This window comes from Niallia sp. CD-39 (assembly GCF_059874745.1).
Genome location: NZ_JCBCPS010000001.1, coordinates 1 through 57,671, shown reverse-complemented (window position 1 = coordinate 57,671; position 57,671 = coordinate 1). Strand labels below are relative to the sequence as shown.

Below are 57,671 nucleotides of genomic sequence, written 5' to 3'. Positions count from 1 at the left end.
TTATTATCATGTTATCTCCTTTTCATAATGAAAAACATGTGTTGCTTTCAAGTATTCATTTGTTTTCATAAATCCGATGGTGCAATAAAAATCAGCAGCACCAGTTGTATCTGTAAACAGAACAATTCTCTTAAAATAGCCTTTTCCGTGTACTAAAATTTCATTCACTAACTCTCTACCAATTCCTTTACGTCTAAATTCTTTGGACACATAAAACCTACGAAGTCGACCTGTGCTATCAACATTAAATGGATCAATGTTCAATCCACCAATCGCGACCAGCTTATCCATTTTATTTACTACTCCTATAAGAACTTCACCTTGTTCAGTAAATGTATTCACTCCTGTTAAATACTCTTTAATCAACCGATCTACAAAATGAAATCCTTCTTTTAAGCTTTCATCGTGAATGTTTTGAATCTGAATGTCCTTAATTTCATTAATCGAGATTAGTTTCACACATCATTCACCCACCCTTAACGTTATATTGTAAAAACTATTCCACTGACTATTCTAATAGTTTATTATACTTCATGAATTCGTGCTTAATATTTTTAAAAAGAAAAACCTCCAGCTACATTTAGCTGAAGGTGCATCTAGAATCCATCTAATTCATGTTATTGTTTTGTATAATAACTATTGCTTCTCTCTAAGATTAAAATTTTCTCATACGAAATTTGTTGCTGATGATTATTTCTTTTGTTCAATAGATTCTCAACTGAATCACTCTTGTTTCTATTTTTGTCGAACATTTTCTTTTTCGTAGAGGTTTTAATCGGATCCCCTTCATAGAAATAGACAATCGCAGTTGTAGCATCAATTTGCTTCGTATCCGCAATGAGTGTTGAGTTCCACCAATCCCAGTGTTTTTCCTTCACTTTTCTAATACGGAACCAAACAAAATCTCCAAATAAATTTAATGGGGGAAATACCTTCCTCCCTAATACAATCCTTGACCTTGCTGTTACTTCATCTAATGAAGATGCATTAGCTTTAAGAGTGTGTTCGATAATGCTTGTTGTCGTTGCCGGTACTCTTATTTCCCCGTCACAAGTATAGACTACTGAATAGGGGTGCCCATTGTGATCATAATAGCTTAAAAGCGCCCGGTCTGTTGGTTTTAGTACGTAGATATCATTTTGAATCAATTTTTAGAACCTCCTTACTGAATCTCTTATTTTAAATAAGTTAAAAAAGGAGTATACTAAATTTAGGTGATATAAGCGCTTAACGCTCGTATACTCCTACTTATCCCTAGGCATTAGTCGGCCATGACTAAAGAATGTCTAGGGATTTCATTTTATTTTTTCACATACAAAACACCTCCTTATCTGCTAATCGATGTTAAGACAAGAAGTTGAATAAAGTCTGTTTGAATTTTTAAAAAGATTACTTCTTTCTTATTATTTCAAAAAAGCATCATTGAGTATAGTATAAATTTCCCAAAAAGACTTAAAAAAGACGCGTTCACAAAACTTTCAAAGTTTTAGGTTTAAAATGATAAAAAGTCGCTCTCAGATTGTATGATGAGCGACTTTTTCTTTACATTTTATGGGTTAATTCAATTGTGGCAACTTTTTCAACTTCGTCTTCTGTGTTTAGATGAATCGTCCAGTTTCTTGCGATTCGAGATTGCAGGTCTTCGAATTCTTCATGAGATAAGCGCACATTCGCAAGATGATCCCCTGCATCAATAAAATCTTCGCCTTCAGACATATTAAAACGTATGCGAAGCAAGGATTTTAGTGCACCTTTTGTTAAAAAACCAATTGTATAATCGTTTGTGATGGCTTGTTCAAGCTTTTCCTTATTTTTCTCATAATAATTAATGAACGTTTCCCAGTCTGGAATTCCATCTCCAAATTTTTCAAATGATGAAACATCACCTTTTGTCAGTAGCGATAACAGTTCTTCGTTCTTCACACCGTTTGCTCGAATCATTTCAATCATTAATGCATAGTTTAAAGCCAACGTTTCTTTACTCACTATCTGTTGCCTCCTCTACCCCATATAAATGACATGCTACTTGATGGCCTTTTCTCACTTCTTGAAGCTCTGGTACTACTTCGGCACATACAGGCATCGCATGTGGGCACCTCGATCTGAACTTACAACCCGATGGTGAATTCAATGGACTCGGAACCTCACCCTGCAATACAATTCTTTCTCTTTTAGCTAACGTTGTATCAGGTTCTGGAATGGCTGATAGCAATGCTTGAGTATATGGATGCAATGGCTCTGTATATAATTCATCACTTTCCGCAATCTCAGCTATGTTTCCTAAATACATAACCCCAATCCGATTCGAGATATGACGCACCATTGAAAGGTCATGTGCGATGAATAAATACGTAACACCAGTTTCTTTTTGAATATCTTCAAGCATATTAATGACTTGTGCTTGCACTGACACATCCAAAGCGGAAATAGGTTCATCACATAAGATAAAGTCAGGACGTACGGAAAGAGCCCTGGCAATGCTAACACGTTGTCTTTGTCCACCACTAAATTCATGTGGGTAACGATACAAATGGTCTTTCTTTAGTCCCACTTGATCTAAAAGATGCAAAATATGCTCCTTCATTTCCTTTTGCGAAGGATTGCCGTGAATCTTTAACGGCTCGCTAATCAGTTCAAAAACATTCATCGTTGGATTGAGAGAAGCATATGGATCTTGGAAAACTGCCTGCATTCTTTTACGATATTTCTTCAGCTGCTTTTCATTTAAGTGTGCCAAATCATCCCCATCAAAATAAATGTTTCCGTTAGTAATATCATGTAAACGAATAATGCTTCGTCCAACTGTTGACTTCCCACATCCAGACTCTCCAACTAAACCAAAGGTTTCTCCTTTATTAATAGAAAAAGTAACCCCATCTACCGCCTTAAGCATTTGCTCTTGACCAAATAGCTTTGTGCTTTTAATTGGATAAAACTTTTTTAAGTTTCGAACATCTAGCAAGGTTTCACTCATGATTATCACCTTCTTCCTTTTCATGCAGCCAGCATAATGTTCTTCTATTTTCACCAACAGTAAAATATGGAGGCAGCTCTTCACACTTCTTCATTGTGTAAGGACATCTTCCTGCAAATGGACAGCCTTTTGGTGGATTTAATAAATCAGGTGGCGAACCTTGGATAGGAACTAACCGTTCTTTTTTACCATCAACGCGTTTTGGCAATGAATTTAGTAGCCCTTCTGTATACGGATGTTTAGGATTTTGGAAAATTTCTTTTACTGGACCTTCCTCCATAATCATTCCACCATACATGACAATTACTCGTTCACAATTCTCCGCAACAACACCTAAATCATGTGTAATAAAAAGTACAGCCATTTCTTGTGATTCTTTCAAGTCTCTTAACAAATCAAGTATCTGTGATTGAATTGTTACGTCTAGTGCTGTCGTAGGTTCATCTGCAATGAGTAATTCTGGATTGCAGCTAATTGACATTGCAATCATGATACGCTGCTTCATTCCACCACTAAGCTCATGCGGGTATTGCTTAAGCCTTTCTTCTGGTGAAGATATCCCTACTTGCTTCAATAAATTGATCGCTCGTTTTTCAGCTTCCAACTTCGAGAGTCTTTGATGACGAATGATCACTTCAGTCAGCTGTTTACCAATCTGAACAACCGGATTTAGAGCAGACATAGGATCTTGAGAAATCAGTGCGATTTCATTCCCACGAATCGTACGAAGCTGCCTTTCAGATTTCTGTAATAAATCTTCGCCTCTCCATTCAATATGTCCTTGTTTGACTTTTCCCGGTCTTCTGATAAGTGCCATAACAGATTTAGCCATAACACTTTTCCCGCTTCCAGATTCACCAACGATGCCAACAACCTCACCCTTTTTCAAATGGAAACTAACATTACGCACAGCTTGTACTTCACCTGCATCAGTAAAGAAACTTGTCATTAATTGATCAACCTTTAGCAAGTTCTCTGTCATTATGAGTCACTCCTTCCCTATTAGACCTCTACCTTACTTCCTTTGCCCATTTGAACCTTTAGGTTCGAACGCTGTCCGGAGAACATCTCCTAGTACATTAAAACTTAATACTGTAAACAAAATTAAGAACCCTGGGAATAGTGTTAAATACCAAGCCTCACCGATAAATCCTTGAGCACTGTTCAGCATGCTTCCCCATGATGCGTTTGGCTGTTGGACACCTAATCCTAAGAAACTAAGTGATGATTCCATAAGAATAGCTGTTGCAATATTCAACGTCCCAGCAATAATAATCGTAGAAGCGATATTAGGAATGACATGCTTTACTATAATGAAGAAGGACGATTGGCCAGAAGCTTTAGCATACATCACATATTCACGTTCTTTAACTGATAGTGTTTCTGAGCGCACGATTCTTGCGATTTCCATCCATGTAAATAACCCAATGATGAGTACCAAAGTCGTGATACCTGGTTTCATATAAGCATTCAATAGAAGCATTAAGAAAAAGGAAGGTACAGACATTAACACTTCAACAAAACGCATCAAAAGATTGTCAATCCAACCTCCAAAATAGCCAGAAATCGTGCCGACAGCTGTTCCAACCGTAATCGCAACGATCATTGATAAAAATCCGACAGCTAGAGAAACCTGGCCACCGTGTAGAATTCTTGTAAAATAATCTCGTCCATATTCATCTGTTCCAAACCAGTGTGTTCCGTTCGGTGTTTGGAAACGATCAACAATTGACATTTTGTTTGGATCAAAAGGTGAAAGAAATGCCAATGCCGATGAAATTATTAATACGAACAAAATAAGTAAGGACACGAGGGCATATTTATTTTTTAACAGTTCATTTTTAATTTGGATAAATTTCCTTTTATTCATGCCGTTACCCCCTCAACCTAATTCTTGGATCAACGACACTGTAAAGAATATCGGCAAATAGATTTCCGAGAATTAACATAACCGATGAAATTAGTGTAATTGCCATGATGATTGGGTAATCGAAGCTAAAGATCGCCGTTACACCTAAAAGTCCTAATCCTGGCCAAGAAAATACCGTTTCTGTTATAAAAGCTCCCCCTACTAACGAAGGAATGGATAATCCGATAATTGTGATGATTGGAAGCAGGACGTTTCGTAACACATGGTTCATTAATATCTTTGCCCTACTAGCACCATAAGCATATTGGATTTGTACATAATCCTCTTCAAGCTGACGAATCGTGTTTGAGCGAATATATCGCATATATACAGAAACGTTTTGAAATGCAAGAACAGTTACTGGTAAGATTGCATGCCTCGCAATATCGAGAAAAGAATCTGATCCAACAGAACGCATTCCCATGCTTGGCAACCAATTTAATTGCAAAGAAAAGATATAAATGAGCATAAGTGCAAACCAAAAACTAGGAATCGAAATCCCAATATAAGAGAAGAAATTTGCTATACGATCAAAAAATGTATTTTTCTTTACTGCCGTAATCATCCCAAGAGGAATTGCAATGATGAGTGATAATAGCAATGCAGCCCCCATTAATCCAACAGTAGCAGGCAAACGTTCAATAATTAAATCGAGAACAGGGCGATGGTTAATCATCGAAAACCCTAAATTCCCCATCAATACATTTTGAAGCCACAAAAAATACTGAATATGTACAGGTTGATCAAGTCCAAGACTTATTCGAACCCTTTCAACATCTTCAGGATTCATGTCAGGAGTTACAAATGTTTGTACCGGATCCCCAGGTGCCAACTTAATGAGCAAAAAGGCAATAATTGAGATAATAAATAACAACGGGATCGCATTCAATAGCCTTTTAACAATAACCTTTTTCACACCCAAACCTCCTTCTTTCTACTTATTCGTTAAAAATATTATTTTACTATATCTATTAGAGCGATGCCATTCGTTTGAACTGACATTGCAAATCTTATTAATTGATAGATATATTATAGAAGAAACACGGCACAGATAAGTGGCTGTGTGACGAGTTGCTGGTTAATATCCGGAGACTTCAAATAAAATCAGCTTCTTTGCTGAGAAATCAGCTACTTTTAGCTTTATATAAGTAACTTTTAGCTAGAATCAGCAACTTTTAACCTTAAATCAGCAACTTCTGCTTTAAATCAGCAACTTTTAACCTTAAATCAGCAACTTTTTGCTTTATATCAGCAACTTCTGCTTTATATCAGCAACTTCTGCTTTATATCAGCAACCTTTGCCTCTTAATTATATTCAACGTGGAAAAAAGCTGATATCGATCAGCTTTTTTCCTTTTTAAGACTTTTTATTCTGTTTCGTAAATTTTAGATAGATCTTCCACCATTGTTACTGGGATTGGTGTCGCTTCATCAATTCCACGATATTTCTTATCTACTGCTAAGATTGCTTTAGGATAAGCAAGTGGTAAGTAAGGAACATCTTGTGCAATCGTTTCTTGGATTTCTTTGTATAATTCTGCACGAGCGTCACGGTCTGTTTCTACCGCTGCATCTTCCCAAAGTTGATCAAAGTCAGCATTATTGTATCTAGCAAAGTTATAGGCTGCATCACTTTGGAATAAAGTTTTATAAACATCAGGCTCAGGTCCCATAATGTATCCGCCGAAGCTGATATCATAATCGGTTGTACCCATTTCTAGTGTTTTTTGACTGTATGCACTTGCATCCATTGGCGTCAAATCAACATTCAAACCAATCTCACCTAGTTTTTGTTGTGTGTAAAGTGCTAAGCTTTCCATGATTTTATTGTTATTTGCATAAATGACGCGAAGAGTATGACCTTCAGCAATTCCACCTTCTTCAAGTAGACGCATTGCTTCTTCTTGGTTATAATCATATGTCGTAATATCTTGAGTGTGGTACATTGTGTCAGGTGTTAAGATTGAAGCAGCTGGATCAGCAAATTCTTCTGATGAGAATGCTGCTTGAATTAACTCATCCTTATCAAGTGCATGTGCAACTGCTTGACGAAGTTCCTGACTTTGTGTAGCCTCACTGTCTAAATTAAATGCTAAGTAGAATAAACGACCTTCAGGGAACGTATGCATATCAAACTTCCCAGTCGCTTCAAGGCGATCATGATCTTGCGGATCAATTAATCGCATGTTGACTTCACCGTTTTGTAAAGCAATGTTTGCTGTGTTTGGATCTTTAATGATACGATAAACGATTTGATCTAGTTTAGCCGCTCCATCAAAGTAATCATCAAAACGTTCAACGACTATATATTCATCTGATTTAAACTCTTTAAATTTAAATGGACCAGAACCGATTGGATTTTGGTTCATTTCACTCTTCATTAAGTCTGCTTCTCCCTCAAATACGTGTTGTGGAATTGGGAAAAAGTCATTTAAAGCTCCTTCGAAAGAAGCACTTACTGTTGGTAAGTTAAAATCAACAGTTAATTCATCAACCTTTTCAACGCTTAAAGGCTCACCATTAAAAATAAGGCTTCCACGCATTGAACTATTTTGGTTCTCATCCAAAATTGATTCTACTGTAAACACAATGTCATCAGCCGTAATTGCTTCACCATCATGCCATTTTAAGTTATCTTTTAATGTTAAAGTCCAAGTTAATTGATCCTCAGAAGGCTCGAAGCTGTCAGCTAATACTAACTTCTTCTCTCCACCTTCACCCATGAAATATAAAGGTGCATATAATGCTTGTTGTAAAGTTAATGTAATACGGTCATTTGCATATAGCGGGTTCATAACCTGCGGGTTATCTGTTACGGCAATTGTCATTGTGCCGCCTTCTTTTTCAACTGCTTCTGAATCATTGTTTGTGTTATCCTCAGACGAGTTATTATCATTTGAGCATGCTGCAAGCACAAGAACAAATGCAATCAATAAAACAGCAAAAGGCATAAATCTCTTTTTCATTCTGTTGTATCTCCCTTCATGATTGTAAAAACCCATAATTCCGAGTTTTCACATGAGATTAATTTAACACCGTAAAATCTCGAAGTCAATGTAATTGCTTTTAATATTAATATTAAGAAATTTCAATAAAATTGATAACAAATTGTATTTCTAACTTGTCTTGGTTTAGTCATTTTTATTCTTCTTTTTGCGTCGTTTATTAGATTTCATTAAATATGTGATATGAATCACAGGTTAGGAAGTTGGAATACGATACAGTTAGGATAGAAATGAATAGGAGGGAAAATGATGGCTCACTTTATAAATGGTTCGCAACTTGTAAAAGACATTGTCAATGAATACCCTAAAACAAGCGATATATTTAAACAGTATAGAATTGATTTTTGCTGCGGGGGGAAAATCCCATTACAAGAGGCAACTGCAAAAGCAGATGTACCATTACCAGAATTAATAGATGAACTCGAATCTTTTGTTAAAAACAATCAACATACTCAAGAGGATCTATCAGTATGGACAAGTAGTTTTTCCGAAGAAATTATTGACCATATTCAAAAACAGTATCATGCACCATTAAAGGAAGAGCTTTCTGCACTAAGCCCATACATTACAAAATTATCTCGTGTTCATGGTGAAAGACATCCTGAACTGATAAAAGTACATGAGTACTTTTACCAACTAAAACAGGAGCTATTAGACCATACAAAAAAAGAGGATGAGATTGTCTTTCCACTGCTATTACAAATTGAGAAAACAAGTACTCCAATTGAGCAGGAGATCATAGATTATATTCAAGAACTTGAAGATGAGCACCAAAATGCTGGGCAATTATTATTAAACATACGTCAAGTAACCTCAAATTTCGATCCACCAATCGATGCTTGTGGAACGTATCGCCTAGTATATAAACGTTTAGAAATGCTTGAAGAACAGACGTTTATGCATATTCATATTGAAAATAATATACTATTACCAAGATACTTATAGCTTGAGCCATAAATCTAGTTGCCCCAATTAATCAGAATGGCTTAAAATCACTTGTCACAGTATGCTGAGTTAAAGTTAATCATTTCATTTGCTAAGACAATAATCTAGCCTAAAGCTTAGAGCCGCCAGAAATAGGTGGCTCTACACTTATTATTTCACTAATATATTTTGGACTTTTTCTGCTGCCTTTACATATTCACTCTTAAGCTGCTCAATAATTTCTGCCGTAGATTGGATTGTTTTGATCGCACCAATTCCTTGACCTGCACCCCAGACATCTCTCCACGCCTTTACATTTGGATCACTTAGCTTTGAAAAATTAATTTCATCCTTCTTTTGCAAGTTCTCTGGATCTAAGCCAGCTTTTATAATGCTAGGGATTAAGTAGTTAGCATTTACTCCACTAAATGCATCTGTATACACAATATCTTCAATTCCTGAATCTACAATCATTTGTTTATATTCTTCTGGAGCTAAACTCTCAGTAGCAGGTATGAATCTTGTACCCAAGTATGCAAAGTCTGCCCCTAGTACTTCTGCTGCTAATATATCTTCACCTTTTGACATCCCACCTGCCAAACAAACAGGGCCATCAAAGAATGCTCTCACTTCATTAATAAAGGCAATCGGGTTGTAGGTACCTGCATGACCACCAGCACCAGTAGAAACTAGGACTAGCCCATCTGCTCCTTTTTCAATTGCCTTTTTTGCAAATTTAATATTAATTACATCCGTTAAAACCATTCCTCCATACTCATGTACAATCTCAGCACAAGGACCAGGGTCCCCTAGAGATGTGATGACAATTGGAGGTTGGTATTTTTTAATCAGTTCAAGGTCTTCTAAGTATCGTTTATTTGATCGATGTGTAATAAAGTTAATTCCCCAAGGGGCATCGGTTGCTTCAACTGACATTTTTATTTCCTGTAACCACTCTTCTAAAATCTCAACTGTTCGAGCATTTAGAGCTGGAAACGTTCCAATTACACCATTTTTACAAGATTCTACTACGAGCTTCGGATCAGATATTAAAAACATTGGAGCAACAATGACTGGCAATTTTAATCTGCTCTTCATTTTATTAAGCGCTTTCTTTTCCATGTTCACAAAACTCCTTTTTATTAATTATCTAAATTATTCGACAATAATGGAAGAAACCCCTTTTCTTGGGTATAAAAATCCGAATATGCTTTTCAGACTACTATCAGATACTAAACTCGCCTGTTATACAACCAAATAAGAGTTTTAAGACTTTTCCGGGTTCGTGTCTTTTTATTAACCTCAATAAAAATATAGACAAAGCCGAAAGTCGACTTTGTCTATGTATGAGGGAGCTATTATTTAAATGTAATGTTTATGACCATTACTTCAGAACGGCTTCCAATTCTAATTGCTGGTCCCCAAAAGCCGAATCCAGATGTTGTAAAAGAATGAAGCTGATCTTTCTGTAAATGCCCCCAATCATTTTCATATAAACGTTGTGTAATTAAGTGTGCTGGTGCCACTTGACCTCTATGAGAGTGTCCAGAAACAATGAGATCGACTTCTGCTTCAGCGGCTTCCGTTATTTCACGTGGCTGATGATCGAGCATTAGTACTGGTTTCTCAGAAGCAATTGGACTCATTAGTTCTTCAATCGTTTGTCTAGCATCATATGTGGAGTCATTTCGGCCAACAATGACTATTCCATTATCAAGTTCTATCGCCTCATCCATTAATAATGGAATACCAATCGATTCAAGTTCGCTTTTTAGGCGATCATTGTCTCCACCGTAGTAATCGTGATTGCCCGGAACTGCATAAACGCCATAAGTCGCATCTAGCTTAGCCATCGCTTCACCCATTTCTTCCTCTAAATACGGTGTAATATCATCATTTATAATGTCCCCTGGCATGAGTACAAGATCTGGTGAGACATCTTCTACAATCTTAACAAGCTTTTCTAAATGATTTTTGCCAACGATTGTCCCTAAATGCAAGTCTGCTGCAAGCAAGACTTGGATCTCCTTGTCTTCGCTCGCAATCTCTTTATCAATTGTAATATCGTATTCTCTTACGACTGGAGACCATGCATTGAATGATCCAAAAATAAGAATAAAAGCATATACAGCAATTACAACTCCGCCAATTGCCGTTTTCCATCTTTTTTTTGTGAGGAAATATATAAGATTAGCGATCGGAAGAATCAGCAAACCATATCCAACAACAATAAGCCAATATCCTCCGATTAGCTCTAAAATTGGGAATGACAATGGATAGGAAATAAAATAAATAACGGATAGCAAACTAATGATCACTATGTACGTTTTTTTGTACTTAAAATCGAACGTCGATTGCAACCATTTCCAGCCATTAAAACCTATGTAAAAACAAATCAAGCCATACAATATGAAAAAAACAATTAAAGCTACCCAAAACATCGCAGTACTCCTTTTTATCTATGTGATTTCACTATAGTCAAGTTTATTAAAAGAAGTCAACTGATTTCACTCTAATTCCTTACAATTTTCTTCTTACCCTAGGAAGCATTGTAGAATAGCTAGTTTCGAAGTCATTACATTCGGGAATGGATGTATAAAGGAGTTGGTATAAATGGAAGAAACAAGATCAGCTTATTATATTAACATTGAAAACGGTGAAATCTTTAAAAATGATGTTGAAGGAGAATGGCAGTATAAAGTATTTGCAAGGGATGATGAAATTCAGAAGGTCGCTGAATATGTGGAAAAAAATTACACTGCAGAGATGAAAACGTACCTACGGGCACATGTACCTTTTCTAGAATACTCGAAGAAAACCCAAAACCCAGAATACGACCATACAATGAAGAAACTGTACGAAATGATACACAAACTAGGTGATGAACAAGCGAGGGTCCATATAGAAGAAGCTGGGCTATTAGATTACGAAACGAAAGCTCCTTAATTATAGGTGCTTTGAGATTGTAGACAAAGTCGATTTCGACTTTGTCTACATTTTTTTCGTAGTACTTTTTGATAATAAGAGAAACCCTCAGAATGTCTTGAAAACGCTTGTCAGACTAGGCGTGCGGTCGAATGAAGACCCGAATAGAACACACGGTTCATGAGGGAACTTTGATGCCAAACAACGACGTATGCGAGCGTTTGTCAACAGTCTGAAAGCACCTTAATTATAGGTGCTTTTGTTTTCAATTTGATAGAGTGCTTTATCAAAAGTCGGACTCTGAACTCCATATAACCTATGTCGCCATTCTTGAATGACTCGATCGGCATAGTTCACAACAACATTCATTTCACTATAAGGTTTGTATTTAAAATAAATCGACTTCATCCATTGTGAATAATTATAATGTAATTTATAAAACATTACCGATGCTCCATCTGTTGAATAGATTTGATTCATACTTTCATCTAACTTTTCTAGCCAGTTGTGTAATTGTCCTATCTCTATTCCATTTATAATTAAGCCATCAATAATGATCAAAAGACGCTCCTGTTCATCGTCCACGTATGGTTCTTCTATGAACAAGGCTGTTTCAATCGATCTTAAGACGTCCTCATGCAGTTCGATGTTAAATAAGGGATGCGCAACTGATTCTGCAAGTAAATCTGCTCCATGCGCAATCGCATGATGCCAGCCACTTCCTTCTACATATCCGCGAACATCCTTCTCCGTCCTTACGTACTCAATTGCTGCATTGCTGATTTTCAGAATTAACGAATTTGGCAATACCCTGCTTTTATGATCAAAATGTGCGATAGCAGCTAAGATTAATGCTGAAAACGATCGCCTTAGTCCCTCCACACCATCTTTTGAACCAATTGCGAAAAATAGATGTTCGTCTAAACAAATCTCTGCAATTTGGATAAGTGTCTGTTTGGACAATTGCCCCGTAGTAATCCAATTTGAAAGCTTAAAATATATTAACTCGTCTCTTAACTGTGGATCAATTGCACCGATATGTTGAAGCATTGGCATAATTAGGTCGGCTTCTGCATCTGTTGCTACGAATAACCTTTCTTTCAACTGACATTCATTCATCGGATTGTTCACCTTCTTTTAATTGATTTTTATTTACCTTCCTTTGTTCTTCAAAAACTAGTTCAACCTCTATGATCTCACCTGAAAATTCTACTAGAATGCGCCCTCATTCTCATCAACGATTTTTGCACAATAATGGTCTGGTCTCTTCCCTGGATCATCATCAGAAAGGGCTTGCTCCCTTTTTAACTCGTTAAACATTAATCTATAAAATTAGAAGAAAAGAATGATTTCCGTTACATAAGGTATTTATTCCATTTTACGTGCTTCTTATCATTTACTGAAGCTTTTTCTGTGAACAATGCCTTCAATATTTCTTTTCGTACATAATCTGGGTGTAGATGTGGGTGATTTCTTAAATGTGCAAATAGATTCCTTGTCTCCTCTTTATGCTTCTTCATAGCTACCACCTCAATTCACAATTTTTTTCAACTGTTTTATTGCGCGATGAAAATCTACACGAATCTTTCTCTCATGGCACCCTAAAATCTCTGCTGCCTCTTTAATGCTCAAATCCTTAATTCCACGCAAAATAACGACATGCCGATAATGGGGCTTTAAGCGCAATAATCCCTCTTGGACCTGTCTCCACTCCTCTTCACGAATTAATACATCCGTGGGAATGTCACCCTCCTCTTCCCTTTTTAAATATCTCCTCATCCTCCTCCTTGATTGCTCTTTTCTAAATGAGTCAACTGCGGTATTCCGAGCAATTGACAATAACCATGTCTTTGCCTTTGTTGAATCATTCAACATTCCCAATCGTTCAAATGCTTTCAAAAAAGTTTCTTGGGTGATATCTTCCGCAAGCTCCTTTTGATTTGTATAAAACAAACAAAAATGATAAATATCATCATAATAAGCATCAACCAAAGTGTGAATGGTAAACATCCAATTCCCCCTCATGCCACCTACAAATTAGTCGTTTAAGCATGCGATTTGTTTCAAAGGTCCTTCACCCTAATCAACTTTAGGTTTTAATTACTTACTTTTTAATTGATCTCTATATTTTAAGCACTATTCGTTATATGATAGCTAATGAGGTGAAAATAATGGAAAAAATTCTTGATCGCTTCGTATTAGAATGCCAACATATTTTCAAGGATTCTCTTGTTGGAGTTTATTTACATGGCTCGTTAGCGATGGGTTGTTTTCAACAAACAAAAAGTGATATTGATGTATTGATTGTCATTTCAGAAGAGCAGACTTTCGATGTTTTTCGTTCTTTTTCTAATACACTCTTTACATTAGATGAAGAACAAAGCGGCAATGGATTTGAAGTAAGCGTATTGTTAGAAGAAGATCTCCTAGAAAATCAATACCCAATGAGGTTCTTGTATCATTATTCCAAACTACATAAACCACATTATCTTGAAAATCCTAATTACCTTTGCGGCAATGATGTTGATCCAGATTTAGCTGCACATTTTCACGTAACAACGAATCGTGGGAAATGCTTATTTGGAAAGACAATTGCAGAAGTAATACCAAAAGTGTCAAAAGAGAGTTATCTTGATGCTGTTTTTTACGATTTACCCAAAACGCGACAAAACATACTTGACGCCCCAATTTATTCAATTTTAAACATATGCAGAACACTCCATTTTCTTGTCACGAATGAAGTATCTTCAAAGCAAGAAGGTGCCGAATGGGCGTTATCACATATGTCTTCTGAAAGGATAGAGGTTATATCTAATAGCCTTAAAGCCTATCAGTTGGGAGAAGAAAATTTTCCATCGACTGATGATGCAATTATAGAATGCGCTTCAGCTATGATAGGGCTCATACAATACGAGACAAAAGGAAAATATATCTTTAAAGAGGAAGTGAAGTTAGAATGCCTTTATTCTTAACTATAATAGCATCATGTATTTTGGGGTTAATCCTAGTTATGATGGGGCCTTTAGTTGGAGCTATCCTTGCTTTTGGGATTGTTCTCGGCTGTTTGTTTAGGGGCTTATATCTCCTTAATGAGATCGTGGCGAGGATAGATCCAATCGCTCCAAAAAAAGATCGAGTAACCATCGCTTATGAAGATTATATGAAAGTGAAGAAAGAAGAATTAAAAAAAGACTGATGAATGCTTTTTTCAGTCTTTTTTCATTCAGGGGAGCCCTTTTGCATTTATATACACAATGGCCAAAAGTTCAAAGTAATCGATGATTGGAACATACATAGCATCGATCTAATACAACATGGCAATTGATATTGGCACTGAAATGATGAAGTTAGATGAAATAATGAATCAGTTCATGAGTAAATGCAATTTATTGAAAAAGATACAAGATTGGACAGCCGAGATATTAAAGATCAATTTATAATCCATGCGAATAACTTATTAGCAATTACTTAATAACATCATATAATGTGAACCAATTAATTTTACATATAATCACATTAAACACTAAAGCTTATTTATACATTTAGTGTGATTCTTCAAAAGATCAAAATGAAAAGCGCTTTTTTATTTAGCAATCTTAGGCATATGTAATTGACCTTTTTTAATTAAACGCGCAGTAATAGCTTTATATAACCCGTATCCAACTAATACTCCTAATAAATTTAAAATAACGTCGTCTATATCTGTTGATCTCCCAATGAACAATTGGATAAATTCAATAGAGCACGTAATCCCGAGCCCAACAAATACAATTGATTTTACACTTCTCCACTTTTTCCATAATAGAGGCAACAAAAAACCGAAAGGAATAAACATCACGATGTTTCCTACTAGATTTACAATAGCAATATGATACATGTATGATTCTGTTTGAAATAAATAGCTTGAGATTGTTTGGAAAGGGATAAAATTAATTGTTGATAAGCTATAAGTAAAAAGCTCTAACATCTCACTCCATGAAAAACCATAACCAAAACGAGGAGAGATGGTTTGTGTTGCAAGAGCTAAACTATAAAGAATCAAAACCATTAATACAACTTCCCTTTTAAATTCTGGCGTTTCTTTCTTTATCCAAAAATACAAAAATCTAATTATTATATATACAGGTAATACAATAAGAGCAAACATGATCATCTCTTGTATATAATGCATAATTAACCGCATACCTTCACCTCAAACATAAAATTGATATCCTCAACAAAATAGATCCATTCAATTAGAAAGAATGAATCTACAAAGTTTATTTCGATTAAGATGTAGAAAGAAGATCTAGTAAGTCATCTATTTTATGAACATTATAAATGCGTTCACTTGATGTAAAAACAGATACTTCTATGGTGTTATCTTCAAAGAAATCAATCTCCCAACGATGCCCCGGAATCATGACCTCAACTAAGATAGATTCTTTACGGACTTTACAAATCTGATAATACATCTTCATCTCATCTAATTTATTTAAAAAATTGTTAAACAACTCAATATCCATTCTGTTACAATTCCTTTGTCATAAATACGCTATTTTCATCTTCTTTGTAATCACCAAAAGGTTCACAATAGCGGAAGCCAAATCGTTCATACAATCTTCTTGCAGGTTCAAATTCCTTCATCGAACCAGTTTCTAGACTGAGATGTTTATATCCCCTATTGATCGACTCTGTAATAATATGCTCCAGCATAAGCGCTGCGATTCCTTTTCGTAAATGCTCTTTTACGGTTCGCATTGACTTTACCTCTCCATGTGATGAAGAAAGCTCCTTTAATGCCCCAACTCCTAGAAGATCAACCTCTTCCCATGCACTCCAAAATGTAATACTTGAATCCTTGAGCCTTGAAACATCTAATGCATGAACACTTTCAGCAGGTGATATATCATTCATACTCGCAATATGCTCATCTATGAGATCGATTACAGCCTGACTCGACAAATCTTCTACTTTAATTTCCATAAAATTCACACCCCTTATCGGTCGTATGTTTGCTTTTTCACAATCCTTTTGACTGTTAGTATTTCCTCATACGATCCTATCATTTATTTTCTATCTTTTAGTTAAAAAGTGCAAGTTCGATATCTCTATCTAACAAGAAAAGCTGTTTACAATCAGACCAAAAAGGATACACCCCTTAAGGAGCTATCCTCTTATGCTCTGTTTCTCTTCGTTTATCTAAGATGACTAAGCCATTTTAGGATTATGCCATACTCCACCATATGAAAGGTTAAATCCACTTTGCTCATATAGATTTTTATTTTCTTCAGAAGAACTTACAATAACGGTACGTAGACCGTACTCGTTAGCCTCTTCTAGCAATGCTTGAATCAGTTTCTTACCAAATCCTCTATGCTGAAAGTCTGGATGGACAATCACACCTTCTAAATATCCGTGTTCTAACCCCATCCCACATATGTACCCAAATGCAATTAATTCATTTTTCTCATTACGAATGCCTGCCCAAAAGTTACAACGAATAAAAAGATCTGGATAATCTTGCTCTCTCCGTTCCCTCCCAACTGATTCTCTTAAGCTAGGGACTTCATCATTTTTTATCGATAGATTGATGACTGGTGTAAATGCTTTCATGTCCTCTCTCCTTTCGATCATCTTAAAAATTCCTTTCCCTTATTATACGATAAAATACAATGAATAAAATCACTAAATTTAATATTGAGAATAATTTAATTATCTATATAACCCTCATATTTATATGAAGCAATTGCACGCTTTATATTAACCATTGAATTTAATTATTATGTCATACTAAGGGTACCATGACGTGTAAAAGGTCGGGGTTCCCCGACCTTTAGATGAATCGATTTATGAGGTTAAACTAGTTCCGAAAACTATAGGAGCCCAATAATATACAGCAATTGTAATGATTACAACACTTACTATGTTCAACCATACGCCAGCTTTCGCCATATCGGCAACTTCTAGTTCGCCTGCACTAAATACTGCAGTATTAGGTGGTGTAGCTACCGGTAGCATATAACAAGATCCAGCTGCTAATGCAACTGCTGCCATCATAATTAATGGGTCAATTCCAATAGCTATTGCTAAACTAGCGGAGATTGGTAAGACAAGATTGGCTACTGCTGTATTTGACAAGATTTCAGTCATTCCCAATACAATAATTACTAATAATAGAATGATAATAAAAGGAGTATATTGCGATAATCCTTGTAGTGCAACTGCTATCCAATCATTAACCCCTGAGTGTTGGAGGCTTGCTGCTAACGCCATTCCTCCACCAAATAGGACAAGCACTCCCCATGGTAGTTTGATTAAGTCATCCCATTCTAGTATTCTCTCTCCCTTTTTTGTACTTGGTAAGAAGAATAATAAAATCGCACCCATCATGGATACACTTGCATCTGGAAGTGAACCAAGTCTACTTAAAAATGATAAGAATGATACTTGATCAGCAACCCATGATATTGCTGGTTTTCCTACCCATAGGGAGACAGTTAGTGCAAATACTGCAATGACCACCCATTCTTCAGTTTTGATTTTACCAAGCTTTTTCTTTTCATCTTTTATAAAAGTAACGGACTTATTTGTTTCAGAATTAACTCTGAAGCGGATCTTCGTTAAATAAAAATACAAGAAGACTAGCATAATAAGTGCAACTGGTCCAGCAAAGATTAGCCATTGCACGAACGTTACTTCTATACCGAATTGAATTCTAGCAATCCCAGCTAATGCTGCATTCGGTACCGCAGCGACTAATGTAGAAAGACCACCGATTGTTGCAGTATATGCAACCGCTAACAAGATTGATTTTGCAAAAAATTTCAAATTCTGATCACTTAATATTTTTTTATCTTTCATCTCAGAAATAAGAGCAAGTGCAACTGGAAGCATCATTAATGCTGTAGCAGCATTTGATATAAACATCGTTAATAACCCCGTTGCAAGCATAATACCTAGTATAATTCTATGGCTCTCCGTTCCGATTAGATCGATAATGTTTAAGGCAATTCTTCTATGGAGATTCCATTTTTCAATTGCTACCGCCAATATGAATCCGCCCATATACATAAAGATAACTGGTTCCCCATAAGAACGAGAAACAACATCAAGTGGCGCCCCTCCAAAGAGTGGAATAATGAGCAAAGGCAATAGTGATGCTACCGCCATAGGAACAGCTTCTGTTACCCAATAAACCCCAATTATTGTAATACTCGCAATGACTACTCTACCTTCGTACCCAATTGCATCAGTAGGAATCATGAAGAAAACGACTAATGCTGCAATTGGCCCTAATAACAGACCAATAAACTTGGAACGATTATAAGAATTCAAAACTTCTCCCATTAATCCCACCTACCTTTTTAAAGTTGACTCTTAATACTTTACACGATTTATGTCGAATTTTCAAAATTATATTATTATCAAATGAAGAATTTTCGACAATTACATATACAAACTAGTAACATTTAGCCATTTATGTTAGAAAAAATGTTATTTTTACTATTTTTGCATACTATCTAAAGGGATATAATTACATAGTCATTAACTTTAAATAAATAAAGACAAAATCTAATTGCGACTTTGTCTACGTACTTTATAAGTGGATTTTAAAAGAATTGTCAGTATAAGTGTGAAGTCGAGTGCATACCAAATACGACCATATAGATTATTGGGGGCTCCTATGCCCTAGCAAGACGAAAGCAAGTGTTGGCGTTGCCAATCGCCTCATATGACACTTGTCATATCAAACAAGTGATGACAATGAATAGATGCAATTCCATTTTTAGTCTAAAATATGACTATATAAGCAGGAGGCACGAGATGAAATTCAAATTTTATCCTAATGAAGATATTCGACGTTTTTTTCTACTAGATGTCATAGGAACTGTTTTTTTATTTTTTAACGTACTTACATTTGAGGCACCATTTTCAATCTGGTTAAGATTATTGTTGCTACTCCTCATTTTACTAAGCTATTATGTCATGATTTGGTCCACTGGATGGACATTCGTCGCTGTCAGTATAATAGGTTTTGCCTGTTTTGTTCTATTAGGAATACAGCTAACTGGTTGGCTCCTTATTTACTTGTTTTTCTTTACCGATGCGAATGCAAAAGTCAGGATATTCCCAGAACTAATCGTTCAACAACTCTTCCTGATAGCAACCCATTTGCTTACTTTTTATTTTGTAAGTGGGACAAATTTTGGTGAATATTTCACATCTGCTCTATTCCCGTTTTTAATTTTGCAAATTGCAATTCCATATATATTCCGCTTTATTTTGAAGTCAAAGGAAGTAAAGTATGACTTAGAAGAAGCGAAGAGAGAGTTACAGCATTATGCAAAAGAGGAAGAACGAAATCGGATAGCACGTGAACTTCACGACACACTTGGGCACACATTAATGATCATGAAAATGAAGAGTGAACTAGCAATCAAAAAGATTGACAACGATCCAGAAATCGCCAAGAACGAAATGCATGATGTACTGCAAACAACTCGGTATGCGACAAAGCAAGTACGAGAACTTGTGACAACTTTAAAATTTATATCCATTAAAGATGAGCTTGAGCGAGCTGAACAACTACTGCTACAAGGAAAATTCACTTTATCGATCACAGGGCAAGATTGTATTCCACAACTATCAGAAGTAACGGAAACAATGATTGCCCAATCGATTCGTGAAACAGCTTTAAATGTGTATAAGCATAGTGAAGCGAAGCATACTTGGATTGATTTTTCTCGAAAAGAAGACACAATGGTCATTATGATTAAAGATGATGGAAAAGGATTTAATGAGAGAATTGCTACGAACGGACACGGCCTTCAATCCTTAAGGGATCGCATGAAATACGTTAATGGATTATGCCAAATTAGTAGCGATTCTACGAACGGAACATCTATTCAACTTTACATTCCAATTAAACAGGAGGATTTGCGTTGATTAAACTATTGCTTGCAGAAGACCAACGACTTTTACGAGATGCTCTTGAATCTTTATTATCTTTAGAAAAAGATTTTGAAGTCGTATTCACTACTGGGAATGGTGAAGATGCGTTACAGTACATGATACACCAGCCGGTAGACATCGCATTATTAGATATCGAAATGCCCGGATTAACTGGAATTGAACTATCAGAAAAACTAAAATCACTTGCATTTAAAGGTAAGATTGTTTTATTAACAACCTTTTCACGATCTGGGTACATTGAGAGAGCAATGGCTGCAAAAGTTAATGGCTATTTATTAAAAGATGAACCAATCGAAACAATCGTAGCCTATTTACGTGATATTGCTGATGGTAAGACAATCGTATCACCTGAATTAACACCTCTATTGTTCTCTCTTGAGCAAAATCCTCTATCAACAAGAGAAGTAGATATGTTAATTGAAGTAAGAAATGGGTTAAATACGGATGAAATCGCATTTAAATGGCATTTAACTGAAGGTACAGTTCGGAACTATTTATCATCAGCTACTCAAAAATTAGCAGTAGCCACTCGATATGATGCAGTACGAAAAGCCGAAGAAAACGGTTGGTTGTGAAAGGATGAATACAATGGAAGCATTTTTAATTGAGAATCAATGGGAGCTGTTTATTGGGGCTGAAATTATTTCAGCAATTGCCTTATTACTTTTTGGAGTCACTAGATACTATTTTAATAAACAAAAAACAAGTCTTACCTTTATCTTTATTTTTATAATTGCCACTGCATTTGAAGCGGCGATCGCTTGGATGATTTATCGTTACACAGGAGAAGTATCAAGTTTTACGATTATCATTTCTATATTTGTCGTCTATGCAGTTACTTTCGGGATTAATGACTTTAAGAATATTGATCGATGGATGAGAATAAAGATTGGGAACTATCGAGGTATCGACTTATTGACAGATAAGGACAAAGAAATCATCGAAAAAGAACAAAATCCACAATACAAGAAAAAGAAAGAGTTAACCATAACTGGTGCTCATGTCATCATCTTCATCATAGCGCAAATCATCTTTTGGACACTTGGAACAGAATCATTGTTTGAATGGGGGAATTACTTACAAACCATTGGTGATTGGATCTCTGCTGGTCAATTCGAAGCATCTCCCTACCCAACGGAGTTTCTATATCGCGCATCAATGATCTGGGCAATTGTCGTCATTATTGATATCGTTTATAGTGGCACTCAAATCTTCAGTAAATCGTAATAACATCCACATGTATTCTAGATAAAACTAAACTGACCCCAAAGGTATATCCTTTGGGGTTATTAAAATAGTAATTTTTGTAATGAGTTGTGGACTGAATTTAGCAAAAATAGAAATAATACTACTACCATAAATCCCGATTCCCAAAACGCATGTAATAGCTTATTCCCTTCGCGTAGGCGATAGAATAATAGGTATGAACAGATGATGATAGCTAGCATTATAAACCATGTATACAACGTAAGCCTATCAATGTCCATTTGGATGAGTGCCGCCCTGTGCGATTGATCATTGCTGAATTCAAGATGTATTTGATCCTTAACCATACCAATCATATTTAAGTCATTGACAACAACATGAGTTTCAGTCGACTCAACTAACTCATAACCAAACGGAATGATTGCAAACTTATAGACGGCGATATAAACAAGACCTGCTGTTAATGTAGCAAACATAATGAACCTAAATAAAAAATGTAGCTTCCTCTTCACTTCTTCTCTACTTTCCAAGTCATCAACTCTTTTCTAGTTTTGCATTGATCTGTTCTGAAGTCTTTTTCCTTCCGCCCGACGAATGCTTTCTTTCAAGTAATCTGGCGCATTGTCGTTTTGCTCAACCTCCTCAGCCGTAAGCCACATTAACTGTTCAACCTCATCATCACTTTTCACATAAGCCGCTTTTTCGGGAACTGATGTATAAAATACAATATCAACAACCATTTCTCCAAGATCAGCCTGAAAACAAGTGCTATGAACATATTCAATCGGATTCAAAAGTTTAATACCTACCTCTTCATACACTTCTCGTACGACTGTTTTCTCAAGGATATCACCAACTGCTTCACCATGGTCAACCTTCCCTCCTACAAGCGCTAACAAACCTGCAGCATGGTCCTCTTTAAAACTACGTTGAATGATTAACCACTTGTTATTATGACAAATCGCTACTTCGGTATTTACAATAAACAAAAAGTTAGAGACCCCCTTTATTTTCGATTAAAGTATATCAATAAAAAGCTTTTGTTGTAACAATTTTCAGAATATATTTATCATAAGTTTTACTTATGTCGTTAGCACTCGTTTTCACATGATTGGAATCAATAAAGATATGTTCCGACTGTAGTAGCCCATGATTTCCCTTAAAATAAGATAGAAAATCTGTTCAAATATATCTGAATCATGGTAACGTCGCTCGTAGTTTTCCGAAGGTAGAAAAATGAGGAACTTCTGAATAGAATCCAATTCCTAAAAACCAACGATAAGCAAAATTAGTTTCAATTTCTTTTATTGTTTGACGCATGGATCGGATACCAAACACATATTGAATAAACGCCATTTTAAATAAAACAACGGGATCGATACTTGGTCTCCCAACATTAGAATAGAGGTGTTCCACTAAAAGATAAATGAAAGTAAAATCAATCGCAGCGTCTAATTTTCGAGCTAAATGATCCTTAGGAACAAGTTCTACTATGCTTAAAGCTTCTAATTGTTCACGTTCATTATTTTGATTTTTAGTCATCAAGTTTCTTCAGCTAAAAATTAAGTATAAATTCGATGGATTAGAGTGAAAGGCGATGACTCCTGCGGGAAAGCGTGGCAGGTGAGACTGAAGCGTCGCGATAGCGACGATGCGGCTCACGCCATGCCCGCGGAAAGCATTCGCCTTAAGCGATAATCAAGATCTTTCCTTCAATTTTAAACAAAAAAACGTAGGCAAACTAAAAATTTAATAGTTTATCTACAGTCTGTCATAAGTTTTACTTATGCCTTTTATTTAAATATTCTTTCTTCTCTTATCAGTATTAATCTAATATAGTTAAAAAAGAAGGAGTGATTACGATGACTTTCATTGTTAAAGGAATTGATCATGTACAGTTAGCAGCACCTCAAGGCTGTGAAGAGGATGCTAGAGCTTTTTTTAGTGGCGCACTTGGCTTACAAGAAATCGAGAAGCCTACCAATTTAATAAAACGAGGCGGTGTTTGGTTCGCTTGTGGTCATCAACAAATTCATATCGGAGTACAAGAAGATTTTTTTGCGGCAAAAAAAGCACATCCCGCTTTTGAAGTTGAAAACTTATTTGCATTCAAAGAAAAGCTAAAGCAGCTTGGAATTGAGTATAAAGAAGATATTGAAATTCCAGGGATTCAACGTATTTTCGTATTCGATCCATTTGGAAATCGAATCGAGTTTTTAGAAAAGGAATAACAGAATGCCACTAGATGTAGACTAGAACACTGAAAAACCTTTTAGTATTCAAGAAGAAGAGTACAGAAGTTTTATTCTTTTTGCTTAGCGGATTGGAGTGGAAGGTGGTGACTCCTGCGGGAATAGCATGAGCGGAAGAACCCACAACGAGGAGGCTGAAGCCAAGCCCGCGGAAAGCACCGACTGGAACGAAAATCAACTGGCTCATCAAAAAAGCTAGTGAGTGAACGATAAATCGTTCACTCACTTCAGACTGTTGACAAACGCATGAATACGTCGTTGGCTGGCATCAAAGTCTCCTGATCAACCGTGTGTTCTATACTGGTCTTTCAATATAGCCTGAGGGTTAATCAGATTTCTAGAAAGTCCTTTTAAAAAACATGTAGACACGATTCATATTATTTTCCCTGTTTTCTTCTCACAGTCACCGTTTCTCCGCCAATACCCCAGTTATCTGTTTCCACTTCGTCAATAACAACAACCGTTGTTTCGGGATTTTTCCCTAAGACATCAACTAATAACTGTGTCGCTCCCTTAATTAACTCTGCTTTTTTCTCAGCGGTTAAATTTTCCTTTGTAACTTTAAAATTAACGTATGGCATGTACACTCTTCCTTTCATATTTTAATCCTGTTAAACATAAAAATGAACCTAGTAAAACCAAGATAGATGCACCAATAAATGCAAGTTGGAAGCTCCCGGTAAAAGTTGCAACATAACCTGCTAAAACTGGTCCTATCATTTGACCAAAAGCATAAATAGCCGTTAATACTCCGATTACTTTTTGACTTTCAGCTGGTTTCATATTACGAGCAAGAGCTAATGCAACAGTCGTAATACCCATGAAAGTAAAGCCGAATAGAATAGCGCTAATGACTGCAAAAATATAGTGATTAGATAAAACAGGTAAGAGTATCCCGATTGCTTGTATCAGCATGGCAAGAAATAGTGTTCCTGTGTATCCATTTCGATCAGCTATCCAGCCCCATAATAAACAAGAAGGGATCAACGCCACTCCAACAATCATCCATATAAAGCTAGAATGAAAAGGCAAGATCATATTATTCTCAACATGACTTATCAAAAAAGTCCCAGTTATGATGTATCCAATTCCCTCTAGTCCATATACGATACATAATACAATTAGCCATTTAGGTGGTGGTAATGCCCTTATTTTTTTGGACGTATTTGCAATTGTCCTATTACTCGTCTTTCTCATAAAGAGGATAATATAGGTGGATAAAACTAAGCTCATTGTTCCTAATATCAACCATGCCGATTGCCATTCCACAAGTTGTAGAAATAATGGAATCATTGCACCTGTTAAAAAGATACCTACACCAACACCTGCATAATGAATGCCAGATAAATGAGCTCGGTTACTTCGATTCAGTTCGTCCAATACGATGCTCGAAGCGATAATAAAGACAAACGCGCTTCCTAAACCAGACAGCAGTCTAGTTACATTCAAGCTTAGGAATTCTGTTAAAAACCCTAATGAAAGAGTGGTTACAATTGATATAAGGAGGCTGACTCCTAGTATTATCATTCTTCTCTCTTCCTTCAAAGAAAGAACGCTTAATAAGATTGCACCAAGCAAATATCCCGCATAATTACTTGTCGCTAGCCAGCCCATTCTTGCGTCATTATAGCTTAGTCCCTCTTGCATGAATGGAAGCATCGGTGTAAATGAAAACCTTCCAATTCCCATCGCCACAACTAACGCTAACATTCCGCTTGATAAAACTAAGAAAGTTTGTTTATTCAACCACCCACCTCCTACTTTATTATTTTACCTTTTATTTGATATGTAAGTAATAGTATAGATTCAAAATAATTAAGAAAAACGACCCATCCCTTAAAGGGAAGCGTCGTTTTTTATTGATAGATTGCTATTTTGGAGAGAATTAAAAATCAAAATTATCCGGATCTGCACCACTTCGGTCGTTAATATTTAATGCATTGATTTTCTCCATATCTTCAGGACTTAGAGTAAAATCAAAGATTTGTGTATTTTGAACAATTCTTTCTTCATTAATTGATTTTGGAATTGTTATGACTTTATTTTGTAAATCCCATCTTAAAATAATTTGTGATGGAAGCTTGTTGTATTTTTCTGCCAGAGCAATGATTGTAGGGTCTTTTAGTAATACCCCTTTTTTCAAAGGTGACCATGCCTCTAATTGAATACCCTGCTCTTCGCAAAATTCGCGTAATTCAACTTGAGTTAAATGCGGATGATATTCCACTTGGTTCACCATGGGCTTTATTTCACAAACTTCTAAAATATCTTTTAAATGATGAATTTGGAAATTGCTTACCCCAATTGCTCGAACCTTCTTTTGCTTATAAAGCGTTTCAAGAGCTCTCCAAGTATCTAGATATTTACCCTTTACTGGCCAGTGGATTAAAAATAAATCTAAATAATCTAACTGTAGCTTTTCTAAGCTTTCCTCAAAAGATTTAATCGTAGACTCATAGCCTTGATCAGAGTTCCAAACTTTTGTCGTAATAAAAAGCTCTTCGCGTGGAACACCAGAGTCCTTAATCCCTTGCCCAACACCTATTTCATTGTGATAAAATGATGCAGTATCTATGCTTCTATAGCCATTTTGAATAGCTGATTTAACAGCATTCACAACCACTGCCCCATCCTCTACCTTAAATACACCAAGTCCGAGCCAAGGCATTTCCACACCGTTATTCAATTTTACTGTGTCTTGTAAATGAGTTGCCATCAATAAAACCTCCTTAAAGTTGATTATCATAAATGCTTTTAAGTTCTGGTACAATGTTAGGTGGAATCTCACCAGTAACACCTGCAACTAAGTTGATTGCAGCCTGCATCGCCATAGCGTCCCTAGCTTTTTGCGTTGCCGAGCCGATATGAGGCAATGTTACAACTTGATCCATCTTCAATAGAGGATTATTGTGATCAATTGGTTCAGCTTCATATACATCAAGGCCGGCACCACGGATTTTGTTCATTTGTAATGCTTTAATTAACGCATGCTCATCAACGGTTTTTCCTCTCGAACAATTAATGAAGAACGCATCATCTTTCATTAATTCGAACTCTTTTTCTCCCATTATATGGAAAGTAGAATCAGTGAGAGGAAGCATTAATAGTACAATGTCCGACTGTTGCAATAAGTCTTGAAATGAACGATATTTCACACCATATTCTTCTTCTAACTGAATATTCCTCTTTGAATTATGATATAGAACATTCATTTCAAAACCACATATCGCTCTGCGAGCAATTTTTTTACCAATTCTCCCAAGCCCAACAATACCTAATGTCGCGTTATGAACATCTTTTCCGAAAAAGCTCTCGTTATCTAGTTGATCCCATTGATGATTCTTTACATAGTTGTTCAGCTCAGGAATTCTCCTTGAAACAGAAAGGATAAGTCCAAATGCTAAATCCGCGACTGTTTCATCGAGAACAAAAGGCGTATGAGTCCCAATGACTTGTCTCTTTCTCATTGCCTCTAAATCAAAAGCATCGTATCCAGCAGCAATATTGCTTACAATCTTCAAGTGCGGAGCTTGTTCCAAAAATTGTTCAGTAATTACCCCTTTTGGTGTCATCAATCCTTCAATGTCGCTTACTTCATTTAATAAAAGATCAGAAGGAATAGGAGCATCACCTTCCCAAATTGTATACTCACAATATTTAGAAATAAAATCTTCAACATTTTGAGGAATTTGTTTTGCAATAAACACCTTAGGCTTCAATATCTTTCACCCCAATCTCTTACCATTCTGCAATACTTCCATCTTTATGTCTCCAAACTGGATTCTTCCAGTTATGGGACATTTCTGCTTGTTTTCTAACATGCTCTTCATTAATTTCAATCCCTAAACCAGGTGCTTGTGGGATCTTCACATAGCCATCATCGTACTGAAATACAGATTTATCCTTAACATAATCCAGTAAATCACTGCCCTTGTTATAATGAATACCAAGGCTCTGCTCTTGAATAAACGCATTATGCGCGGTTGCATCAACTTGTAAACAAGCAGCAAGCGCAATAGGACCAAGTGGACAATGTGGTGCAAGCGCTACGTCATAGGCTTCAGCCATTGATGCAATTTTTTTACACTCCGTAATCCCTCCTGCATGGGAAAGATCAGGTTGTATGATATCAACATAGCCATCTGATAATGTCGTTTTAAAATCCCAACGAGAAAACATTCGCTCACCAGTAGCAATTGGTATGACCGTATGGTTAGCAATTTCTCTTAATGCTTCATTATTTTCAGCGAGGACAGGCTCTTCGATAAACATTGGCTTATATGGTTCTAACTCTTTTGCCAAAATTTTTGCCATAGGCTTATGAACTCTGCCATGAAAATCAATGCCAATGCCGATATTGTTTCCGACTGCACTTCTGACTGTTGCAATTCTTTCAACAGCTTGCTCAATTTTTTCATGCGTATCAATATATTGTAACTCTTCAGTTGCATTCATCTTTACGGCTGTGAATCCAGCAGCAACGACATCTTTCGCAGCATTTCCAACATCTGCTGGTCGGTCCCCTCCGATCCACGAATATACTTTCATCGAATCGCGGCATGCACCACCAAGCAGTTCATACACTGGTGCATTATGATATTTTCCTTTAATATCCCAAAGTGCTTGATCAATACCCGCAATGGCACTCATTATAATTGGACCACCACGATAAAAGCCTGATCGATACATTGTGTTCCAATGATCCTCTATACGCAATGGGTCCTTCCCAATCAAATATTCCATTAATTCTTCTACACAAGCTTTCACAGAGTGAGCGCGGCCTTCAATAACCGGCTCACCCCATCCTACAATTCCTTCGTCTGTTACGATTTTTAAGAAAAGCCATCGGGGAGGAACTTGAAAAAGTTCAAAAGATTTTATTTTCATATTTTACTCCTTTAAGACTTTTTGAATTTAAATAGTCTATTTGTTAGTAGCGGTGACATTAAAGTGATAAGAGCTAAACATAATAGTACGACCGTTATAGGGCGTGTAAAGAAAATACTAATGTCTCCCTGAGACATAACAAGCGCACGTCGTAAGTTACTCTCAAGCATTGGCCCTAAAATTAAACCAAGAATTAATGGTGAAGCAGGAAAATCATAACGTTTCATAAAGTATCCGATGATACCTGCTACAAACATTACAATTACATCTACATAGTTATTGCCTAGCGAGTATGCACCAACTACACAAAGAACTAAGATGATTGGTGTTAGTATTTCTTTCGGAATGTATAACACCTTGGTAAAAATTCGAAGAGCAGAAAGTCCAAAAATTAGAATAAGGAAGTTGGCAATTAGCATCCCAACAAACAAGGTATAAACAATTGGACCATTTGCTTCAAAAAGCATTGGGCCAGGCTGAATACCTTGTACCATAAATGCACCAAGTAATACAGCAGTTACAGCATCTCCTGGTATTCCAAGAGTGAGTAATGGAATCATTGCTCCACCAGTTAAACTGCTATTAGCAGATTCAGGAGCAGCAACTCCCCGCATTTCTCCTTTACCGAAGTTTTCCTTATCTTTCGCAAACCTTTTTGCTTCATTATAAGAAACAAAAGCTGCTACATCGGCTCCAACTCCAGGTATCATTCCTATAAATGTTCCAATTCCTGAGGATCGTAAAATTGTCCCAATCAAAACTTTGAATTCGATCCACTTCAATCTAACTTTATCAACTGTAATTTGAATTTTATTTTTAGAAAAGAGGTTTTCCATCGTGCTGAATGCCTCAGATGCTGCAAACAAACCGATCATGATTGGAATAAAGCTTATCCCACTTGTTAGAGCCATCTGATCAAATGTAAATCGAGGGAATCCCCCCATTGGATCAAGACCAATTGTTGCAATAAGTAACCCTATTAATCCTGCAATCAAGCCTTTTACCATTGATTTACCGGCAAGACTTGAAATAATGGATAAACCAAATAATGCAAGTGCAAAAGATTCAGGCGCACTAAATTTCAACGCAAACCCAGCTAATTGTGGAGCAACTAATATAAGGACGATGACACTTATTATCCCCCCAATAGTTGATGATAATGTTGAAACAGTTAGAGCCTTATGTGCAAGCCCTTTTTTTGCCATTGCATACCCATCCATAGCAGTAGCTGCAGATGCTGGTGTACCTGGTGTATTGATCAGAATTGCTGTAAGAGATCCACCATATATAGAACCAAAATAGACTCCAATTAGCAATAATATTCCTGTCACAGGCTCCATGCCAAATGTGATTGGCAATACGAGAGCAACAGCCATCGTCGATGTTAGTCCTGGTAAGGCTCCGACTGCAATTCCTAATACGGTCCCTATAACTAAAATCAATAGTACTTGCCAATGAAGTGCGTTCACTAACCCTTCCATTAATAATTCCATTGTGCTCACCTCCGCCTACGAAAAGAAGGATCCTATTGGGATAGATACATTTAATAATTTTTCAAAACAAAGATATACGAATACTGACATACCAATAGGTGTCAAAATTAATACTAATTTATTTTTCACTTTAGAGAATAGCAATAAGGCAAAGATTAGTAGTGAGGTAGAAAGATAGAAACCGATGAATGGAATCGCAAGGACATATAAAAACATAATGCCCATGACACTCAGTGCATACCCCATTGTATTTTCAGTGCTCTGCTCCTCTTCTTCTTTGTCCTTCTTGATGAAGCTTTGTATGATAAGTATCGCACCTAAGAACATCAATAAAACCGTATATACTCGTGGAACAAATGCTGGTCCTACCTCTTGAAGTTGCATCTCAGGAAATTGAAAAGTCTTTGCAAAAAAGAATCCTGAAATTAAAACAATGATTGTTCCTGCAATCATATTTGGGCCTTTCATCAACTACACCTCACTCATATAGGCAAATTAAAGTTTAAAGGACAAGTATTCAGGTTAGAAGCTAGGCTATTAATAAGAGATTAATAGCCTAGCATTTGACTGATCAATTATTGTCCTAAACCAACTTCCTTAATAATCTCACCAAAAAACTCATAGTTTTCATCCATATACGTTTGGAATTCTGAAGCACTCTTCACTTCGATTCCTAATCCACTGCTCTCCATAAAATTAATAAACCCTTCTGCTTGTGCTGCTTTTGTAAATGCCTCTTCTAGTTTTGCAACTACTTCATCTGGAGTATCTTTTGGTACAGTAATTCCTCTCCAAGTTCCGATTGGTGAGATATCTACCCCAGCCTCAGCAAATGTAGGAACATCTGGAAGAAGATCTGATCTGTTCTCACTCATTACAGCCAGCGTTTTTACGTTTCCAGCATCGATTTGTGCTTTAACTTCTGCAGGACTTACCGTAACAGCGTCAACATGTCCACCAATTAGACCTGTTACTGCTTGAACAGCACCTTCAAACGGAACATGATTAAGTTCAATTCCTGTATTTACTCCTAAATTCTCTGCAGCCAAGTGCCAGATTGATCCAGTACCAGAATTACCAACCTTTACTGTACCAGGATTAGCTTTTGCATATTCAATAAATTCCTCTAATGTATCATAAGGTGCATTAATTGGTACCGTTAAAGCTGCTGGGTCCAAGTTCACTAATGCTACTGGTTTAAATTCAGTATGCTTTAAAGGTGAAATACCAAGATGATCAAACATTGTTAGTTCCACAAATACCATTGACACTGTATAGCCATCAGGCTTTGCATTTGCTCCTTCAGTCATTCCGATTGAACCACTTCCACCTGTTTTATTGACAACACCAATAGATTGCCCTAGGATTTTTTCAACTTCTGGTACTAGTGCACGAGCTGTAGAATCTGTTCCACCACCAACAGTACCTGGAACAATTAACGTAATTGATTTAGATGGATAATTATCAGCTCCTCCGCTCGCATTGTTGCCACATGCAGATAAGAGTAATAGGCTGAAAACAATAAATAATACAGAAAATAACTTTGTTCTTTTTTTCATTATTAATGCCCCCATTTCAATTTTTTAACGCTTACAAACTTCTCTTTAAGTAATCAAAATTAAACTTTCAGTGAATGATTAATAATTTCCTTTGCACCATGAACAAGTGAATAGTCCACTTGCTCATTACTAGCCTCAATTATATTCCAACCAAGATCAGCATAAGTTAATAAATGTTTGAAAACTTTTCTTAGTGGCTCAGATCCTCCAACTACAACCCATTCAATATCCTTTAAATCTTGTATAGAAACAATTAATGTCCTAATATCTTCATAGATTACTGCCCCAGCAAAGTAGTTCGCTCGTTCATTTGAATCAAGGTTTGAAAACAATTCTAACAATCTAACATGATAAAAGCTTCTAGTTAAACCAAAGCTTGCAGCAGATTGGAATCCTTTTTCCAGCATTTTTTCGTCTATTTCCTCTATTAATCGAACATCAAGTGCGCTGGAAAGAATGGTTTCCTTTTGGATGGCCGCAAGGACCTCTCCTCCTAATGTCGACAAGCATGACATTAGCTGTTGCTGTTCATCAACCATTACATATTTCGTATGAGATCCAGGTAAGACCATGACCCCTTTGCCTTTTGGTGACATCTGGGCAAGTAGTCCAAACGCTTCTACTTCCTCACCTCTCATAACATCAAACTGATGAATATGATCAATCAACTCATCAATAGAAGAATCTACTTTATTCTTCATTCCTGGGATAAAGATTGTTGGAATGTTGAAGAAATCATCACTTTTTAGCACGATTGCCTTTTCAGCAAATAACTCTTTGCTAGCTGGACCTTCTACATGTGGCACTTCATAGATTCCTAAACTTGATGTAATCATTCCTGAAGCTGCAATGTATTCAATTTGATGAGGTACTAATTCGTTACGATCTAACAGTACACTTATCCCTTCTTTTACCTTTTGTCTTAACAAAGAGTTATTTCCATCAATTGCCGTATTTCTTACACCTACGTGAACTTTTTCAATGTCAACAACTTTATAATTCATTGTATCTATCAATCTAATTCGCGAGTTTGTTGTTCCTGAATCAATAAATAACGCTTTCATTTTTTCACCGCATCTCTTTGATGGTTTACTGTTTAAATGTTCTAACCACTTCTACAAACTGTTTTGCTCTTTTTTCAATCTCAATAAAATTCCCTTCTGAAACGAGCTTATTGTCGACAAGTGAATTTCCAACCCCTAAGGAATCTGCGCCATTTGCTAAATACTCTGCAGCGTTGTCTAAGGAAATTCCCCCTACAGCCATTGTTTGTACATGTGATAAAGGTGCTTTAATATCACTAAAATATTTGGCTCCAAGTGCTCTTGCAGGAAATATTTTCACCATTTTTGCACCATATTCATATGCAGTAAGTATTTCAGTTGGAGTCATTACACCCGGTATGACAGAAATACCATATCGATTTGCCATTGCGATCGTTTCTTTGTTTAGAGTTGGAGTTAACAAAAACTCAGCTCCTGCTAGAATTGCAGCTCGTGCACTTTCACTATCTAAAACCGTTCCCGCACCGATCCTAATATCCGGGTACGTACCCTTCGCCGATTCAATTAGGTTGAGAGCACTGGGGGAATTTAATGTAATCTCTAGAAAACGTATTCCGCCTTTGTATAAGCTATCAACAGTTTGTAAAAAACCTTCCTCCGAAGATGCCCGGACAATCGCTACTAATTTCTCTTTCCTTATTTCCTCTAAAAGTCCACTCATTATCTCACACCACCTTTACGTTCTTTCTTTGTCTCCCAATATAAATTTAGAGACTTTTGTAAAATCGTTCTTATTTGCTTCTCATTTTCATGCAAACTCTGAGTTTCATTTCCTTTAACTTCAATAGAAATACGGATACCTTGGTCTTTCTTTATATTCAACCTATCAGCTGTTAATAAAATTTCCGAAATTTGCTGAACATCCAGAAAGCCTGGACTTCCAATTTCCATATGGTGGTCTCCATACAATGGATGATCTTCGCTCAGAACAGCGTTGGAAAAATGAATTTGTTCGATAAGATCTTTTGCAGCCTTAAGTTCTTCATGTATGTTTTCTCTATTTAATGCTGCATGTGCCGTATCAAACCCAATTCCAATATTCGGATAACTCTCTCTCACTTTTGAAAAAATAGCAACGGCTTCTTTTGTTGGTCCAAGGAATCGTTTCTTATGTGCGAATCGATCCAGTGGTTCCATAATCACCGTGATGCTTTCCTTCATTGCTTCCTCACAAATCTCACACAAGCTTTCATACAAACTGTTTGTTGCTTCATTCCGTAAATGCTCACCAGGATCAGCACCACTAATGAACGCTACATGACTTGCTCCTATTTCTGCTGCTTCGTACACCTTTTCTTTTAATGCAAGTGCAGATTTTCTACGTAATGATTTGTCAGGAGATGATAGATCAAGCTGGTGGTTCATTATGAACGATGTAAGCCATTGTGTAACGATTAAGCCATGAGTTTCTGCCAAATGCCTCACTCTGTTTTTTTCTTTACGCTCATATTCACTTGCAATTTCTATCCCTTTATAAAAACCACTTTCAATAGCATATTCAATAATTTCTGCAGTCCGCCCAGGCTCAGTACAATACGGATGATACACTTCTGGAATAAGCAAGGAAGGGACAAATCTTCCTATTGACTGTGTCATTCCTTCTTCTCCCTTACAATTGGCATCAAGTATTTTTCTACATACTTTCCGATGTTTCCAATTGCATAATCAGGGTTAGAGGACGACTCTTCTGTTTCTTCTTCTATCATTATCCAGCCCTTGTATCCGTTATCTACGAGCATCTGGACAATTTCAGAAAAGTTAATATCACCCGTTCCCATCGTTTTCCACTGCTGCTGCATCGAGGCATCTTTAAAATGAACATGCTTTATAAACGGAAGATATTTTCTAAATATAGTTGTTGCATTCATATCTCCAAAAACGATATGGCCAGCATCTGGTGTATATCCAATGTAGTTAGTATCTAATCCCTCTAAAAGCGACTCATAATCTGCCTCAGTTCGAAAGTATGACGTAGGTGGTGAACTTGGATGAAAGGAAACTCCTACACCTTGTGATGCTGCTCTCCTAGCAATTGAATTGGCACAATTAATGATTTGAGCTTGTCTCTCTTGCAGATTGCTTCTATCTTTTCCGACTCTAGGCGCAATATTTAGAATTGCTCCAGGAAAGTTTTTAACATAATCAATGTAATAATCTGCAATCGCTTTTTCTTCTTCAGTTTCTTCAAAATCTGGCCATGTAAATGGAATGGTTAACGCTGCCAAAGCCAACCCTTTAGATTGTAAATCAACTTTTAAAGCATTAGGATCTTCTTTAAATCGTCCTAGTAAAGATATTTGTACATCGATGCCTTTAAACCCATTTTCAGATACAACCTCTGTGATGTGATCTAAATAATCCGTTTCCTTGTCATAATCTAATTCCCAAGTGGATCCATGACATCCGAATTTGATCATACTTTAAACTCCCCCTTTTAAAACGCTTACATTTGAAAACTAATAGAAAGGTGAAGAAATTGTCACCTTTTTTCGAATATTAACACACATCAAGTTAGTTTGTCCATAGGATGAACAAAGTTTGCCTAAATCTTTTAATCAATATATAATTAGACTATTATTAATAGTAAAATAAAATAGGGAGGTGATTGAATGAAGCTAACAGGAGATCAATATTTAGTTAAAGAAATTAATAAAACGGTTGTACTAGATACAATAAAAAAACATTCTCCCATTTCTCGAGCTGAGGTTTGTAAAGTCAGCGGTCTTAATAAAGGTACTGTTTCTAGTCTTGTAAATGATTTAATTGATGATCATTTCGTTTATGAAACAGGTCCTGGCGCGTCGAGTGGTGGCAGAAAGCCGGTAATGCTTATGTTTAATCACAATGCAGGTCATGCTATTGCAATCAATTTAAAAGTAAATAAAATAACAGCTATTTTAACAGATTTGCAGGGAAATATAATTGAACGTACTGATATGCTTTTACATACGAAGGATATCGAGTCGATTTATGATAGATTAGTTACATCTATTCAAACTCTTATCAAGGTTGTACCCGAATCTCCTTATGGTATCGTTGGAATGAGTGTTGGTTTTCCAGGAACAATTGACGAACGAGGTACTGTTTTAATTGCTCCTACATTACAGTGGAAAGATGTTCCTCTCCAATCAATGCTCGAAAAAGACTTTAATTTCCCTGTAGTTGTAATGAATGAAGCTAGACTTGGAGCTCAGGGTGAAACAATTTATGGCCTTACAAAAGAAGTTAATAATATGTTGTATGTTAGTATTGATCGGGGAATTGGTAGCGGTATCATTATTAATCGGGATTTATACAAAGGTCACCTAGGTTTTGCTGGAGAAGTTGGTCATAATACATTTGATATAAATGGAGATATATGTGAGTGTGGCAACACCGGATGCTGGCAGTCCTATGCCTCTGTCACTGCTATTCTCAAGCAAGCGAACCAGCTTGAAACAATGAAGGGTTACTTGCTGAAGCATGGTAAGCAATCAATCGATATTGAGTTTCTAATTTACCTTGCAGACAGCGGTAATAAAGATATACAACAACTATTCCATTCAATTGGATCTTCAATAGGAATTGGATTAGCCAATATGATTCGTACACTCAATCCTGAAATCGTTGTCATTGGGGGTAAGATGGCATTAGCTGAAAGGTGGATCTTAAGTGCAATTGTCGGTGAAGTACAAAAAAACGCGTCTCTTTATTTTGAAAAAGGCTTAACCATTCAATGTTCAAAATTAGGTGATGACTGCACAATACTTGGTGCCTCAGCGATTGCGATTTCTCAATTATTCAAAAAAACTGTTGTAACTATAAATTAAAGCAATGGAAGAACCCAGACTGTTTTGAAAGTAATTGCTTATGAACAGTCTCGGGATACATTCCTTCATTAAGCAAAGAATTAGAATTCCTCTCTACTCAAGTCACCATGAATCCCCATTGCTGCCCTCATCCCTGTCGCAGCTGCGACAACTAGCTGCGCTGGTGATACCGTAACGATATCTCCTGCAGCAAATACTCCGTCTGTTGTTGTTCGACCATATGGATCAGCGACTATTCCACCTTTGTTATTCATTTCGCACCCAATCGATAGCGGAAGCGAACTTCCTAATCTCCATTTAGGAGAAAGGAATCCCGCTTCCACATCCTCATAAAAACCATCTTTAAAAAAGATACCTTGTATATGACCTCTGTAATGATGAATGCTCTCAATTTTATTAGAAATAATACGAATTCCCTTTCTTTCCAAGTGATTGTAAAGCTCATTGGAGATAAATCTCTGTCCATTAGTACAGATTAATAGGTTTTTACTTAATGGAAGTAGAATTCTAATCATTGATAAAATGCGTTCACTTTCTCCAAATACAACAATTTTACGGTTTCTAAGCTCCCAACCATCACAATAAGGACAGCTAAAAACAGAGGTACCATACACATCAGAAATGCCGCTTATCGGAGGGAGAATTTCTTTATATCCAATTGAAAACAAGATTTTGCGAGACATATAGATGGATCGGTCCATCGTCATTATTAGAAATAGATCGCCTTCTTTCTTAATAAAAACTGCCTCTTTTTTAAGGTATTGTACAGAAGGGTATTTTCTTATGTCTCTTAATGCCATATATTTAAACGATTGTGGTGTGATTCCGTCTCTTGTTAAATATCCGTTTGATTTCTTTGTTACTTCATTTCTAGGTCGATTTCCATCAATAATAATCACTGTTCGATTCATCCGACCTAGTACAAGAGATGCATTTAATCCAGCTGGTCCTCCCCCGACAACGATACAATCAGCAACCATAACGAATCCTCCTATAAAAGCCATTACTATAGTGTATCGTTTGTCTAACCATTTTTAGACTACAATATTTTTGTCGAAAGTTGACGATATTAATATTATGTCAACTAATAAAAGAGAGTTAAGATGCATCTCAATAAAAATTGCCTGCATTCAGTTAACTTACCTGTTATATATGTGTAGAAATTGATTCATAAAAATGTATGAATATCAATTTAGTTCAGTATACTCTCCACTTAAAAAAGACAAAGTCAAAATCGACTTGTCTTTTAGAATATGGATACTTCTAACCTAGATTAAGTATTGTAGAAGTTATTTCTTCTTTCTCATCCTCATAGTATCTCACTTTTTTACCTTTTAAGGTTGCATACTCAATTTCTTCTCTTGTACTTTCTCCAATATATTCATTTACATTTATAACGAATATTTCATCAGACATATCAATTTTCTTAAAGTGAAGATTTTTAAATAGTGCAATTTTATCAAAAGGCAAGACAATACCATGACTTTGTTCATAAAAGCCTAAACTTAAAACAATATTCCCATGCAATGTCAAAAATGCATTAGTCGATTCAAACTGTTCCTTAAACTTTGTTGAACCGCATAGCGTAATAACCTTCATACACATTCTCCTTTATCACACTGACTTCAACTATGAATGTTTATTAAACACCACATTGTCGATACTAATAAATCATTTCAAAACTCCACGCTGAATGCCGTCACCAATTAAGGAAGTACAATTTATTTTAATGCTAAATCTTTAAATGGATAGAGTACCATTGTCGTCACTCCAACGATGGTTTCCTGTTTGATAAACCCAAAGTGTCGACTGTCATGGCTTCTATTTCTGTTATCACCCAAAACAAAGTAATGTCCTTCTGGAACAATATTAAATCCTGTTAATTCGGATAATGTAAAATCTCCAGTCACATTCTGATATAAAAAATCGTTGGCACGATTTACATACTCTTCATCAAAGGAAATGCCATTCACATATAACACATCGTCCTTCATGATTACCTCATCTCCAGGAATTCCAATCACTCTTTTTACATAAAATTCATCAGTATCAGGGGCATCAAATACAATATTATCAAATCTTTCAATTCCACTCAGTTTATTCACGAGAATTAATTGCTCGTCTTCAAATGTAGGTGACATAGAAGCACCATCAACCGACATTGGTGTAAAAATAAATTCACGACATATAAAAGCAAGTATAAATGCTAATGCAAAGGCTCTTACCCAGGAAAAGATTTCATTCAAAGTTTCTTTTTTCAACTGTAATCCCCTCTTTCTACTCACTTAGCATAGCATGACGAGAAAGTGTTTGTCATTATAGTAAGTGCAATTATTGCACGAGTGTTTATCGGTGGATTTGCATGCATATAATCACCATCCTACTATATTTTTATACTTTTACGGACTTAACAAATTAAAAGATTCAGCTTTTTGCAGACAGGCCTCAAAAAAGGCAGACATTTCTGTCTGCCTCTTGCTCGTTTATTGTTTTGGTAAAAGCTTTAATTCCTTCCCTTCATGATTCTCAAGCTTCGTGAGATGGTAGTTTCCATCCACCCAATCAGCCATTTGATTTTGATACCATTTGCTCTTGAAGTGACCAGATTGACCTGGACCTACTAGATGGTACCCTTCTAATGGATTATCTAAGTCTATAACGAATCGCCAAGAGCCTCCATGGTTTACTACACCTGTATCTCTAAATGCAGCTGCTTTTACGGTAATATGGCTCCCACCCGTTGCCATTTGCCCCTTAGAATTAAACAAATAATTTAATGGTGATACGCTTGATAACGGATGAGGAAAATAGACTTGATGGAAGTCTCCCCATTCCCATTTCTCAAGATTGCTTCCTTCTCGATCTTCTATTTCATCTAATGCAATTTTTAACGCTTCTTCTAGAACCGTTTTAAGTCCACCTGCTTGTTCAATCCATGGTCCTTCTTCTCCATTCAAAGCTCTTCTAATCAATTGATCAATAGCAGACTTTTCTCCTTTAAAAAGCTTTAATGTTTCTTCAGGAATCTGATCAACATAAAGCACATCGCGGATTTTATTCATCCACAAATGATAGATATACGGTGCTGACTGATCAGCAGCATCAATATATTCCCAGTTTGATAGTATTTCTAATGCCTTCGCTTCCCGTTCTCCACTCATTCCAGCCAACATCTCTTGGAAAGATGGTAAAAACTCCTCAGCATGCAAGTTCTTTTCATCCATCTGCAACTGCATCATATCTTCAGCTGTTAACTCATCGCTTGAACGGAGTACTTCTTGAATTCGCATTTGTCTAAACGGCTGGGCCCAATTATGACTAATATGATAAGGATAATCATCGCTTATAACTTTATTATTCGCTGTCGCAATGAATCCTTCATCTGGGTTAACGATTCTCGGAAGCTCATCGAATGGGATGTAATCAATCCATTCATATTCATCCGTCCAACCCGGTACTGGTAAGAGTCCATCTCCTGTTTTTCGAATTGGAATTTTTCCATTTGCTTTATAAGCGATTGTCCCATACTGATCTGCAACAACAAAATTCTGCGCAGGTGTCTCAAAATGTTCCAATGCTACTTCAAATTCTTCCCAACTTGTTGCTTTATTCATATGCAGAATGGCTTCTAACTCTGCCGATGCTTGCAGTGCTGTCCACTGTAAAGATAGAACCGTGTCGCTGCCTGTTTCTGCGGCAAACTCAGAAATGACAGGTCCATGCCTAGTGATCGTTACATCATAATCAACCGTTTCACCATCTTTTACGCGTATGGGTTCTGGAATAACTTGTGCATCTTCCCACTCGTCATTGTATAAAAATTGACTACGATTATCCGGATTTCTTTTCTCAATATATACATCTTGTACATCTGGACCAGTATTCGTAACTCCCCATGCAACTTGTTCGTTATGACCTAAAATAATCCCAGGTATTCCAGCAAAAATGACTCCACTCACATTCACTTCGGGACTTTGAAGATGCATTTGGTACCAAATTGAAGGTGTAGATAACCCTAAATGTGGATCGTCTGCTAATAATGGCTTTCCACTTGCCGTCTTATCCCCACTAACGACCCAGTTATTGCTTCCATTGAATTCATGAGGTGTAATCACTTGAGCAAATGCTTTTTCTAAATCCAGCTCCTCTTTACTAACAATATAAGGTGCATCATCTGGATATTCAGGAAATAAATCATACGCTAAATCTTCAGAAAAAGTTTGCAGCAAATAATAGCGAAAGACTTGAGCTTCCCAATGACCACCAAGGTCATAAGCCATGTATTTTCCTATCGTTAATGAATCAACAGGCGTCCACTCTTCAGGTTCATAGCCTAATATCGTAAATTCTATTGGCCATTTGCCATTTCCTCGCAATTCTTCGATATATAAATTTACACCTTTAGCGAAGTTTTCTAACACAGTCTTCGCTTCATCAGAATATATGCCTGCAGATGCTACTGCTGCTCTACGTAAGCCAAGTGTACGAAAGTATTTATCATTGTCTACTGCTGCCTCTCCAATGACCTCAGCTAATGTACCGGAAGCCTGTCTTCTACTCAAATCCATTTGAAAAAGACGATCCTGAGCTTGTATATACCCTTGTGCTACATAGAGATCATGCTCATTTTCTGCATTGATATGAGGAACACCCACCTCATCACGAATAACCGACACAGGTGCTTGGAGTTCCGCTAAACTGATTTCTCCTGAAATTTTTGGCAATGATCGATTCACATATAGGTTTGCTACTAATAAGACAATACCTATGAGTAAAATAAATGCTCCTAATGACCAAAGCGTAACTTTCTCCCATTTTTTTAATGGCCTCTTCTGTCTCTTTGCAATCGCTTCCATTTCTTCCTTCCCCCTTTGTTCCTATTATCTATTCGTTATCAACCACTCATTTCCCTATTTACATTATTAATTTTCTTCATTCAAAATCATTAAATTACTTACTTTTAAGTATGATAGGCATTAACGATAGGAGGGTTTAGTTGTAAATCATTTTAATTTTATATATTTTGAAGGTTATTAACGGAATTAAAAGAAATTGCTCCAACTAATATACGAATTCATAGATACAAGAATTAAAAAACAATGAATGCAAAAAAGAATAAGTATGAAAGAAATGGGTGATGATTGAATAAAACTAAAAACAGGTTGGATTGCTTCAATTTTTTCTTATATTGCATGAATGTTTTTAGTAGGGGAGTTATTATAGTTAATGTTGAAGGTTTACTAGCAGTTAGGATGTTTACGTACTGGGTGACTTTGTTCATCGCTTTATTCTGTATTTGTGTGTTTGGGACCATTCGGGTAATAATGTGGATCAAGCAAGGAAAGCTCTAGAAGGCATAAAAATGCCTTCTATTTTTTTCGATAAATAATGTAGCAGGCAGTATTTAGAACGAAGGTAAAAATGATAAGAATACTTGACACGGTAACAAGAGCACCTGAAGTGTCCATTAAAGCCGACCAGTCTTCAATCGTTACTAAAAAATGCTGATAAATAATTTGAAAACATAAAGCTAGCGCACAAGCACCCAAACTAATTAAACTGAATAGAGCCCAATTATGATTCTCTTTTTTTGGATTCAATAAACTCAAGACAGGTAAAGTCCAAGCTATTAGACCAAGTATTAAACTAGCAACGTTTAAATTGCCCATCTCGTCTCCCTCCAGTGTCTAGACTATTGCAAATTCCTTTAACGCATACACTACTCCATCTTCACTTGCTTTTTTTGTTATAAAATGTGCGGCTTTCTTAGCATAGTTCGTACCGTTTCCCATAGCAATCCCTAATCCTACAAGCTCTAACATGTCAATATCATTATCGCCATCACCAAATGCGATCGCTTCTTCAGGTTTAATTTGAAAGAATTCGAGTGTTTTTATGATTGCAAGTGACTTAGATACATCTTCGTGGAGTACATTTAAAACATATGGATGCCATCTTTTAAACTGTAATTCTGGAAATTTGTTAATATACTTTTCTACTTGTTTATCCTCAGCAAATAAACAAAGCAGATACACATCTTTCAACTGATCGAATTCGATTGATTTCGGATATTCACTTAGAGATAATGTATCGAGGATTGCCTGTCTTATATGATTATCATCGACACCATTCATATAGAAATCCTCAGTATAAAAAGATAAGCCATTTCTCTCGGTTTTTGCAAATTTATAAATTTGTTCAAGGTAATGACGATTAAACGACACCTTATGAATCACTTCTCTTTGATGCTTTACGTATGCTCCATTCGCTGTTATAAATGTCTCAACCCCAAGCTTTTTAAGTTCATTGCACATCGAAAGGGGCCTTCCAGTCGCTGCAATAACTTTCATCCCTTTACGCAAAAGTTGATCAATTGCATGTTTTGTTTGATCAGATATCGTACCATCCATTTCATTACATAATGTTCCATCCACATCAAAAAACACAGCTTTATAATTCATAAAATTTCAGCACACTTTCTAAAATGATCAAGAATCTCTTTATTTAAATGGATCGAATTGACTATGTAGTTTCTTCTTATAACGCTCAAGCCTTTTAATCTTTTTGAAAGTAAGTACTGAACAAATAACAACAAGTATAAGCATCCACTCATGCCCTTCTGCGCGATCCGTGAAAATGTTCATAAATGTTCCCCCATTTCATCTCTCAGTTATTGATACGGTATCATATGTAATAAGATTTATCCATACTTATCCATTAGAACGATTGATTTGATCGCGCTAATATAAATTGCAGTTAGATAATTGACACACCCATGTCTTCAAGAACGATAAGAGATATAGTGAGGTAAATTAATTACAAGTGAAAATGATCATTTATCCTCTTCGGCTCATTCTTTAATAACAACGATTTTTTGGTGCGATTACATTCAAAGTTCAAATTAATGTATGTATTTAATCATGTAGAATAGACTTATTGCTTTCCATTTCGATATTGTAGCAATTGCGTCTTCAATGCAGCATAAACACCAACAGCCGCGTTTCCATAAATAACTCCCATGAATAGTCCAGCAGGTAAATTATGTCGATGCGAAATAAAGATTGATATGATTAGACCAATTAGTGTAGCAATCATTGGTATATACGATTTTCGAATAGGCAAAGTGAGTTTCATAACTTGCACGATAATAACAACCAATGGTATAGCAATGACAGCATCCCATAAGTTCGTATGAATGGTTGGAAAACTTTCCAAGGTTGCTCCCCCTTTTATCAATTAGTATGATTATTTCCCTGAAATCGCCAAATATACAAAAACCCATTTGAAAGCCAAACATTTATTGAATGAACGTCATCTAAAATAAAACAGCGTAATCATTATATTGTCTTTCCAACATTTAATAGAGGTGTTCTACATAAGGGTATTTGGTCAACTTGCAACATAATAAAGTCCAAATTAGATGGATTAGAGCAAGAGGAGAGAACTCCTTGAAAATTCTCTGCATTTACTGCGTGTGGTGCACTCTTCCAACGCATCCCTTGTCTACCAGAAAAGCGGGGCAAGTGAGACTTGAAGGGTCGTGTTAGCGACGCTCCGTCTCACGCCATGCCCACGAAAAGCATTCATCTTTAGCGATAATCAACATCTTTCTTCCATTCTTCTAATCAAAAAAGACCGTAGACAAACTAAACTTTCTAGTTTGTCTACAGTCTAACTCTTTCAACATTGAAAAGGTCAATCATTGTTCAGCAATCTCGTATATGTTTGATAAGCTTCAACAGCAGCAATAATCGAACCAATCAGAAACAGGGCAGAACCACCAAGAGTAAACAATCACCCAATATAAGTCTTAAAAGCCTCTTCGATTTCAACTGTGTTGTTTGTCTTCATTTGTTCCTCCTGTGACAGTTGAGTATATATTTATTGTATTCAAATATTCGAAACATGTGATAAATGCCTATTCAACACGTATTTTAATAAAGATTGTTGTCCGATGTAGTGTTGTTTCGTTTGTCATCATCCTTTGTTTTCAATAACTTCTTTCTCCATCTTCATCTTCACTTGATCATTTTTCTTATCGCTAAATAAACTTAACATTATTGTTAGTCCTGCAATTGCACCCATGAATTTAATTCCACTAATATATACTTCTAATGAAAACAAGCTAGGCGCGATGCTTCCTGTTCCAATGTATATAGGGATAATCGAGATAATCATAATCGAGAGTGCAACGCAAATCAAACTAGCAAAATTTGGTTTCCATTTGAATGATTGAATAAACATTAGTGAAGTAAAGATACCAACAATGATCAACACAATAACATATCGTGCAAAAACATTATACATCTCAAAGTTACTGTTCATTTGTAGTTGATGCTCATGCACATACTGTGTTCCATATTCGATCATGAGTATTAATCCAATAAGCCAGACGATACCAGTTCCAAATCTTAGCCAGACGCTTCTGCTTCTATTTTCGCCTTTAAAGATTGCAAACATGAAAGCAATTCCACTTAGAGCACTCATAAAGCTAGACATTTCTGTGATCGTTTGATAGGAAAAGAAACGCGGCACTTTCTGAAAATAAACCATGATAATCGGGATTAGAGCAATACATATTGAAGGGAAAGCCACAATTATGAGCACTTTCAAATTCATTGAAGGTTTAAAGTTTCGAATGAAAAGTATTGATATATACAAACCTAGAACAAACATCCAGATTGTATTTTTTATAAAGTATAGACCGTAATCAAAAAACTGCCCACCCTCAATTTTAGCTCTTTCTAAATATGGCAGCAGCGTTTCTAAAAGAAATAAAAACCCAAGAAGCCAAATTCCTCCATAAATAAACTGCTTCTTCATTAAATTTCCCCTAATATCTCCTTTTCTAAAAGTTCTGCAAATCCTTTTGGGTCTTGAAGCATAAATCCATGTGCAGCGTTCGGAATGATTACTCCTTGGCTTTGTGGGTATTGTTGTAGTGCTTGCTTGTAACTTCTAAGCATATATGTATTTTCATTTTCACCTACCGTTAAAAAGAGTTTCGTTTTTATATTTTCAATAATTGGTAGAGTAAAAGCTACATTTTCCACCATAATCTCTTTAAATCTCTTTTTACCAATCAGGGTTGATTCTTCGTAATACTGTTCAAACTGGTGCTCACGAATGAATAATGCTTGTGCTTGCTTCTTTGCAAATGATTTATTTTTTACTAAAGGATACATCGAGGCCATCATTTTAGCCGCTAAGTTTCCGAATGGGATTTTTTCAGTGAGCGCACTGTTGATCATGGCAACATCAATTAAGGCATGCTCGATAGAAAGCATTTCCCACAGCACTTGAGCACCTAGAGAAAATCCAACAACAACTACTTTCTTATCTTCTTTCTTATCACGGATAAGTTGAAGTATAAGCTGGGCAGCCTCATGGATTGTAAAGTCAATTGATCGGCTATTTCCATGTGCCGGAAGATCGGGTATGAGTAAATGTGCTTTCTTCAATAGCGGAACTTGTTCATCCCACATCCAGCCTGCTACACCGCCACCATGTAATAGTACGATGAGTGGGCTTTCATCTGAATGATACTCTTTATAATGCAATGTCATCTTCATAAAAAGCTTCTTCCCATGATGACGTAAGCATGATCACTATTCGGATAAAAAGGTTCTTTTATAACTTCCCATTTTTCTCCTTCATAAAAAGTCCGTGCTGGAACATTATCTACTTGCGTAGTTAATAAAGCGGTTTTTGAAGAAACACCTGATAGCAATTCAGCAAGCATTGCTTTGGCTACACCTTTTTTACGATGAAATGGATGGACAGCAATCTCAACTACTTCAAAGCAGTCATGAAGCCATTTATCTTTCACTTCATTACTTAAGTTATTCTCAATTAATGTACGATAGTACTGACCGGTTTCAGATTGATACCCATAGGCAAACCCAATGATTGCCCCACTTTTTACTGCCGTCACAATTCGAAATCCTGAATAAGTCGCGTGTCGCTTTATTCTTTCATATAAATCTAAGTCTGACGAATCCCATACCATTTTATATAGACTTGCGACAGATTGAAGAATCTCATCGTTTGCTTCAATTAAATTGATCTTCATACCATTGGCTCCTCTCACTAAGAAACTAGGGAAATTATTAGTCTATTTCTATATCAACCTTCCCTTCCTTATTATCGTTGAAACGAGCGGATTATGAACCTTCTATCGATGTTGATCTCCTGGCATTGTTCCTTCTTCGTCTATTTGAACATGCCAGCTGATGATTGTTGTCGAATCGATGACTTGATTCTTCATAATTGTATTTAATATGGACTTAATTGGTTGCTCTCGTCTAACAGCCTTATATAATGAATGTGAATGAACAAATGGTTCATTCGGACATTCGATTAATCCATCTGTTGTGACTAATAGATCATTTCTTCCTTTGCGCAGTTCTTTTACACCATGGCTAAAACATGGTACCCCATTTAAAAAAGCGCTATTTTTTCCAATCCATTCATAGAAGCTACGCGCATTCACTTCGAATTGGTTCATTTCGACATACTCTTTTTGAAAAAGGTATAGTTGGCAATCACCAATTGAAAACCAATAAACAAACTTCCCTTTACGAAAAACGATTAAGCAGGAGGTTTCACCTTGGAGCTCCTTGCTACCATTTAGGAATGATGCCGAGTTTAAAAGGTTGAAAATGTTTGAGTGAACTTTTTCAAAAGGTTGACTAGAAGAAAATGCTTCAAGAAAGTCCCTTCTCCTCTCCTCAAATGCTTGTATAACATATACAGTACTATCCACGCTATCATGTGCATCTAGAACAATTACAAATTCCCAATCTTGTTTTTGATCTACCCAACAGAGACACCCGTCCTCATTTTTCTTACCAGCACCACCATATAATCCAATCGTCACATGCTCAAGCATCTCAAGATGAGGTTCGTCCGTATATGTGTTTATACCACCGTGCCAACTAAATGCCTTCATCATATAGTTCTTCCAAAACCTTTTGTAGTCGTGTGCAAAACTTTACTATTTCTGCTTTTCCACCCTTAGGTGCTTCTTCCCAATTATAGACAGCGTTCGGACCCCAATATTCTTTAGGTGTCCCTGGATATCGCGCGACTACATGCATATGTAAATGAGGAACTGCATCCCCTTGCACAAATGAATAAATATGCTCAGCTCCTTCAGTGATGACTAGTGCCTTACTTAATCTGCTTATTGCCATACCCATTTCTTTTGCCTCATCTATCATCATGTCAGCTAAAGTAGGCACATGCCTTTTTAAATCAATCATGACATGTCCTATATATTGAGTTTCTTCACCGTGGAAGATATGACTAATGTAGATACAATCGTTTTCAAATACTTTGAATTCTGAAGCTGGACTTATACCTTGATGCTTATTGCAAATAAAACAATCATCCATTTTCATTCTTCTCCTTTTTAAGAATTTATTGACAGATTTTCTCTCAATTTCAGCCGATCCCAATCATGCACTTCCATTCTTATATATATAGAAAATCACAATGGTTACTAATATGACGAAACTCCAGATACCTGTAATGATTACATCTTTTTTAAATGAGTTGACTCTAGGATATCGATTCATGATTCGTTGGAAACCAAGTGAAACCGCCCACCAAAAAACAAAAAGGAAGAATAAGTATAAAATATCTTCTATTGAAAGCATTCTTCCCCCCCATTTCTTTCACTCTGTCTACTTTTTTCGACAAATTCTAAACATTTCCTTTTTATAGGCATAAAATCCTAATTTATTCAATCCTATTTCTTTTCACATATTCTAATACGGTACGTATATTGAGAATGGAACATTTTATCCAAGTGAAATGCCTTCCATTGACTTTCAAGCAATTGTTTCAACAGAGCTAATCTAAAATACTTCCAAGAGCTAGACAGAAGCATACCTACGTTTCATTATGCTCCTTTTACCTACCTAATCCCTCGTCAATTTGTAGGTTCACCTTTCGTAAAATAAACACTGGTAAGATACAGATGATGCTTAATATAATCCAATAGAGGTTAGGCACACCTAACGTTTGAAAGCCATCCTTTAACACCCCGCCTAAGACATTCCCTAATGAACCTCCAATAGCCATTGCCATATTTGCAAATCCAAAATATGCGGCGATGAGATGACTTGGGGCGATCTTAACAGAGTAAGTAAAAAATGTTGGTGTTAAAAGCATCGTAGCGATCGCAATTCCTAATAGAGCTAGGAGTATCGTTACAAAATGACTGTAAAAAGTTAACGGGATGAATAATAACGTCAGGGTAATATAACCAACTATAAAAACACTCTTAACACTACGTCTCTCCGTCATTTTTGTTAATTTGATTTGGAAGATAATGATAACGATCGTTACAAATGGAAAGATCCAACTAGCATTACCAGTTACTGCAACCGCTTCTAATGGCAACGTTAAATACAGCTGTTGGATTACAAAATAATAAGGCATCATACAAACGATCAGTAGCATAAACGTCTTATTTTTTAGAATGACTACCGTTTCTTGCAACCATGAGCTTGTTGTTTGCTTTACAGGAATTTTAGGAGTCTTTAAAAATAGTAAGCTGATAATAAAAAACGATCCACCTGCAATCAATGATAGTATTTCAAATTGAACACCGTATAAAAGTATCCCTACAACTGGCCCAAGAACAGTTCCTGCATTTTCAACAACATTCATATAAGCAAAGGCTTCTTTATGCCTTTCCTGTGGCGTAAAAGCTGTAATCGATGCACGAATGGCCGGATTAAAGAGAGCTCCTCCAAATCCAGAAAGCATTGCAAACAGAATCACAAGCATGGGCTCTACCATAAATCCCATTCCAATAAAACCAATGCCACGAACGAGGAACCCGATTGTGGCTACTTGTTTATAGCCAAATCGGTCGGCAAGAAAGCCGCCAAACACAGCAAATCCCTGTTGACTAACAATTCGTATTGCTAGTATCGTCCCAACTAAACTAATCGAATATCCTACGACATCGCTAAAGTAAAATGAAATATATGGAACGAACATAAAAAACGTAAAACAAATAACAAAATAAATGAACAAAATCATCCAAACATGGTATGAAAATGGTGGGAACTTTTTCTTTAACCTCATCATGTATTAGCACCTAGATTCTATGTAGTGATTTCAACCTTCATTCGAGTCTAACTAGTATATCGATGAAGTTCATACATTGACTCCAGCAGTAATGGTTAAAATCTTTTCTTCCCCTCATACGTATATAGTTCTATCATTGCAATGTATTTTTTCATTGATTTTAAAATTAGACCTACAAAGAGTAAAATAAATCCAGCTATAGTGAATACTTATTTTCGAATTAAAACAGCGGTTAAATTGAATTCAGAGGTTAGGCCTTCCCATGATTGAATCCAACCGTATAAAATACTTATTAATCTGAATGTCCATGCAATCCACATATATGCATTGATTTCTTTCATTTCAACGCACCCCCATTTCCACTATATTCCACGAAGTCACCAGGCTTTCCTTCTAAAGCATTTAAATAAATGAAATAAGCAGCATTCGATGCAAATTGCTTCTCTACATGGTCGTCAAGTCTTTTTGTTGCAATAGAAAATTGTTGCTGAATTTGATTAAATCCTTGATCTTCTGCCAATGCTAGAATATCGTGGAGCTGTTCAAGTAAGTAAACAGATTTCCTCAAACTACTAATCAATAAGACGTTACGAATTTGCTTGCGATTGTAAACCCGATAGCCATTATTTTCCTCGCGATCGCTTTCAATTAGACCTACATTCTCCCAATGCCGAATGGCAGAGGTTTTCACATTTGCGATTTTAGCCAATTCACCAATATGGAGATCCTTAAATGATTCATCGGTTAGCTCCGTTTCCATGTTCATCACAAGTTTTAAATTGTATGAGATAAACTCTCTTTCTTTCACAAGCTTTGATTGTTCTTTTGCTAAAATCCAATACGCCTCCATTCGTTCATTCAACATTGCTTTTTTCATTAACGCTTGCATAATATACGTTCCATATGCATGTATAAGAGCTCGAATTGCTTTAAATGCGTACACATGTACTTGTTCATACGTTCTATGCCCACCTTTACTTCTATTCACAGGTGGTATTAGCTTTAATGTTTCATACTTTCTTAACGTGGTATTGCTGACTCCAATCAATTCAGTCATCTCTTTTGACGAGTAGTTCATACTTTACTTGCACCATCCTTAAAGTAAAACCTTCATCTGTTACATTGCTTTTATGTATAGGTTTTCCTCAATTTAAAAAGGTTCTATTCTTCAAAACTGAAATATTGCATCAAAGTTGTATAGTAGTAGTATATCGAAAAAAAGGAGTGAACTTATGCAAAATATTGAAATATATGGTGCAAAAGAAAAGAATTTAAAAAACATTGATGTAAAAATCCCAAGAAACCAGCTTGTTGTTATAACAGGCTTATCCGGTTCAGGAAAATCGACTCTTGTAAAAGACGTCCTTTATATGGAATCACAAAGACAATATCTTGAGGCAATGGCGTTTCAAGGAATTCCAAAGCCGGATGTTGAACAAGTCAAAAACCTATCACCATCCATTCTTATTTCTCAAGAAGATCAGAATAAGAATCCACGATCTACCCTTGGCACAAAAACAAACCTATATACGAGTTTAAGAATGATTTATGAAAAGCTTGGGGTCCGAGAATGTCCAAACTGCCATAAACCAATTTCCTCCCATCATTGCAAAGAAGAATTTGTTAAGACAGATACAGGTTTTCGTATTGATCAATACTGCAACCATTGCGATCATAAAATGGAGAAGCTGACGAGGGCACATTTTTCTTTTAACAAAAAAGAAGGTGCATGTCCGGCTTGTAAAGGCTTAGGAGAGTTAATGCAATTGAACGAAGCGGCATTATACAGTATGGATAAATCATTAGAGGAAGACCACTCTGTGGCTTTATGGTCAAAATCATACAAAGACTATCAAATTCAATGCTATTACAGTCTATTAAAAGCAGTGAAACTACCGATTCCGAATAGGGTAAAGCTAGCCGAGTATTCAAAAGAGCAGCTCGGATTATTAAAGAACGGCATTTCATCAAGCTTATTTGAAGAAAAATTTGACAAAAAGTTAATCCCGAAAACGGTTTCTGCTGGACGATTTGAAGGTGTAAATACGTATCTTTGGAACAAATTCAAGGAAAAAGGCGGACTAACAGCAGATTTAGAACCATTTTTCAAAACGACTAATTGCACTGATTGCCATGGTGAAAAGCTGAATTCATTAAGTAGAAATGTCCATGTTGCAAACAAGCGGATTCCTGAACTAAGCAAAATGAATTTAGAACAATTACAAAGTTGGATGCATGCTGCAAGACAGCTCACACCAGAAGACGCCTATCCACTCGTTAAAAACTACTTTGACGATATCGATACAAAAACGAAACGTATCATTAAAATTGGACTTGGATACTTAACCCTTGATCGTCAATATATTACATTATCTGGTGGTGAAGCACAAAGAATTCGTTTGGCAGCAACACTTGATTCGGAGATGATTGGCCTCCTCTATATTCTCGATGAACCAACAGTTGGTTTGCATTCTTCCGATACGGATGGGATTATTGAAGTAATGAAAGATTTAAGAGATTTAGGTAATACGGTTGTTGTCATTGAGCATGACACAGATGTGATGAAACAAGCAGACTATATCATTGATATGGGGCCAGGCGCTGGCAAAAACGGTGGGAAAATGATTGCATCAGGGATTTATGAGGATCTATTGCAAAATCCAAACTCCATTACAGGACAGTATTTAGCTTATGACAAGCCACCAGTTAGACATTATCGTGCAATAAGTAATGATGGCATCATTGTTAAAAACGCAAATGCGAACAACTTAAAAAACATCGAAGTCAAGGTTCCAAAGAATGCATTAACTGTCATTAGCGGTGTTTCCGGATCTGGTAAATCGAGCTTGCTTTTTGAAACGATTGCTAAAGGGGACTCAAACTATGTAACTGGACTTGATGCGTTTTCGGAGATTGTTACGTTAAAGCAAGGAGCCGGTTCAAGAAATCGACGATCTACTGTGGCAACCTTCTCTAAGCTTTTTGACCAAATTCGAACGCTGTTTGGAAAACTTCCTGACGCGAAAGAAGCTGGAGTGACTGCAAAGGAGTTCTCATTTAACTCTAAAGGTGGTCGGTGTGAAAACTGTCAAGGCTTAGGCGTCGTATCAAATAACCTGTTGTTTTTCCAAGATGTAGAAGTGAAATGCCCAACATGTCAAGGAAGTCGCTATGAGGAGAATATATTAAACATTCATTTTGATGGTCGAAACATCAATGATGTTTTGGATTTATCAGTTGAAGAAGCAATGGATATATTCTTAAAGCAAAGAAAGATTTTTGCTCACTTACAAATCCTTCAAGAAGTTGGTTTAGGCTATTTAACAATCGGACAATCGCTATCCACATTGTCTGGTGGAGAGCTGCAGCGTCTCCGTTTAGCATCCATTCTTATGAATGATCAAAACGAAAACATGCTTTATCTAATGGACGAGCCCACAACTGGCCTTCACCCTATCGACATTGACATTTTTATGAAACTCATTCAAAAATTAATTGATAAGAAGAACACGATATTATTAATTGAACATAACCTAGATGTCGTCGCCTCTGCGGACTACTTGATCGAACTTGGCCCTAAAGGCGGACTCGATGGTGGAGAACTGATCTTCTCAGGCACATTCGAACAATTAATGACGGGCCCGAACACACCGACTAAACTGGCCATGCTCAAATAAATGAAAAAAGCTGGTAGATACCGGCTGTTAAGACTGTTGACAAACGCATGCATACATCGTTGTTTGGCATCAAAGTCCCCTCATGAACCGTGTGTTCAATTCGGATCTTCATTTGACTGCACGCCTAGTCTGACAAGTGTTTCAAGACAGTCTGTGGGTTTCTCATATTATTAACATGTCATATGTAGACAAAGTCGGAAACGACTTTGTCTACAATATCAACAGCTGGTAGATACCGGCTGTTTTTTCGTCTTTTTCGGAAAATCATTCCTTTTTATTCCTAGAAAATAGAATTTTATAAAATTAAAAACTCTCAATGTCCTTCATTACTTCTTTTAGAACATCAATAGAAGCAACAACATTTTCATCATATTCTAAACTATGATTCACATTTGCTATTATTTTTGTTGTTATTTTTTTGTTACTCTCTACTTTCTCAAACCTATCCTCTCTATAACAAGGGTCCTTGTCTCCAATTATGCATAGCCCTTCACTCTTGCTATAGAGCATTGCCTCAAAAACATCCTCCCTTTGAATCAAAGGTGTCAGCCAGATAGCTTTCGCATTCTTAAACGTTTCTCGCTTTAGCTCTGAACTCATCGCAACCGTTCCAAGAGATTTTCCAATGATATAGAAGTTTTCATACGAATACTCAGATAAAACATGATCCAAAACTGCTTTCACATCGAACTTAATAGCAGAGCTAACTTCATTTAAATCTTCATAATTTCTGTTATTATACTGATAATTGACTTGTAATACATCAAAAGATTTCTTTAACATAACTCCTGTCGAGTAATGAAGAAGTGGTGCTTGTGCAGTATACCCTAAACCTGGAAGAATGATTGCTAGTTTTTTAGAATTCTCTTCTATTTTAAACAATGAAAATTGAAGTTCGTATTCTTTATAGCCTTTCATTGTATTGGATTGAACGGTTATCAATGGAATTCCCCATTTCACTTTAAATTAATAGCCAAGCTGCTTACTTTAATACATGAAGGGCAATCGTCTTTCAAATGAGAAGAATGTCCTGGAAAATAATCGACGGTCTCTTCACATCTAGTTAGACGGTGCAACAAGCTCTACTTTTATTCGATCAGGATCTTCAAAGTAAACAGCATAATGTTCAGGACCCCCTGCATACGGATGGCGCTCTTCATATAAAATTTGCACACCTTTACTACGCAGCTTATCTGTCATAGAATCAACTTCAATTTTTGAATCAGCATGGAAGGCAAGATGATTCATACCTACTCTACGGCGATGATACGACGGTTCTAAAAATTCATGATCAGCTTGTACTAAAACAATATATGTATTTCCTAGTTTAAAACTAATCCCCTTTTCCCATTTTTGATAAGGTTCATATTCTAACTCCCCAAGAAACCAGCCCCAAAAAGACGAGGATTTTTCTAAGTCAGAAACATATAATTCAAGATGATGAATCATTCCCCTTTGACTCAATTAAATCCCCCCATATTTTCATAGTCTTCACGAATAATTGCCATGATGATTTCATCTTCAAACTTTCCATTAAGTTTCACAGATTGCCTTAAAACCCCTTCTTGCTTAAAACCCACTTTTTCATATGAGCGGATCCCTCGGCTATTATGACCGTACACTTCAAGCTGAAGGCGGTTTAGTTTTAACTTTTCAAATGCGTATTGAACAGCTAACTTAACTGCCTCTGTACCATAGCCTTTGTTGAATATTGCTGGGTCATGAAGAGCAATCCGAAAGCCTGCTTTTTCATGCTCCTCTTCGATTTCTAAAATTGCTAAATCTCCGATAAGCTCATCTGTTTCTGTTAAACAAATAGCGAAATCATAGCGAGAATCATCTTCCGAAAAACGCCTGTAAGCACGTTCAATCATATCAAGTGTAAAATGTACGATTGTACCAGTCATATTTCGAATCTCTTCATTTTGGACAGCATGAAACATTTGTTGATAATCGGAACTTTGTATCTCTCTTAAATATAAACGCAATTCTGATACCTCCCCTCATAGCGAAGAAGCTGTCCTTTATTTAAGACAACTTTTATTAGTTATACTTTTTTAACAAATTCAGATTTTAGCTTCATTGCTCCAAATCCATCTATTTTGCATTCTATGTCATGATCTCCATCAACAAGTCTAATATTCTTCACTTTTGTACCAATTTTTAATGAGTTGGAGCTCCCCTTTACTTTTAGATCTTTTATGATCGTAATTGTATCTCCATCACTTAATATATTTCCATTTGAATCTTTAACAACACTTTCATCTTCGAAATCTTGAGATGGTGACCATTCATAGGCACATTCTGGACATATCATCAATGACCCATCTTCATATGTGTATTCTGATTGGCATTTTGGACAACTTGGCAAGTTAGACATTTGATTCACTCCACTCTATTTATATTAGTCATCTTGTCATATTCTACTAACAATAACAACCATGATAAAACAAAATTTTCATTAATATAAAAATCATAAAACTCATAAAACCCATTTACTATATATTAGAAAAAACTGGTTAGTAATTAATAAGGCTTTTCAGAATCGCTCTTTTTAATCATTCGAAAATTATCATTGCAAAATAACTTACTAATTTTTTTATTGGTTTTTTATTGGATGATACAACAAATAAAAAAGAAAAGGCTAGAATCTAGCCTTTTCTTTTGATCTATTACTGATATTACATTCTGAAAAAACTATATAGCAATCTGCATATTTATTCTCAAATCTCTATACTAAAGCATCTTTCGAAAATCAGATAGCGATTTGATGAATTGACCAAAATATTCCTTGTGAACCTGTTCCACCGAGATTTAAGTTGACCGTCAAACCGTTTGCATTGTAAAAGAGACCTATGACATCACCGGCATTCAGTGCAACATTTGTACCTAGTGTAACGGTACCACTACCTAATATAACTCTCAAGGTTAGTAAAAGCGCGATTGAAACATCTAAGATTGGAAATAATCCCGTAACCAATGTTGTAGTTTGAGGCGATGTACGCCTTACTTCAAATGTAGGGTTTATTGCTCCACCTAATTGAACTGAAAGTGCTGCTGTTGTCTGATAGTTGATTGTTGCTTTAATTGAGTATCGACCAGTAGTTGGAACTGTGAAATTTCCGGTTACTGGATTAAAGTTAACACTACCAATTCTAGGTGATGATACGGTCCAGTTCGTTAGCTGTGTACTTGCACTAACCCCAGTTAAATTTGTAAGAGCAGAAAATCCAACGCTACCAAATGATGGCCCCGTAGCCCCGGTGGCTCCTGTTGCTCCTGTCGCTCCGGCGGTTCCTGCAGTTCCTGTTGCTCCTGTTGCTCCCGTGGCTCCAGCGGTTCCTGCAGTTCCTGTTGCTCCTGTCGCTCCCGTGGCTCCTGTGGCTCCTGCGGTTCCTGCAGTTCCTGTTGCTCCCGTGGCTCCCGTGGCTCCAGCGGTTCCTGCAGTTCCTGTTGCTCCTGTCGCTCCCGTGGCTCCTGTGGCTCCTGCGGTTCCTGCAGTTCCTGTTGCTCCCGTGGCTCCCGTGGCTCCAGCGGTTCCTGCAGTTCCTGTTGCTCCTGTCGCTCCCGTGGCTCCTGTGGCTCCTGCGGTTCCTGCAGTTCCTGTTGCTCCTGTTGCTCCCGTGGCTCCTGTGGCTCCTGCGGTTCCTGCAGTTCCTGTTGCTCCTGTTGCTCCCGTGGCTCCGGCGGTTCCTGTTGCTCCCGTGGCTCCGGTTGGACCCGTTTCACCCTGTATTCCGGTCGCACCGGTTGGGCCGGTTACACCCTGTATTCCCGTCGCTCCAGTTGGACCCGTTACTCCTTGGATTCCCGTCGCTCCCGTTGGGCCCGTTACACCCTGTATTCCGGTGGCTCCCGTCGGGCCGGTCACTCCTTGGATTCCCGTTGCTCCTGTTGGACCGGTTACTCCTTGAATTCCTGTCGCTCC

64 protein-coding genes and 2 pseudogenes (1 of these 66 running past the window's edge) are annotated in these 57,671 nt (G+C 36.6%); 10 read left to right on the top strand and 56 right to left on the bottom strand.

Annotated elements, in window-relative coordinates; genetic code table 11:
- The 9 genes from AC6F34_RS00330 to AC6F34_RS00290 form a co-directional block, all read right to left on the bottom strand.
- A protein-coding gene (locus AC6F34_RS00330) for a GNAT family N-acetyltransferase (RefSeq protein WP_500767808.1) crosses the window boundary here: on the bottom strand, window positions 1-10 show its start. It extends 497 nt beyond the left edge of the window; 10 of the gene's 507 nt are visible here — the first part of the coding sequence; its start codon is at window positions 8-10; the stop codon falls past the left edge of the window.
- A complete protein-coding gene (locus AC6F34_RS00325; RefSeq protein WP_500767805.1) occupies window positions 7-459 on the bottom strand; it encodes a GNAT family N-acetyltransferase in 453 nt (150 codons plus the stop codon). The genes AC6F34_RS00330 and AC6F34_RS00325 overlap by 4 nt, the downstream gene beginning before the upstream one ends.
- A gap of 158 nt (window positions 460-617) precedes the next feature.
- The gene (locus tag AC6F34_RS00320) at window positions 618-1,148 is read right to left on the bottom strand and encodes a competence protein ComK (protein ID WP_500767803.1); all 531 of its coding nucleotides are present in this window, start codon (window positions 1,146-1,148) and stop codon (window positions 618-620) included.
- Window positions 1,149-1,542: 394 nt separating this feature from the next.
- Entirely contained in the window at window positions 1,543-1,986 is a 444-nt protein-coding gene (locus AC6F34_RS00315; RefSeq protein ID WP_500767801.1) for a hypothetical protein, read from the bottom strand.
- Complete coding sequence (locus AC6F34_RS00310; protein ID WP_500770066.1) at window positions 1,979-2,977, bottom strand: ABC transporter ATP-binding protein; 999 nt, start codon at window positions 2,975-2,977, stop codon at window positions 1,979-1,981. The genes AC6F34_RS00315 and AC6F34_RS00310 overlap by 8 nt, the downstream gene beginning before the upstream one ends.
- Window positions 2,967-3,956: an ABC transporter ATP-binding protein gene (locus AC6F34_RS00305; protein ID WP_500767799.1), complete on the bottom strand. Its 990-nt coding sequence runs from the start codon at window positions 3,954-3,956 to the stop codon at window positions 2,967-2,969. The genes AC6F34_RS00310 and AC6F34_RS00305 overlap by 11 nt, the downstream gene beginning before the upstream one ends.
- 33 nt (window positions 3,957-3,989) lie before the next feature.
- Complete coding sequence (locus AC6F34_RS00300) at window positions 3,990-4,844, bottom strand: ABC transporter permease (RefSeq protein ID WP_500767797.1); 855 nt, start codon at window positions 4,842-4,844, stop codon at window positions 3,990-3,992.
- A 4-nt stretch (window positions 4,845-4,848) separates the two neighbouring features.
- Complete coding sequence (locus tag AC6F34_RS00295; protein ID WP_500767795.1) at window positions 4,849-5,799, bottom strand: ABC transporter permease; 951 nt, start codon at window positions 5,797-5,799, stop codon at window positions 4,849-4,851.
- 451 nt (window positions 5,800-6,250) lie between these two features.
- A complete protein-coding gene (locus AC6F34_RS00290; protein WP_500767793.1) occupies window positions 6,251-7,849 on the bottom strand; it encodes an ABC transporter substrate-binding protein in 1,599 nt (532 codons plus the stop codon).
- Between the two features lie 288 nt (window positions 7,850-8,137).
- Between AC6F34_RS00290 and ric the strand changes: the two genes are divergently transcribed.
- Complete coding sequence (ric, locus tag AC6F34_RS00285; RefSeq protein ID WP_500767791.1) at window positions 8,138-8,833, top strand: iron-sulfur cluster repair di-iron protein; 696 nt, start codon at window positions 8,138-8,140, stop codon at window positions 8,831-8,833.
- A gap of 150 nt (window positions 8,834-8,983) precedes the next feature.
- Here ric and AC6F34_RS00280 read toward each other — a convergent pair whose 3' ends face one another.
- Together AC6F34_RS00280 and AC6F34_RS00275 are read right to left on the bottom strand one after the other, a co-directional pair.
- Entirely contained in the window at window positions 8,984-9,934 is a 951-nt protein-coding gene (locus AC6F34_RS00280; RefSeq protein ID WP_500767789.1) for an NAD(P)H-dependent flavin oxidoreductase, read from the bottom strand.
- Between the two features lie 236 nt (window positions 9,935-10,170).
- On the bottom strand, window positions 10,171-11,253 hold the full coding sequence (locus AC6F34_RS00275; RefSeq protein WP_500767787.1) for a metallophosphoesterase: 1,083 nt from the start codon (window positions 11,251-11,253) through the stop codon (window positions 10,171-10,173).
- A 172-nt stretch (window positions 11,254-11,425) separates the two neighbouring features.
- Here AC6F34_RS00275 and AC6F34_RS00270 point away from each other — a divergent pair, with 172 nt between their 5' ends.
- Window positions 11,426-11,758 carry a hydrolase gene (locus tag AC6F34_RS00270; RefSeq protein WP_500767785.1) on the top strand — a complete coding sequence of 111 codons (333 nt, stop codon included), beginning with the start codon at window positions 11,426-11,428 and terminating at the stop codon, window positions 11,756-11,758.
- Window positions 11,759-11,980: 222 nt separating this feature from the next.
- Here the strand turns inward: AC6F34_RS00270 and AC6F34_RS00265 are convergent, their stop codons facing one another.
- The 3 genes from AC6F34_RS00265 to AC6F34_RS00255 all read right to left on the bottom strand — a co-directional run bounded on the left by AC6F34_RS00265 (window position 11,981) and on the right by AC6F34_RS00255 (window position 13,747).
- Window positions 11,981-12,856, bottom strand: coding sequence for a DUF2785 domain-containing protein (locus AC6F34_RS00265; RefSeq protein WP_500767783.1), 876 nt, complete (start codon window positions 12,854-12,856; stop codon window positions 11,981-11,983).
- Window positions 12,857-13,092: 236 nt separating this feature from the next.
- The gene (locus AC6F34_RS00260; RefSeq protein ID WP_500767781.1) at window positions 13,093-13,257 is read right to left on the bottom strand and encodes a hypothetical protein; all 165 of its coding nucleotides are present in this window, start codon (window positions 13,255-13,257) and stop codon (window positions 13,093-13,095) included.
- A gap of 10 nt (window positions 13,258-13,267) precedes the next feature.
- Window positions 13,268-13,747 (bottom strand): RNA polymerase sigma factor, encoded by a 480-nt coding sequence (locus tag AC6F34_RS00255; RefSeq protein WP_500767779.1) that lies wholly within the window; start codon window positions 13,745-13,747, stop codon window positions 13,268-13,270.
- Between the two features lie 161 nt (window positions 13,748-13,908).
- Here AC6F34_RS00255 and AC6F34_RS00250 point away from each other — a divergent pair, with 161 nt between their 5' ends.
- Both AC6F34_RS00250 and AC6F34_RS00245 read left to right on the top strand, forming a co-directional pair.
- On the top strand, window positions 13,909-14,709 hold the full coding sequence (locus AC6F34_RS00250; protein WP_500767777.1) for an aminoglycoside adenylyltransferase domain-containing protein: 801 nt from the start codon (window positions 13,909-13,911) through the stop codon (window positions 14,707-14,709).
- A 38-nt stretch (window positions 14,710-14,747) separates the two neighbouring features.
- A complete protein-coding gene (locus tag AC6F34_RS00245) occupies window positions 14,748-14,933 on the top strand; it encodes a hypothetical protein (protein WP_500767775.1) in 186 nt (61 codons plus the stop codon).
- 387 nt (window positions 14,934-15,320) lie between these two features.
- Here AC6F34_RS00245 and AC6F34_RS00240 read toward each other — a convergent pair whose 3' ends face one another.
- From AC6F34_RS00240 to AC6F34_RS00220, 5 genes are all read right to left on the bottom strand, one after another.
- A complete protein-coding gene (locus AC6F34_RS00240; protein ID WP_500767773.1) occupies window positions 15,321-15,920 on the bottom strand; it encodes a VanZ family protein in 600 nt (199 codons plus the stop codon).
- Window positions 15,921-16,005: 85 nt separating this feature from the next.
- Window positions 16,006-16,242: a hypothetical protein gene (locus tag AC6F34_RS00235; RefSeq protein WP_500767771.1), complete on the bottom strand. Its 237-nt coding sequence runs from the start codon at window positions 16,240-16,242 to the stop codon at window positions 16,006-16,008.
- A 4-nt stretch (window positions 16,243-16,246) separates the two neighbouring features.
- Entirely contained in the window at window positions 16,247-16,702 is a 456-nt protein-coding gene (locus AC6F34_RS00230; protein ID WP_500767769.1) for a GNAT family N-acetyltransferase, read from the bottom strand.
- A gap of 225 nt (window positions 16,703-16,927) precedes the next feature.
- Window positions 16,928-17,332, bottom strand: a complete 405-nt coding sequence (locus AC6F34_RS00225; protein WP_500767767.1) for a GNAT family N-acetyltransferase — start codon at window positions 17,330-17,332, stop codon at window positions 16,928-16,930.
- A 234-nt stretch (window positions 17,333-17,566) separates the two neighbouring features.
- Window positions 17,567-19,066, bottom strand: a complete 1,500-nt coding sequence (locus AC6F34_RS00220) for an SLC13 family permease (protein WP_500767765.1) — start codon at window positions 19,064-19,066, stop codon at window positions 17,567-17,569.
- A gap of 477 nt (window positions 19,067-19,543) precedes the next feature.
- On the opposite strand from AC6F34_RS00220, the gene AC6F34_RS00215 reads away from it, so the two are divergent.
- From AC6F34_RS00215 to AC6F34_RS00205, 3 genes are read left to right on the top strand one after another with little or no spacing between them, the layout of a single operon-like run.
- Window positions 19,544-20,665, top strand: coding sequence for a sensor histidine kinase (locus tag AC6F34_RS00215; RefSeq protein ID WP_500767763.1), 1,122 nt, complete (start codon window positions 19,544-19,546; stop codon window positions 20,663-20,665).
- The gene (locus AC6F34_RS00210) at window positions 20,662-21,267 is read left to right on the top strand and encodes a response regulator transcription factor (RefSeq protein ID WP_500767761.1); all 606 of its coding nucleotides are present in this window, start codon (window positions 20,662-20,664) and stop codon (window positions 21,265-21,267) included. The genes AC6F34_RS00215 and AC6F34_RS00210 overlap by 4 nt, the downstream gene beginning before the upstream one ends.
- Window positions 21,227-21,919 (top strand): hypothetical protein, encoded by a 693-nt coding sequence (locus tag AC6F34_RS00205; protein ID WP_500767759.1) that lies wholly within the window; start codon window positions 21,227-21,229, stop codon window positions 21,917-21,919. Before AC6F34_RS00210 ends, AC6F34_RS00205 begins: the two co-directional genes overlap by 41 nt.
- A gap of 62 nt (window positions 21,920-21,981) precedes the next feature.
- On the opposite strand, the gene AC6F34_RS00200 is transcribed toward AC6F34_RS00205, so the two are convergent.
- From AC6F34_RS00200 to AC6F34_RS00190, 3 genes and pseudogenes are all read right to left on the bottom strand, one after another.
- Window positions 21,982-22,428: a hypothetical protein gene (locus AC6F34_RS00200; RefSeq protein ID WP_500767757.1), complete on the bottom strand. Its 447-nt coding sequence runs from the start codon at window positions 22,426-22,428 to the stop codon at window positions 21,982-21,984.
- 15 nt (window positions 22,429-22,443) lie between these two features.
- Window positions 22,444-22,887, bottom strand: a complete 444-nt coding sequence (locus AC6F34_RS00195) for an NUDIX domain-containing protein (RefSeq protein ID WP_500767755.1) — start codon at window positions 22,885-22,887, stop codon at window positions 22,444-22,446.
- A gap of 64 nt (window positions 22,888-22,951) precedes the next feature.
- Window positions 22,952-23,443, bottom strand: a pseudogene (locus AC6F34_RS00190) (transposase); the annotation flags it as partial.
- A 317-nt stretch (window positions 23,444-23,760) separates the two neighbouring features.
- On the opposite strand from AC6F34_RS00190, the gene AC6F34_RS00185 reads away from it, so the two are divergent.
- Window positions 23,761-24,129 carry a VOC family protein gene (locus AC6F34_RS00185; protein ID WP_500767753.1) on the top strand — a complete coding sequence of 123 codons (369 nt, stop codon included), beginning with the start codon at window positions 23,761-23,763 and terminating at the stop codon, window positions 24,127-24,129.
- Window positions 24,130-24,527: 398 nt separating this feature from the next.
- Here AC6F34_RS00185 and AC6F34_RS00180 read toward each other — a convergent pair whose 3' ends face one another.
- The 12 genes from AC6F34_RS00180 to AC6F34_RS00125 form a co-directional block, all read right to left on the bottom strand.
- Window positions 24,528-24,731, bottom strand: coding sequence for a tautomerase family protein (locus AC6F34_RS00180; protein WP_500767751.1), 204 nt, complete (start codon window positions 24,729-24,731; stop codon window positions 24,528-24,530).
- Window positions 24,718-25,896 carry a YbfB/YjiJ family MFS transporter gene (locus AC6F34_RS00175; protein WP_500767749.1) on the bottom strand — a complete coding sequence of 393 codons (1,179 nt, stop codon included), beginning with the start codon at window positions 25,894-25,896 and terminating at the stop codon, window positions 24,718-24,720. Before AC6F34_RS00175 ends, AC6F34_RS00180 begins: the two co-directional genes overlap by 14 nt.
- Before the next feature lie 139 nt (window positions 25,897-26,035).
- Window positions 26,036-26,866, bottom strand: coding sequence for an aldo/keto reductase (locus tag AC6F34_RS00170; protein WP_500767747.1), 831 nt, complete (start codon window positions 26,864-26,866; stop codon window positions 26,036-26,038).
- 13 nt (window positions 26,867-26,879) lie between these two features.
- The gene (locus AC6F34_RS00165) at window positions 26,880-27,869 is read right to left on the bottom strand and encodes a 2-hydroxyacid dehydrogenase (protein WP_500767745.1); all 990 of its coding nucleotides are present in this window, start codon (window positions 27,867-27,869) and stop codon (window positions 26,880-26,882) included.
- A gap of 19 nt (window positions 27,870-27,888) precedes the next feature.
- Window positions 27,889-29,037, bottom strand: coding sequence for a galactonate dehydratase (gene dgoD / locus AC6F34_RS00160; RefSeq protein ID WP_500767743.1), 1,149 nt, complete (start codon window positions 29,035-29,037; stop codon window positions 27,889-27,891).
- Between the two features lie 11 nt (window positions 29,038-29,048).
- Window positions 29,049-30,530 carry a tripartite tricarboxylate transporter permease gene (locus AC6F34_RS00155; RefSeq protein WP_500767741.1) on the bottom strand — a complete coding sequence of 494 codons (1,482 nt, stop codon included), beginning with the start codon at window positions 30,528-30,530 and terminating at the stop codon, window positions 29,049-29,051.
- A 15-nt stretch (window positions 30,531-30,545) separates the two neighbouring features.
- Window positions 30,546-30,998 carry a tripartite tricarboxylate transporter TctB family protein gene (locus AC6F34_RS00150; protein WP_500767739.1) on the bottom strand — a complete coding sequence of 151 codons (453 nt, stop codon included), beginning with the start codon at window positions 30,996-30,998 and terminating at the stop codon, window positions 30,546-30,548.
- 107 nt (window positions 30,999-31,105) lie between these two features.
- Window positions 31,106-32,089: a tripartite tricarboxylate transporter substrate binding protein gene (locus tag AC6F34_RS00145; protein WP_500767737.1), complete on the bottom strand. Its 984-nt coding sequence runs from the start codon at window positions 32,087-32,089 to the stop codon at window positions 31,106-31,108.
- A 59-nt stretch (window positions 32,090-32,148) separates the two neighbouring features.
- Entirely contained in the window at window positions 32,149-33,153 is a 1,005-nt protein-coding gene (locus AC6F34_RS00140) for a 2-dehydro-3-deoxygalactonokinase (protein WP_500767735.1), read from the bottom strand.
- 25 nt (window positions 33,154-33,178) lie between these two features.
- The gene (locus tag AC6F34_RS00135) at window positions 33,179-33,814 is read right to left on the bottom strand and encodes a bifunctional 4-hydroxy-2-oxoglutarate aldolase/2-dehydro-3-deoxy-phosphogluconate aldolase (protein ID WP_500767733.1); all 636 of its coding nucleotides are present in this window, start codon (window positions 33,812-33,814) and stop codon (window positions 33,179-33,181) included.
- The gene (locus AC6F34_RS00130) at window positions 33,814-34,749 is read right to left on the bottom strand and encodes a sugar phosphate isomerase/epimerase family protein (protein ID WP_500767731.1); all 936 of its coding nucleotides are present in this window, start codon (window positions 34,747-34,749) and stop codon (window positions 33,814-33,816) included. Before AC6F34_RS00130 ends, AC6F34_RS00135 begins: the two co-directional genes overlap by 1 nt.
- Window positions 34,746-35,570 (bottom strand): sugar phosphate isomerase/epimerase family protein, encoded by an 825-nt coding sequence (locus AC6F34_RS00125; RefSeq protein WP_500767729.1) that lies wholly within the window; start codon window positions 35,568-35,570, stop codon window positions 34,746-34,748. The genes AC6F34_RS00130 and AC6F34_RS00125 overlap by 4 nt, the downstream gene beginning before the upstream one ends.
- 192 nt (window positions 35,571-35,762) lie before the next feature.
- On the opposite strand from AC6F34_RS00125, the gene AC6F34_RS00120 reads away from it, so the two are divergent.
- Window positions 35,763-36,962: an ROK family protein gene (locus AC6F34_RS00120; protein ID WP_500767727.1), complete on the top strand. Its 1,200-nt coding sequence runs from the start codon at window positions 35,763-35,765 to the stop codon at window positions 36,960-36,962.
- 80 nt (window positions 36,963-37,042) lie between these two features.
- Here AC6F34_RS00120 and AC6F34_RS00115 read toward each other — a convergent pair whose 3' ends face one another.
- The 17 genes from AC6F34_RS00115 to AC6F34_RS00035 form a co-directional block, all read right to left on the bottom strand.
- The gene (locus AC6F34_RS00115) at window positions 37,043-37,942 is read right to left on the bottom strand and encodes an NAD(P)/FAD-dependent oxidoreductase (protein ID WP_500767725.1); all 900 of its coding nucleotides are present in this window, start codon (window positions 37,940-37,942) and stop codon (window positions 37,043-37,045) included.
- Between the two features lie 283 nt (window positions 37,943-38,225).
- Window positions 38,226-38,561 carry a hypothetical protein gene (locus AC6F34_RS00110; protein WP_500767723.1) on the bottom strand — a complete coding sequence of 112 codons (336 nt, stop codon included), beginning with the start codon at window positions 38,559-38,561 and terminating at the stop codon, window positions 38,226-38,228.
- A gap of 122 nt (window positions 38,562-38,683) precedes the next feature.
- Window positions 38,684-39,223 carry a signal peptidase I gene (lepB, locus tag AC6F34_RS00105; RefSeq protein ID WP_500767721.1) on the bottom strand — a complete coding sequence of 180 codons (540 nt, stop codon included), beginning with the start codon at window positions 39,221-39,223 and terminating at the stop codon, window positions 38,684-38,686.
- A 222-nt stretch (window positions 39,224-39,445) separates the two neighbouring features.
- On the bottom strand, window positions 39,446-41,818 hold the full coding sequence (locus AC6F34_RS00100) for a penicillin acylase family protein (RefSeq protein WP_500767719.1): 2,373 nt from the start codon (window positions 41,816-41,818) through the stop codon (window positions 39,446-39,448).
- 513 nt (window positions 41,819-42,331) lie between these two features.
- A complete protein-coding gene (locus tag AC6F34_RS00095) occupies window positions 42,332-42,631 on the bottom strand; it encodes a hypothetical protein (RefSeq protein ID WP_500767717.1) in 300 nt (99 codons plus the stop codon).
- A gap of 18 nt (window positions 42,632-42,649) precedes the next feature.
- Entirely contained in the window at window positions 42,650-43,423 is a 774-nt protein-coding gene (locus AC6F34_RS00090) for a Cof-type HAD-IIB family hydrolase (RefSeq protein ID WP_500767715.1), read from the bottom strand.
- Between the two features lie 39 nt (window positions 43,424-43,462).
- Window positions 43,463-43,606 (bottom strand): hypothetical protein, encoded by a 144-nt coding sequence (locus AC6F34_RS00085; RefSeq protein WP_500767714.1) that lies wholly within the window; start codon window positions 43,604-43,606, stop codon window positions 43,463-43,465.
- Window positions 43,607-43,895: 289 nt separating this feature from the next.
- Window positions 43,896-44,177: a hypothetical protein gene (locus AC6F34_RS00080; protein ID WP_500767712.1), complete on the bottom strand. Its 282-nt coding sequence runs from the start codon at window positions 44,175-44,177 to the stop codon at window positions 43,896-43,898.
- Window positions 44,178-44,939: 762 nt separating this feature from the next.
- Complete coding sequence (locus AC6F34_RS00075) at window positions 44,940-45,785, bottom strand: hypothetical protein (RefSeq protein ID WP_500767710.1); 846 nt, start codon at window positions 45,783-45,785, stop codon at window positions 44,940-44,942.
- Window positions 45,785-46,534 (bottom strand): alpha/beta fold hydrolase, encoded by a 750-nt coding sequence (locus AC6F34_RS00070; RefSeq protein WP_500767708.1) that lies wholly within the window; start codon window positions 46,532-46,534, stop codon window positions 45,785-45,787. Before AC6F34_RS00070 ends, AC6F34_RS00075 begins: the two co-directional genes overlap by 1 nt.
- Window positions 46,531-47,034, bottom strand: a complete 504-nt coding sequence (locus AC6F34_RS00065) for a GNAT family N-acetyltransferase (RefSeq protein WP_500767706.1) — start codon at window positions 47,032-47,034, stop codon at window positions 46,531-46,533. The genes AC6F34_RS00070 and AC6F34_RS00065 overlap by 4 nt, the downstream gene beginning before the upstream one ends.
- A gap of 102 nt (window positions 47,035-47,136) precedes the next feature.
- Window positions 47,137-47,913 carry a PP2C family serine/threonine-protein phosphatase gene (locus tag AC6F34_RS00060; RefSeq protein ID WP_500767704.1) on the bottom strand — a complete coding sequence of 259 codons (777 nt, stop codon included), beginning with the start codon at window positions 47,911-47,913 and terminating at the stop codon, window positions 47,137-47,139.
- Window positions 47,900-48,358 carry an HIT family protein gene (locus AC6F34_RS00055; RefSeq protein ID WP_500767702.1) on the bottom strand — a complete coding sequence of 153 codons (459 nt, stop codon included), beginning with the start codon at window positions 48,356-48,358 and terminating at the stop codon, window positions 47,900-47,902. Before AC6F34_RS00055 ends, AC6F34_RS00060 begins: the two co-directional genes overlap by 14 nt.
- A 63-nt stretch (window positions 48,359-48,421) precedes the next feature.
- The gene (locus AC6F34_RS00050; protein WP_500767700.1) at window positions 48,422-48,622 is read right to left on the bottom strand and encodes a hypothetical protein; all 201 of its coding nucleotides are present in this window, start codon (window positions 48,620-48,622) and stop codon (window positions 48,422-48,424) included.
- A gap of 256 nt (window positions 48,623-48,878) precedes the next feature.
- Window positions 48,879-50,066 (bottom strand): MDR family MFS transporter, encoded by a 1,188-nt coding sequence (locus tag AC6F34_RS00045; protein ID WP_500767698.1) that lies wholly within the window; start codon window positions 50,064-50,066, stop codon window positions 48,879-48,881.
- Between the two features lie 209 nt (window positions 50,067-50,275).
- A complete protein-coding gene (locus AC6F34_RS00040; RefSeq protein ID WP_500767696.1) occupies window positions 50,276-50,407 on the bottom strand; it encodes a hypothetical protein in 132 nt (43 codons plus the stop codon).
- Entirely contained in the window at window positions 50,404-51,144 is a 741-nt protein-coding gene (locus AC6F34_RS00035; RefSeq protein ID WP_500767694.1) for a MerR family transcriptional regulator, read from the bottom strand. Before AC6F34_RS00035 ends, AC6F34_RS00040 begins: the two co-directional genes overlap by 4 nt.
- Before the next feature lie 154 nt (window positions 51,145-51,298).
- On the opposite strand from AC6F34_RS00035, the gene AC6F34_RS00030 reads away from it, so the two are divergent.
- A complete protein-coding gene (locus AC6F34_RS00030) occupies window positions 51,299-53,743 on the top strand; it encodes an ATP-binding cassette domain-containing protein (protein ID WP_500767693.1) in 2,445 nt (814 codons plus the stop codon).
- A gap of 303 nt (window positions 53,744-54,046) precedes the next feature.
- Here AC6F34_RS00030 and AC6F34_RS00025 read toward each other — a convergent pair whose 3' ends face one another.
- From AC6F34_RS00025 to AC6F34_RS00005, 5 genes and pseudogenes are all read right to left on the bottom strand, one after another.
- Window positions 54,047-54,685: an alpha/beta family hydrolase gene (locus tag AC6F34_RS00025; protein ID WP_500767691.1), complete on the bottom strand. Its 639-nt coding sequence runs from the start codon at window positions 54,683-54,685 to the stop codon at window positions 54,047-54,049.
- 117 nt (window positions 54,686-54,802) lie between these two features.
- Window positions 54,803-55,192, bottom strand: coding sequence for a VOC family protein (locus AC6F34_RS00020; RefSeq protein WP_500770064.1), 390 nt, complete (start codon window positions 55,190-55,192; stop codon window positions 54,803-54,805).
- A gap of 11 nt (window positions 55,193-55,203) precedes the next feature.
- A complete protein-coding gene (locus tag AC6F34_RS00015; RefSeq protein ID WP_500767689.1) occupies window positions 55,204-55,731 on the bottom strand; it encodes a GNAT family N-acetyltransferase in 528 nt (175 codons plus the stop codon).
- Between the two features lie 59 nt (window positions 55,732-55,790).
- Window positions 55,791-56,123 (bottom strand): zinc ribbon domain-containing protein YjdM, encoded by a 333-nt coding sequence (locus tag AC6F34_RS00010; protein ID WP_500767687.1) that lies wholly within the window; start codon window positions 56,121-56,123, stop codon window positions 55,791-55,793.
- A gap of 375 nt (window positions 56,124-56,498) precedes the next feature.
- A pseudogene (locus AC6F34_RS00005) lies at window positions 56,499-57,671 on the bottom strand (collagen-like protein); the annotation flags it as partial.

What these genes read in the sequence shown, in the direction of transcription:
- AC6F34_RS00115 (WP_500767725.1), bottom strand. Translation starts at nt 37,942, where the DNA reads ATGGTTGCTGATTGTATCGTTGTCGGGGGAGGACCAGCTGGATTAAAT.
- AC6F34_RS00070 (WP_500767708.1), bottom strand. Translation starts at nt 46,534, where the DNA reads ATGAAGATGACATTGCATTATAAAGAGTATCATTCAGATGAAAGCCCA.
- AC6F34_RS00150 (WP_500767739.1), bottom strand. Translation starts at nt 30,998, where the DNA reads ATGAAAGGCCCAAATATGATTGCAGGAACAATCATTGTTTTAATTTCA.
- AC6F34_RS00065 (WP_500767706.1), bottom strand. Translation starts at nt 47,034, where the DNA reads ATGAAGATCAATTTAATTGAAGCAAACGATGAGATTCTTCAATCTGTC.
- AC6F34_RS00035 (WP_500767694.1), bottom strand. Translation starts at nt 51,144, where the DNA reads ATGAACTACTCGTCAAAAGAGATGACTGAATTGATTGGAGTCAGCAAT.
- AC6F34_RS00220 (WP_500767765.1), bottom strand. Translation starts at nt 19,066, where the DNA reads ATGGGAGAAGTTTTGAATTCTTATAATCGTTCCAAGTTTATTGGTCTG.
- AC6F34_RS00100 (WP_500767719.1), bottom strand. Translation starts at nt 41,818, where the DNA reads ATGGAAGCGATTGCAAAGAGACAGAAGAGGCCATTAAAAAAATGGGAG.
- AC6F34_RS00120 (WP_500767727.1), top strand. Translation starts at nt 35,763, where the DNA reads ATGAAGCTAACAGGAGATCAATATTTAGTTAAAGAAATTAATAAAACG.
- AC6F34_RS00125 (WP_500767729.1), bottom strand. Translation starts at nt 35,570, where the DNA reads ATGATCAAATTCGGATGTCATGGATCCACTTGGGAATTAGATTATGAC.
- AC6F34_RS00180 (WP_500767751.1), bottom strand. Translation starts at nt 24,731, where the DNA reads ATGCCATACGTTAATTTTAAAGTTACAAAGGAAAATTTAACCGCTGAG.
- AC6F34_RS00255 (WP_500767779.1), bottom strand. Translation starts at nt 13,747, where the DNA reads ATGTTTACCATTCACACTTTGGTTGATGCTTATTATGATGATATTTAT.
- AC6F34_RS00245 (WP_500767775.1), top strand. Translation starts at nt 14,748, where the DNA reads ATGATGGGGCCTTTAGTTGGAGCTATCCTTGCTTTTGGGATTGTTCTC.
- AC6F34_RS00055 (WP_500767702.1), bottom strand. Translation starts at nt 48,358, where the DNA reads ATGGATGATTGTTTTATTTGCAATAAGCATCAAGGTATAAGTCCAGCT.
- AC6F34_RS00050 (WP_500767700.1), bottom strand. Translation starts at nt 48,622, where the DNA reads ATGCTTTCAATAGAAGATATTTTATACTTATTCTTCCTTTTTGTTTTT.
- AC6F34_RS00110 (WP_500767723.1), bottom strand. Translation starts at nt 38,561, where the DNA reads ATGAAGGTTATTACGCTATGCGGTTCAACAAAGTTTAAGGAACAGTTT.
- AC6F34_RS00275 (WP_500767787.1), bottom strand. Translation starts at nt 11,253, where the DNA reads ATGTTTTGGGTAGCTTTAATTGTTTTTTTCATATTGTATGGCTTGATT.
- AC6F34_RS00305 (WP_500767799.1), bottom strand. Translation starts at nt 3,956, where the DNA reads ATGACAGAGAACTTGCTAAAGGTTGATCAATTAATGACAAGTTTCTTT.
- AC6F34_RS00290 (WP_500767793.1), bottom strand. Translation starts at nt 7,849, where the DNA reads ATGAAAAAGAGATTTATGCCTTTTGCTGTTTTATTGATTGCATTTGTT.
- AC6F34_RS00060 (WP_500767704.1), bottom strand. Translation starts at nt 47,913, where the DNA reads ATGAAGGCATTTAGTTGGCACGGTGGTATAAACACATATACGGACGAA.
- AC6F34_RS00270 (WP_500767785.1), top strand. Translation starts at nt 11,426, where the DNA reads ATGGAAGAAACAAGATCAGCTTATTATATTAACATTGAAAACGGTGAA.
- AC6F34_RS00265 (WP_500767783.1), bottom strand. Translation starts at nt 12,856, where the DNA reads ATGAATGAATGTCAGTTGAAAGAAAGGTTATTCGTAGCAACAGATGCA.
- AC6F34_RS00280 (WP_500767789.1), bottom strand. Translation starts at nt 9,934, where the DNA reads ATGGAAAAGAAAGCGCTTAATAAAATGAAGAGCAGATTAAAATTGCCA.
- AC6F34_RS00300 (WP_500767797.1), bottom strand. Translation starts at nt 4,844, where the DNA reads ATGAATAAAAGGAAATTTATCCAAATTAAAAATGAACTGTTAAAAAAT.
- AC6F34_RS00090 (WP_500767715.1), bottom strand. Translation starts at nt 43,423, where the DNA reads ATGAATTATAAAGCTGTGTTTTTTGATGTGGATGGAACATTATGTAAT.
- AC6F34_RS00205 (WP_500767759.1), top strand. Translation starts at nt 21,227, where the DNA reads ATGATGCAGTACGAAAAGCCGAAGAAAACGGTTGGTTGTGAAAGGATG.
- AC6F34_RS00260 (WP_500767781.1), bottom strand. Translation starts at nt 13,257, where the DNA reads ATGAAGAAGCATAAAGAGGAGACAAGGAATCTATTTGCACATTTAAGA.
- AC6F34_RS00185 (WP_500767753.1), top strand. Translation starts at nt 23,761, where the DNA reads ATGACTTTCATTGTTAAAGGAATTGATCATGTACAGTTAGCAGCACCT.
- AC6F34_RS00095 (WP_500767717.1), bottom strand. Translation starts at nt 42,631, where the DNA reads ATGGGCAATTTAAACGTTGCTAGTTTAATACTTGGTCTAATAGCTTGG.
- AC6F34_RS00155 (WP_500767741.1), bottom strand. Translation starts at nt 30,530, where the DNA reads ATGGAATTATTAATGGAAGGGTTAGTGAACGCACTTCATTGGCAAGTA.
- AC6F34_RS00010 (WP_500767687.1), bottom strand. Translation starts at nt 56,123, where the DNA reads ATGTCTAACTTGCCAAGTTGTCCAAAATGCCAATCAGAATACACATAT.
- AC6F34_RS00075 (WP_500767710.1), bottom strand. Translation starts at nt 45,785, where the DNA reads ATGAAGAAGCAGTTTATTTATGGAGGAATTTGGCTTCTTGGGTTTTTA.
- AC6F34_RS00020 (WP_500770064.1), bottom strand. Translation starts at nt 55,192, where the DNA reads ATGATTCATCATCTTGAATTATATGTTTCTGACTTAGAAAAATCCTCG.
- AC6F34_RS00135 (WP_500767733.1), bottom strand. Translation starts at nt 33,814, where the DNA reads ATGAGTGGACTTTTAGAGGAAATAAGGAAAGAGAAATTAGTAGCGATT.
- AC6F34_RS00215 (WP_500767763.1), top strand. Translation starts at nt 19,544, where the DNA reads ATGAAATTCAAATTTTATCCTAATGAAGATATTCGACGTTTTTTTCTA.
- AC6F34_RS00235 (WP_500767771.1), bottom strand. Translation starts at nt 16,242, where the DNA reads ATGGATATTGAGTTGTTTAACAATTTTTTAAATAAATTAGATGAGATG.
- AC6F34_RS00230 (WP_500767769.1), bottom strand. Translation starts at nt 16,702, where the DNA reads ATGGAAATTAAAGTAGAAGATTTGTCGAGTCAGGCTGTAATCGATCTC.
- dgoD (WP_500767743.1), bottom strand. Translation starts at nt 29,037, where the DNA reads ATGAAAATAAAATCTTTTGAACTTTTTCAAGTTCCTCCCCGATGGCTT.
- AC6F34_RS00225 (WP_500767767.1), bottom strand. Translation starts at nt 17,332, where the DNA reads ATGAAAGCATTTACACCAGTCATCAATCTATCGATAAAAAATGATGAA.
- AC6F34_RS00145 (WP_500767737.1), bottom strand. Translation starts at nt 32,089, where the DNA reads ATGAAAAAAAGAACAAAGTTATTTTCTGTATTATTTATTGTTTTCAGC.
- AC6F34_RS00240 (WP_500767773.1), bottom strand. Translation starts at nt 15,920, where the DNA reads ATGCGGTTAATTATGCATTATATACAAGAGATGATCATGTTTGCTCTT.
- AC6F34_RS00040 (WP_500767696.1), bottom strand. Translation starts at nt 50,407, where the DNA reads ATGAAAGAAATCAATGCATATATGTGGATTGCATGGACATTCAGATTA.
- AC6F34_RS00250 (WP_500767777.1), top strand. Translation starts at nt 13,909, where the DNA reads ATGGAAAAAATTCTTGATCGCTTCGTATTAGAATGCCAACATATTTTC.
- AC6F34_RS00030 (WP_500767693.1), top strand. Translation starts at nt 51,299, where the DNA reads ATGCAAAATATTGAAATATATGGTGCAAAAGAAAAGAATTTAAAAAAC.
- AC6F34_RS00170 (WP_500767747.1), bottom strand. Translation starts at nt 26,866, where the DNA reads ATGGCAACTCATTTACAAGACACAGTAAAATTGAATAACGGTGTGGAA.
- ric (WP_500767791.1), top strand. Translation starts at nt 8,138, where the DNA reads ATGGCTCACTTTATAAATGGTTCGCAACTTGTAAAAGACATTGTCAAT.
- AC6F34_RS00045 (WP_500767698.1), bottom strand. Translation starts at nt 50,066, where the DNA reads ATGATGAGGTTAAAGAAAAAGTTCCCACCATTTTCATACCATGTTTGG.
- AC6F34_RS00130 (WP_500767731.1), bottom strand. Translation starts at nt 34,749, where the DNA reads ATGACACAGTCAATAGGAAGATTTGTCCCTTCCTTGCTTATTCCAGAA.
- AC6F34_RS00140 (WP_500767735.1), bottom strand. Translation starts at nt 33,153, where the DNA reads ATGAAAGCGTTATTTATTGATTCAGGAACAACAAACTCGCGAATTAGA.
- AC6F34_RS00085 (WP_500767714.1), bottom strand. Translation starts at nt 43,606, where the DNA reads ATGAACATTTTCACGGATCGCGCAGAAGGGCATGAGTGGATGCTTATA.